This window comes from Flavobacterium melibiosi (assembly GCF_048158545.1).
Lineage (GTDB): Bacteria > Bacteroidota > Bacteroidia > Flavobacteriales > Flavobacteriaceae > Flavobacterium > Flavobacterium melibiosi.
The window spans coordinates 230,686-288,356 of the sequence record NZ_JBLNKU010000002.1; the positions used below are offsets into that span (position 1 = coordinate 230,686).

Genomic DNA, 57,671 nt, shown 5'->3' on the forward strand with positions numbered 1-57,671 from the left:
AAAAAAGTATTAATCCATTGCCAAGGCGGTGACAGAGCAGCAATTGCCTATTCATTATTAACACAAAACGGCTATAAAAATGTACTCAACTATTCTCCTGGAATGAATGAATGGATTAATCAAAACAATCCTATTGAATACTAAAAACATCAATTATGTTCGGAATTTTTAAAAATATGTTTTCAAAAAAAGATACAACGCAAATGGAAAAATTAATAAAAGAAGGTGCGTTCCTTGTAGATGTTCGCACACCAGCAGAATTTGCTGAAGGTCACGTAAAAGGATCAACAAATATTCCTTTGGATCAAGTGGCGAGTCAATTGGCAAAATTTAAAGGAAAAGAACACATTATTGTTTTCTGCCGAAGTGGTAATCGCAGCGGTCAAGCCAAAATGATTTTGGAACAAAATGGTTTCAAAAACGTCACAAATGGCGGTACTTGGCAAGATGTAAATGAAGCGATAAGCAAATAAACAGAGGTGCTATTAAAATATTGTGCAGTTTAAAACAAGAAATATATTTGTTTTAAACTGTACACTTATTTAGAAATCGAAATTTGATGTAAATAAAGAAGTAAATTTGATAGACTTTTTAAGAGATACTAATGAATTTATTGTTTTGAATTTAACAAAGACTACTGAGCTCCTTTTTGAAATTAATTCGAAAAAAAACTGACATGAAAGATACAAAAGCAATGAACAAAGACTTAATTTTAAGAGAAAAATTAGCATTACAGCGAACTGTACTGGCCAATCAATCTACTTTTCTTGCCTTTTTGAGAACGTCAATGTATTTTTTGATTGCGGGTTTGAGTTTGCGAAATTTATTAAAAGTTGAAAATAGTTTATTCATTGAAATCGCACTTTTCATCACTTCGTTTGTGATTTTTATTCTCGGAACACTCAACTATTTCAAGCATAAAAAATCCATTTCCGAAAACAAAAAACACATTGGGGACTACCAATTAGAATATTACGAGTTATAAAAACGTAATTCTTTTTTTGCCTTTACTCCTTTTCTAAACTAAGCTAGTAATCAGTTTGAAAAACACGAAACTATTTTTTGAACTTAAAAAAACCACACACAATTGAAAGCAAATACAACCAAACTTGGACTAAAAGAAAATTGGAAACAATTTACCATTTTGGTCATCGTCAATGCCTTTGTTGGCGGAATGATAGGAATGGAAAGAACAATTATTCCAAAATTTGCCGAAATTGAATTTGGTATTGCTTCAAAAACAGCTATTCTTTCATTTATAACTGCATTTGGAATTACAAAAGCCATTACCAATTATTTCACAGGCAAGTTGGCGAATCGTTTCGGTAGAAAAAATTTACTTTTATTTGGTTGGATTCTGGCCATACCTATCCCTTTTATTTTGATATATGCAGAATCATGGAACTGGGTGATTTTTGCTAATATTCTGTTGGGAATTAGTCAAGGACTAACTTGGAGCAGTACGGTGGTGATGAAAATTGATTTAGTTGGAGAAAAAGATCGTGGACTGGCAATGGGACTCAACGAATTTGCCGGTTATTTTGCCGTTGGGTTAGTTGCTTTTCTGTCAGGCTATATCGCCCAAAAATATGGCATTACACCCTACCCTTTTTACTTGGGAATTGGGATTTCTATAATTGGTTTTTTGTTAACTTTATTTTTTGTGAAAGATACCAGAGTATTTGTACACCAAGAAAATACCACCAATCAAACCCAAAAATTAGAAAACATTTTTCTAGAAACCACTTTCAAAAACAAAACTTTAAGTGCTGTTACGCAAGCTGGATTAGTCAATAATTTGAATGACGGCATGATTTGGGGACTTTTGCCTATAGTGTTGCTTTCATTGAATTATGATTCTCAGAATATTGGCGTCATAACAGCTATTTATCCTACCGTTTGGGGTTTTGGACAATTGATAACCGGAAAAATGTCGGATATATATTCGAAAAAAAAGATGCTTTTTTGGGGAATGTTAGTACAAGGAATTGCGATTATTTTTATTCCTTTCAGTACCGAAATGTATCAATTAGCAACTATTTCAGCCTTATTAGGGTTTGGAACTGCCTTAGTTTATCCTACTTTTTTATCTGCCATTGCACAAGCCACAAATCCAACACAAAGAGCGGAAAGCATTGGTACATTTAGACTTTGGAGGGATTTAGGTTATGCGATAGGCGCTATTATTTCAGGAATAACCGCTGATTTATTTGGGGTAAATTATGCTATTATATTGATAGGTGTTATCACAATTCTATCGTCTGTAATAATCAAAGTTCGTATGCCGAAAGACCATTTGCAAAAGACAAATAACTAATACAATCAACATGAAAGAAATAGATAGCTCCTCAAATGAATGCATTTCAGTTGAAGAGGCAAAACAAGCACTTCAGCAAAATGAAAAAATACAGATTATTGATGTCCGTTCCAAAGAAGAATTCGAAAACAATCATATTCCGGAAGCCATAAATATTGCTTTGTCAGAAATTGAAAACCAAATACATAAAATCAAAAAAGATCATAAAATCATCACCGCTTGTGGCAAAGGTGGAGGAAGGTCGATGGATGGCGCTAAAATTTTAAAAGAAATGGGATACAATGCCAACTGGCTTTGCGGCGGAACAAATGAGTGGTTGAATTTAAAATAAAGTATAAAGTTAAAGTCAATATTCTTTCTTTTCAGAAAGTAATGCTACAAAAACATAAAAATGAACTGGAAAACACCAAAAAAATCTACCTTACAAAATATTGCTTTTATCCTATTTATAGCACTGCTTCTGTTTAGTCCTTTGGGCACTTTTGTAAAAATACAATTAAACCGCTTAATTGCTTTTTCACCTAAAACTATTGCTGTAACAGATCAAAAAATGCTTTCCAGTTACCAATGGCAATTAGTTGATGCTACCGGGCAGCGTGTGACATTGGAAGAATACAAAGGAAAAATAATATTCATTAATTTCTGGGCCACATGGTGCCCGCCTTGTATTGCCGAAATGCCAAGTATACAAAAATTATATGTTGATTATCAGGATAAAATGGTCTTTTTGTTTGTGACTACTGATTCTTTTGAAAAAGCAAAAGCGTTTTTAGTCAAAGAAAATTTAACGCTTCCTATATATCAATCGGTTACAAATCCTCCTACGGAAATGGAGTCATCAACAATTCCAGCCACTTATCTTATTGACAAACAAGGAAATGTAATTTTAGCCAAAATTGGTACTGCAAATTGGAATAGTGATTCGTTCCGAGAAAAATTAGAGGAGTTACTAAAAAAGTAATAGGACTATCCGTTACTAATACCAAGCTACATTTTATGAATAAAATTTTGCTGTTTTGTCATTTCGACGAAGGAGAAATCACATAACAATAGCAACTAATGAGTTTTTCCTTCGTCGAAATGACAAATTAATTACTATTGGTATCGGACAGTCATAAAATATAACTGTGAGCTTTGCGGAATAATATTGCTTTTTGGCCACAGATTTAAAAGATTTTCACTGATTTCCCCTAATAAATCTAATTCACTTTTCTCTAATCTGTGGAAATCTTTTAAATCTGTGGCAAAAAGTATTTTTTAGTATTAGTAACGGATCATTATTAAAAGTAATATAATAATAAAAAAACGAGAGTATAAAACGCGAAAGACATTTGATAAATCAAACCCTTTTTAATTTGAAATAACCGACCTCAATTCAAACCTTATAAATAGCTAGTACATTATAACTGAATTGAAACAGGATAATTACTCTTATTTATATCATTTTTTACTTTTTTTTTGTTGTGTGACAAAAGTAACATAACTACTCATTTATAAGTATAATCTTTGCATCAATAAATCAACAAATATGGAAATTTTAGAAATAATCAAACAACCTTGGCCTTGGTATATTGCAGGCCCATTAGTTGGACTTACAGTTCCGGCTTTATTAATTATTGGAAACAAATCATTTGGTATTAGTGCCTCATTACGTCACACTTGCGCCATGTGCTTACCAGCAAATATTACCTTTTTCAAATACGATTGGAAAAAAGAAATCTGGAATATGTTTTTCGTATTAGGAATTTTAATTGGTGGTGTTATTGCTTACAGTTTTTTATCAAATCCTGATCCAATTATTATAAACGCTAATCTAAAAACAGAATTAGCGACTTACGGAGTTACTGACATCAGCGGAATGCTACCCGAACAATTATTCTCGTGGGAAAATTTATTTACACTTAAAGGATTTTTTATGATGGTAATAGGTGGTTTCTTTATTGGTTTTGGCTCTCGTTATGCGGGAGGATGTACCAGTGGTCATTCTATTTCTGGTTTGTCTAATTTACAATTGCCTTCGCTTATTGCAACTTGTTGCTTCTTCGTAGGTGGATTGATTATGGCCAACCTCATTTTACCTTTTATCCTTTCACTATAAAATTATTAGCTATGCAAATTAAAAATCAAAATACAGATTTTGAAACTCGTTCCTTAGATACGGTTTGTATCAACGAGAGTCAATTAGAACACAAATGGTATCATAATTTAAAATACTTAGTCATCGGTCTATTGTTTGGAATTGTTTTCATCAAAGCCGAGATTATCAGTTGGTATCGCATTCAGGAAATGTTTCGTTTTCAATCTTTTCACATGTACGGTGTTATTGGAAGTGCCGTTGTGGTTGGGATAATATCCGTTTTTCTGATAAAAAAATTCAATATTAAAACCATTTATGGAGAAAAGATTGAATTCCATGACAAAACCTTCAACAAAGGTCAAATCTACGGCGGACTCATCTTTGGATTGGGTTGGGCAATAACAGGAGCTTGCCCTGGGCCATTGTTTGCACAAATTGGAACTGGCGCCACGGTGATGATTGTTACCCTATTTTTTGCAATAGTGGGAACTTGGGTATATGGATATTTTAGAGATAAACTGCCTCATTAAAAAAGTATGAATCCAGAAAAGCAAAATATAGTCCAATTTAAATCGCTGGTAAAAAAGCTGATTTATATGTTTACAACCATTATCTTCTTGGTAATGGTTGTATTTATCGTTTTGTTTTTTAATACATCAATCACCTCTTGGTTTCAAAATAGTGATACGCAAATCGATTCCCTTTACATTGAAGCAGAAAAAAAGGTGCTTGTACAAAATGAAATGGCTAAAGCTTGGAAACCTGCTGATATTAGTCTGATTAAAGATGCAAACTTAAAACAAGAAGTAGAATACGGAAAAGATTTAATTGCACATACTGCCAAATATTTGGGGCCAAATGGTAGTGTGAAACAAATCACCAATGGTATGAATTGCAACAATTGCCACTTAGACGCTGGTACAAAACCTTGGGGAAATAATTACGGTTCTGTATATTCGATGTATCCAAAAATGAGAGCGCGAAGCGGGCAAGTGGAAAATCTTTACAAAAGGGTTAACGATTGTATGGAAAGAAGCTTAAATGGTCAGCCGCTCCAAGAAGATGACAAAGAAATGAAAGCCATGATTGCCTATATCGAATATATTGGCAGTAATGTTCCCAAAGGTAAAGAAGCTAATGCCGCCGGAATTTATGATTTAGAATATTTAGACAGAGCTGCCGATCCTGTAAAAGGGAAAGCCCTCTATGATGCTAAATGCGCCAGTTGTCACCAAGTGAATGGTCAGGGAATTTTGGCAGCGGATAAAAAAGAATACACGTATCCGCCGTTGTGGGGCAAAAATTCGTACAATAGTGGTGCGGGATTGTTTAGAATCAGTCGTTTTGCAGGGTACATAAAATACAATATGCCACTAGGCGCAATCTATGATAATCCTCAATTGTCAGATGAAGAAGCTTGGGATATTGCTGCTTATGTGGAAAAGCTTGATAGGCCATCGAAAGATTTAAGTCAAGACTGGCCCAATATTTCTAAAAAACCGGTGGATCATCCTTTTGGACCATTTTCGGATAAATTTACTGAGGAGCAACATAAATTTGGCCCTTTCAAACCAATAAAAGACGAAAAAAAGAAAAACGAAAAAAAACAATCTTAAAACTCAATTATGAAAAACGGGACGCTTTTATTTATTCTTGTATTTAGTATGATTTCAATTGGTGTATTGGCTCAAAAAAAGCCGAACAACCACAAAATCGTTTTTCAGTTTACCAATGCTGCTGATACTTTACAACAAAAAGCAATAGTAAACCAGCTGACAAACCTAACGACGCATTGGCCAAATGCAAAATACGAGGTGGTGATTCACAGTATGGGTTTACCATTTGTAATGTCAGGAAAATCAAAGCAAATACAAGTAATAAAAGCACTTCGGGCCAAAGGAGTTCGTTTTTTAGTGTGTGAAAACACCTTAAAGAGTCAAAAAGTAACCAAAGATCAATTGATACCAGAAGTAGAATATGTACCGGTTGGTATTGCTGAAATTGTTGAAAAACAAGAGCAAGGCTGGAGTTATATCAAGGGCGGATTCTAAATTAAAATGTAAATTATATTTTGCACAATCCTACACTATTAATTTGGCTGTAGTTTTTCTGTAAAAACTGCTAAAAACTAAACCAACAAACCTAAAAACGATGAGCAATAACCGAAGAGATTTTCTGAAATCAGTGGGGACATTAGGTCTGGGTGCTGCGATTATTTCGCCTATTTCTGCTATTGCAAATACAAATCAGACTGAAGAAATAAACTTGGATGCAGCAATAGATGAGACTAAACCTCAAACGATTTCCATTCTTCAAACTACCGATGTGCATTGTCAGATTCATCCGCATGATGAGTTATTCTGGGAAAATGAGAAAGCTGTTTTTAGAAAAACAGGCGGTTATGCCTATATGGCAACCTTACTGAAACAATTAAAAAAGAAAAACCCAAATACCTATATCATTGACACGGGCGATATGTTTCAAGGTAGCGAATTAAGCGTAGAAACTACCGGTGAAGCTTTTGTTCCCATTTTAAACGCGCTGAATTACGACTTATATCTTCCGGGAAATTGGGAAGTGATTTACGGAAAAAGAAAAATGCAAACATTATTGGGTTCTCTTGATGCGCCAAAAATTTGTACTAATATGTACCACGATTTAGGCGAAGGAAAACGAGGTGAACTTATTTTTCAGCCATATACGATTTGGAATATTGCCGGAGCAAAAATTGGTTTTTTAGGGTACACCGATCCTTTAGTACCGTTGCGACAAAGCCCAAATTACAGCAAGGGAATTTTATATACTAATCCTGAAGAAAATCTGGCTCATTATGTCGATGTGTTACGAAATCAGGAACAATGCAGTTATGTAATTATAATTGCACATCTGGGTTTATCACAGCAAATAGCATTGGCAAACCGACCGGAATGTGAAGGTGTAAACTATATTTTGGGTGGCGACACGCACGAAAGAGTCCGCAAACCTATTGTTTGTAACTATTCAAAAGTGGTGGAACCGGGAGCATTTGGTTCGTTTATTGGAAAATTAGATTTGACCATCCTCAACGGAAAAGTCATTGAAGACAACTATGAATTAATTGAGGTCGATTCTCCAAAAATAAAACCCGATGCCAAAATTGAAAAATTATTAAAAGAGAAAGAATCGGTTTATCAAGAAAAAATCAATCAGGTTATTGGCTATAGCACAATTCCTTTGTACCGCTATTTTGTGGTAGAAAATCCTATTGACACCATGATTTTGAATGCACTAAACTGGAAATTCCCTGAAATAGACATCAATCTTTCTAATGGATTCCGTTTCTGTCCGCCAAAAACAACTCCGGATGAAACGGGAAATATTCCCATCACAAACGGATTTATTTTTGATATGCTTCCCGTGGACAGCACCGTAAGAACTGCAAAAGTGACCGGAAAGCAATTGAAAAACTGGTTGGAAAAAGAATTAAATAATGTTTTTGCACAAGACGCTTCAAAACGTTTTGGCGGTTGGGTCGTAAAATTCAAGGGAATGGAAGTACGTTTTAATGCTTTTGCAGAAATGGACAAAAGAGTGCAAAGCATAACCGTAAAAAATACCCCAATAGATCCTGAAAAACTGTATACAATCATGGCATGTGAACGTGATGGCGATCCTGTGGATATGCTTTGCAGAATGAAAGGCGTTTTGGATGCCAAAAATACAACTTCAACCTTGCATACGGTAATGAGAGAATACTTAAAACTAAATTCTCCCGTTACACCAACACCAGAAAAAAACGCCATAATTCTGGATGCTCCAGAAACCCTTTTAACGCAAGTTACTGGTGTTGATTATACTTTTAGATAATTTTTAAGTCGTAAAGTAAAAACTCATAAAGTCGAATGTATAAAAACATTCGGCTTTATTTTTTTAAGGTAACTGTGATAAAAGTTACTTCCCATTTATATCGATGGGATTATTTTTGTACCAAATCTAAACGTTCAAAAATGAAAAAGTTTTCCACTATAATTTATATACTTACCGCTCTCCTTTTTTCTATAAATACAATAGCACAACATCAAGAAATTTCTGAGAAGCCAACAGTTTGGAAAGAAAAAAGTAACGAAAAAATTGATTCCACCTCTATTTTAAATGCTTTCAAAAATGGACATTTCAGTGGACATTTCCGCTATTTTTTCATGAATACCAATAATGAAAAGGGCTTATCTGATTATTATGCGAATGCCCTTGGCGGAGGCTTAAAGTTTGAAACCGCTAAATTTCATAATTTTCAATTTGGCGTCAGCGGTTATTATATTTTTAATATTGGCTCTTCTGATTTTACTGAAAAAGATCCTGTTACCAATGCACCCAATCGATATGAAGTAGCACTTTTTGATATTCAAAACCCATCAAACAAAGACAATTTAAGCCGATTAGAAGAATTGTACTTGAAATACAACTACAAAAATTCGAATATAACTATTGGAAAACAACTGCTGAATACTTCATTTATAAACCTTCAAGATGGTAGAATGCGCCCTACCGAAGTAAACGGAATTTGGGTGGATTTTAATGAAATCAAAAAAACTAAAATCAATTTGGGCTATCTGTATGGAATCTCACCACGAAGCACGCTAAAATATTTTGAAGTGAGAGAATCAATAGGAATCTATCCAACCGGAGTGAATCAAGATGGAACAAAATCCAATTATTCAGGGAATTTAGACAGCAACGGTATTTATATTTTTGGTATACAAAATGAATCGATACAGAATCTAAAAACACTTTTGTGGAATCAATATGCGGAGAATTTATTTAATTCGGCATTATTCCAAATGGACTATAACTACCCTTTAAATCCAAACTCAAAACTGCTTTTTGGGTTTCAAACCATTTACCAAAACGCGCTGAATTTTGGAGGAAATGAAGATCAAAGCAAAACATATTTTCAAAAAAATGGCAACTCACAAACTTTTGGAGGAAGGCTCGGTTGGAAAAATAAAACGCTCGAATTGACTTTAAATTACAACCGAATAACAGCCAAAGGAAAGTATTTAATGCCCCGAGAATGGGGACGAGATCCGTTTTACACGTTTATGCCAAGGGAACGTAATGAAGGTTTTGGTGACGTAAATGCGCTGATGACCAAAATACAATATACACATCCTAAAAAAGCATTCAAATGGCAACTGGCTGTGGGCTATTTTGATTTGCCAGATGTGAAAAACTTTGAATTGAATAAATATGGATTACCTTCCTATGTGCAGACTAATGCTGACATTCGATATGAATTTCAAAGATTCTTAAAAGGTTTTGATGCGCAACTATTGTATGTACACAAATTCAATGTGGGTGAAACTTACGGCAACAAAAATTATATTTTCAACAAAACAAACATGAGTACTATCAATTTTATAGTCAATTTTAATTTTTAAATTAACTGATAAAATAGTTGACTTTTGCTTCGTTTTGAAATAGTAAAATAATTAGGTTAGGCAAGAACAAAAGATTCGATAAAAACACTAAAAACTAAAGAAGCCGTCTCATAACTAAATTTGAGACGGTTTCTTTTAAATTCTGTTTCAATACTTTTTTAACAACAATTAATCAATAATTATGATATTGCTAAGGTTGTAATCCGCAAATCAATAGAGTAGTTGTATTGATTAATCATTAATATATTTTATTTAAAACTGTAAGATAACGAAGCCCAAAAACTGCGAGGTAAAATTGTTCTACCAATCATAAGAGTTCCTGGGGTTACTGTTGAAAAGTCTCTAAATTGATCCCCTCTAGTATCTCCTTCGGTAAGAGCTCTAGTATTTGTTAAATTATCAACCCAAAATTTAGCTTCAATTGCCTTTGTTATTTTGTACCCTACACTGGCTCTCATAGTGACATATCCTGGTAATTCATAGCTATTAGATGGAGAAGTATAACGACTTCCTGTATAGATAATCCCCCAATTGGTATTGAATCTTTTGTAATCATAGTTTGCAGATAGTTCCGTACTTAAAACAGGAACTCTTTCTGCTCTATTTCCAGTAAAAGTATACTTTTTATCTCCCATTTGTGCTAATACTATAGGATTGGTATTAGTAGATGCTTCATAATCCGTATATTTTGCGTCTTGCAATGTTCCTGTAAGTCTTAGACCTAAGTTATTGGACACTTTATAAGCTACCTCATATTCTGCACTTATTGTTCTTGTAGAACCAAAAGCTAACAATGGTTGTATTCCAACACTTGTAGGTACGAGGATACTTAAAGATACATTTTTGATAGCAGAATAACTAACTGAACTAAACAATGACCAACCATTGTTAGCATATTTATATCCTAACTCCGCTAAATATACCGGACGTCTCTTGATAGATGATTCATTATATGTTTGCGCACCGTAATCATTAAATGTTGGAGTATTGTATGCTCGTGTAAGTCTAGCAAACATAGCAGCATTTTCACTTATTTTATCATTAAGTCCTGCAGAAAATGCCCAATTGGTTTTAGAAACTGAATAATCCATTCTACCAGCGATATCCATAGAAGCTGGAGCCTGAAAATTTGGCGTACCATCTGCATTAACCCCATAATAAGGCCTTTTTCCATCAATACTTTGATTATCTAGACGCAAACCTAAATCAAGTCTGTATTTATCACTTAACGCAATTTCATCATTTATATAACTGGATAAAATGCGAGTATTAGCTATAGCGATAGAACTTGAAGCGGGTAGCATACCATTTCCTCCAATTCCGAACGCTGGAATAAGTAAACGACGGGGATTTTCTTTCAATTCTTGGAAGTATACAAAAGCATCATTAGGTTCGTTATTTACATTAAATTGGTGTAGCGATACACCCATACCAAGACTATGTTTGTTTACTTTCTTTTTAAAATCAAGAAAATCCATAACTTGTGTATCTTTATTCTGCTGCAATAGTGCTACTGCAAACACATTATAATCGTTTGGTGAATATACAGCAGGACTTCCGTCTAAATAAGTATAATCAACTCCAGGAACGTATTGCTGTGTTCCTAATGGGAGTGTTGAGTTAAAACTAGTATTGTTGGTTTGGTAACGAAAATTATTTGTTATCTGCCAATCATTGTCAGTTTTGTAATTAAATTGAAATCCTACTGCACCCAATTTGGTGTGCAAAATATTTCCAAGATCATAATTAGTTGTCTTTCCAGATCCATCGGTATAATCCCATTTTGAATCAATCATTTCCATAGATTGTGTGAAAATGTCATAGTTTGATAATGCTTTTGGTTTACCTGATCCATCATAAGAATAATAACTAGGTAGACGCCAATATACTTTGTCATCAATATATTTTCCTAAAAGGCGAAAGTATCCTTTATTGTTTTTGAAATGATAGGTTACATTTGCTTTTAATTGACCACCTTGACCTGCTGTGTAAGGAGGAGGTACAATTCCTTTATCGGTACGATAAAATCCCCCAATATTGTATTTTATATTATCGCTAAAAGATCCCCCTGTATTCCCATCTACTCTGTATAGGCCCTGAGAAAGACCAGATGTTACTTTGAATTCCCCATAGCTTTTAGCTGCCCCTACATAGCTAATGTTATTTATTACGGCACCAGGAGTGTTCGCTAAAATTATCGATGCATTACCACCACGGATGGCTTCAACGTTTTTAGTGGTAAGATCTGACTTATAGTATTGATCAGCCGAAGGAATTGTGCTATATCCAGTAGGTAAAACAGGAAGTCCATCTTCTAAAATCCCTAAATATATATAGCCTCCTCCTTGTGGAAATCCACGAACCCATACATTTCCGGGACCATCACCACCGCTACTTTCTACAGTAAGACCTGGAATTGCTTTCAATAAATCGATATTATTAAGCGGAGCTCTTTGTTGAATATCTTTTGCTGCCATTGTAGTAATAGCAACACTTGATTCAATTTTTTTCTTTGGGCTACCTCCTGTAACTACTACAGCATCTAATTGCATAGGATCTTCGACCAATTGTCCATTAACCTCGACTTGATTGCTTTCTACATTAACTTGGACAGTAGAAGGTAAATGCCCTAGCATAGTAAAAAGAAGTTTGTATTTACCGTTTGCTAAATTTTTAAAATTATAATAGGACAAGGAATCAGCCTTTGTACTTCTATCAGTGCCATTAGCAGATGATAGTTTAATAATAGCTCCTGAAATTGGCGTACCGTTTTTGTCTTTTACGAAGCCCGAAATACTTCCTGTATTTTGTGCATAAGCTGCACTTGAAAGGATAAATAAACATAGCAGCCAAAAAGTGCCTAGTTTATCATTAAATGATAATTTTTTCATTTGGTTTTTAATTTAGTTAATATTTGGTTTTAATTATGATTTACAAATTTTATTTAGTCAATTTTCTAGCTGATTCTCCAGAAAAAAGGCATAAGTTTAGCACCTATTCGAATAAATTCGAAAGGTTATATGTCCCCAGAGAATTTAGGGATAGGTTTTTAAAATGGTTTGTTGGTGCTTTTATTTCACCATTTGAAGTGAATTAAGGGTACTCCATAAAATTAGTTTCCCCTTTATATTTAACGGATTACTATTTCAAAAATGGAACAATACATGCCCAAGTTGCATCAAAATTTTCCAAGAAACAACCATGCCCTGCATTAGGAATGATTGCGATTTGAGATTTTGGGATAAATCTTGCAGCACTTACTACACGTTCAACAGGATTACCTCCATCTCGATCTCCCGCCATTACTAAAACAGGACATTTTATTGCACTCAATAAGTCTTTACTTACTGTAACATTATTATAACAATTTGCCACTTGTGTAAATAGATCTTCTATTCTATTAGATTCAGGCATTAATTTCAATTGCTGCTCCCAGAAAGGTTTATCCATTTCCTGTGCTTGTTTTGCTGTAAATTTAAATTCCCTTAATCCTGGACGTACTTCCCCAGCACCCATTACAATCATTTTTTTGACTCTTTCTGGATACATTGCACCTAATTTATAGGCCGAATAACCTCCATCACTAAAGCCAAGTACAATAACACTGTCTTTAGTTACCGCATTAATAACCGCCATCGCATCGTTGGCACGTTGCTCTAGGGTAAGTGGCTCAGTACCTAATTCAGATTTACCGTGACCACGAGTAGAAATAGCGATTACTTGATACCTTTTCTTGAAATTATTGATAAAATCTGAAAACTCAACAGTTGAGCCAAATAATCCGCCATGCATCAACACTATTGGTTGACCTTTACCATAGACTTCATAATAAATTTTCGCATCATTCGCTTGTACATAATGTCCTGCTTTAGGGTTATTCCCATAAGGTATTGTATTCACCACATTAGCGGGTTGAAAAGCTCTTATTAATTTTTTTTGCTGTGCCTGAACATTTGACATGAAAAACAGAAAAATGAAAGCGGTTACTAATTTTGAATACATATTGATATTGTTTTAAAAGTGAATGAAGTTGTTTTGATTGGTTTAATAATTCTTATCTAAAAAATCAAATTCTTTTTTCAAAAATCCGGACTTAGATTCCATTTTATCGCCTACTACCATGATAGCACCTGACTGTATGTTATAACTTTTCCATTCAGGCAAATTGTGCCCATTTGGATTACCCGTTTTTGCAAAATTGACCCAATAAGAAGAAAAAATAGTTTCTAATTCTTTGTCTAATGGCTGCCAAGGACGATTCCAAGTATGCAAATTATGAAGTACATACGGGACTTCCGAAGTGTGAAAAGCTCCATAATTGGGAAAATTTGGCTTATCTGGTGCAACATGACCAAATTGATAGATGTAACTTGCTTTAGTGTTAAAACTTGCCAGTAAATGCGCAGGCTCACCTGCAAATCCTAATAATGTCAATTTTTGATTAACTGTTTTAACCTCCTCTGCTGTAGCTGCGGGAAAAATACTTAAATACGCATCGGCTTTATCGCCATATTTTGCTTGGGCTTCTTTTTTATAATCGTCAACGGTCATAGTAGCATCTCCCATAAAACTGCCATCGCCAGTTACCCAACCTGTTAAAATAGGTGTTTGATTGTGCAAGCCATTTTTGAAATGTTCTAACAAATTAACGGGTAAAACATAGCCGTCCATCGTTGTTCCAAATCGGCCTACTTCTGGATTATTACTCAGCATTTGCAATTCTTCAGCTGATTTTTTTCGCAATTCAGCTAATGAATTTGTGTTTGCTTTTTTCATAAAAACAATACCTTGCTCTTCGGATTTTTCTAAATTTTGGCTGAGCATATTGGAAAACAAACCACCACTTTGTGCAATGGCTTTGTGAAATAAACCTTTTGCCAACGGCGAGGCAATCAAAGCGGTTACGCTAAACGCTCCTGCAGATTGACCAGCAATAGTAACATTGTTAGGATCACCACCAAAGGCAGCAATGTTTTTTTGAACCCACTTTAATGCGGCTATTTGGTCTAAAAAACCATAGTTACCCGAAGCCTGATGACCGGACTCTTTGCTCAACTCTGGATGTGCCATAAAGCCAAAAACTCCAACTCGATAGTTAATACTAACGAAAATTACTCCTTTTTTTGCCATTTCTTCGCCATCATAAATAGCACAATTTGCCGAGCCACTATTTAGCCCACCGCCATAAATCCATAAAAAAACGGGTTGTTTTTTGGATTTAGCTTTTGCAGTAGTCCAAACATTTAGATACAAACAATCTTCATTGATAGGTTCGGGTTGAGCAAGAAACTCCTCCGTCCAACAAAAGAATGGTTGCGGTTTGTTTTGCATAGGACTTGCCGAAAAAGCTTTACATTGTTTTATGCCCTTCCAGTTTTGAACAGCTTGCGGCGCTTTCCATCGTAAATCACCAATTGGTGCGGCAGCAAAAGGAATACCTTTAAAAACACGAACTGTTTTATCCGAAGTGACTGTACCTTGAATTTTTCCATTAACTGTCCCTACGATTGGGTTTTGAGCAGTTACAAAAACCGTAAAAAATAAAAGGATTAGTAGAAGGTTATTTTTCATAATCTTGTGTTTTAAAAGCATCTTTAAATCGGGTTTAAATTATAAAAACCTTTCGATTCCTATTTTTTAGCAGCTTGATTAATCTTGTTCGTAATATCCTTGAAAAGCCCCGAATACATTCCTTTGATAAGTTGCCAATCATGTGTCAGCAAAATCATATTGGCACCCGCATCTACATTTTTTGTAGCTTCATCTGGTGTAAGTGCAAGACGAAGAAATGCTTTATTGGGGAACGATTTAACCACAGCAGCCATCTCGTCTAATACCTGTACCACCTTCGGGTGTTTCCAATCGCTTACCCTAAGTTCCATCGAAATATCACCTGGGCCGATAGCAACACCTGTGACACCTTCAACTGCCAATATTTTTGATAAATTTTCTTTTCCTTTTAGGCTTTCGACTATCATAATGCAAACTACATCTTGCTTGCTTGCTGACGACGTTCATATTCATTACCGCTAAAACTAATAGAAGCTCTTGCAAAGCCTGAACCTCGAACACCAAGCGGTTTGTTTCGATACCAAAAAACCAATTCGGCAGCTCTTCGGGTGTTTCTACTTGAGGGAATAAAAAGCCACTGGCACCGAGTATTAGCTCTGTCAGATTTAAGGAACGTTCTCCAAGTCGGACAAGGGTAATTTTTAATATTGATATGCAAATATTGAAATTATTTAATGTAAAAAATTGTTCTTTTAAATCAAAAACAGGACAAATCGTATGTTTCATAGAAATTGCCCCGAAAAAAAATCCTCAAATCCTTTTTTACTACTACCAAAAAGGAATAATGTCAAAATAAAAAATCATGTAAATCAGACTTATAAGTATAGTATGGATATTGAATACAAATAAGTCTATTTTTTAGCTGCTTGATTAATTTTGTTGGTTATATCTTTGAAAAGCCCAGAATACATTCCTTTGATGAGTTGCCAATCATGTGTCAGCAGAATCATATTGGCTCCCGAAGCTACATTTTTTACGGCTTCATCTGGTGTAAGTGTAAGACGAAGAAATGCTCGATTTGGGAACGATTTGACTACTGCAGCCATTTCGTCTAAAACCTGTACAACCTTTGGATCCTTCCAATTGCTAACACCAAGTTCCATCGAAATATCACCCGGACCAATAGCAACACCTGTGACACCTTCAACTGCCAATATTTTGGATAAATTTTCTTTTCCTTTTAGGCTTTCGACTATCATAATGCAAACTACATCTTTGTTCGCTTGCTGACGACGTTCATATTCATTACCGCTATAACTAATAGAAGCTCTTGCAAAGCCTGAACCTCGAACACCAAGCGGTTTGTATCGACACCAAGAAACCAATTCGGCAGCTTCTTCGGCAGTCTCAACTTGTGGGAATAAAAAACCAGTTGCTCCTGCATCGAGCATACGTTCTACAAGATTTGCGGAACGTTCTCCAAGACGGACAAGAGTAGGAACTTTATGAAGTTCAGCAGCAATAATAGCTTGACCAATATCGTTGTAGTCGCGTAAACCATGTTCGAAATCCAAGAAAAGGAAATCAGCCCCTGCTTCACAAACTACTTCTACCATTGTAGGATGAGCGATGTTGATTACTGCACCTTTTAAAACTTCCCCATTATTCAGTCGGTCTTTTAATTTTTCTTTCCTGCTGTTGTTTTTAATTGTATCAGTTGCTTTTTTGTCAACAAAGTTGCTATTAGTGTATCCTACTCGTTCTGGCGTTTTATAAACCCCATTACCAGCTTGAAAATTACTGCTTAAATTTTGTTGTCCGTAAAGGCACGAGAATACCGGTAAAATGGCCAATAACAATAATAATTTTGTGTACACAACGAGCTATTTTAATGATTAAAAACTATTTTTAATATTTTGAAAAAAAACTAAAGTATCGACTAATAACATATAATGAAGAATCTCCTAATTCAATTTACTCTGCTGTTACAGCATTACTTTTAAATACTTTTTGAAAAAACAATAAATGATAGGGTAATGCGTTCTGAGCATAATCCCATGAATGCCCTCCAGGTCTTTCTATATAATCGTGAGGAGTGCTGTTGTATACCAATCGTTGATGCAATTCCCTATTTTGCTTTACTAAAAAATCATCAACGCCGCAATCTATTAGGATTGACAAACCATTTTTTTTAATGGTATCTATCATATTCATAATAGAGTTTTTAACAAAAACTTCGCTGTTCGGGTCAAAAGTTCCCAGAAGCTTTTGGAAACGCTCATTTACAGACTTTAATCCTTCAGCATCCATTTTTGAATTTGCAAAATTCATATCCATAGCCCCAAACATACTACTTGCGGCACAAAACGTATCCGGATTACGTGCAGAAAGATATAGTGCGCCATGACCACCCATTGACAGCCCCGTTATTGCCCTTCCTTTTTTGTTTTTTACAGTGCGATACGTATTATCAATTTTAGGGATTACCTCTTTGATAATGTGCGTTTCAAATTGACTCGCCTTATCGTAGGGGCTATCCATATACCAACTAAAGGCTTCTCCCTCGGGCATTACAATGATAATATTATATTGATTTGCTAGGTTTTTTACTAACATCTTGTCTGGAGTGAGTTTTAGCCAGTCTCTAAAATGACCTGCACCGCCATGTAATAAATACAATACTGGGTAAGACGCCTTGCTCTTTGCATACGAAGAAGGTAGTACCACAGCTGCATTAAAAGTTTTGCTCATTGACAGGCTTTTAATAGCAACGCTATCAACAGTGGCAATTGAATTTTGAGCTTTTGCAAAAAACGAAAAGCATAACAGGAATACTATGTGGCTATTTTTCATAATTTTATTTATTTCTGTGATTTTTCTATTGCTCATAATCATAAAACCCTTTACCTACTTTTTTCCCCCATTCTCCTTTAGTAAACTTCTCAACTACAGTAGGAGAAGGTCTGTCGGCAGGGTCGCCACTTTCCTTGTATTTTTCCATTCCTACATGATAGGCTAAATCTACCCCAGTAAGGTCTAATAACTGAAAAGGTCCCATAGGATAGCCCAATCCGTTCATGGCCGCTGTGTCTATATCTTCAAAACTTGCAACACCCATATCCAATAGTTTTAGAGCTTCTTGTCTTGTGGCTTGCAAGAGACGGTTAACCAGAAAACCATATATCTCTTTGTGAAGTAAAACAGGTGTTTTATTCATTTTCTTTGCAGCATTCATTACTGAATCAACCGTTTCTTCTGAAACGTGCAGACCTTGTACCACTTCAACCAATTTCATCACCAAGGCAGGATTAAAAAAGTGCATATTACACACTTTCTCAGGTCGATTGGTTGCATCGGCAATTTTGGAACTTACAATGTAAGAGCTATTCGTAGCCAAAATTGTATGAGCAGGACAAATTTTATCTAAGTTGGCAAAGAGTTTTCGTTTTACTTCTAATTTCTCAATAATGGCTTCAATTACAAGATCCGCTTCAACGACCGCTTCTTCAATTGTTGGGACGAAAGCAAGGTTTTCTAGGGCTTGGCTGGCTGCTTCTTCGCTTAACTTTCCTTTAATTACCCTTTCTTTCAAATAATTATCTGCGAACGCAATTGCTTTTGCCAATATATCAGGATTGGTATCTGTACATTTTACTTGAAATCCAGACATAGCTGCACATAATGCAATCTGATGCCCCATATTACCTGCTCCGATAATTGCTATTTTAGTTATTTCCATGATATTGAATTATGATTGATTCAGCATTACTATTTACTCAATTCTTTGATTCCTTTTTGAGGTAACAAAATCTTAGGTGTTTTCGACAACTGTTGTGATTTTTGCAACGTGAAAAAGGCTTTATTTTTAATATTTAGTGACGAACTTCCTATTTTGATAGTGTACCTTCCCGCATCAGCTATCCAAGCAGATTTTGCAGGATTGAAAGATGCTAAATCAGCTGTCGAAATATAAAAAGTTAAAGTTTGAGATTCATTAGGCTGCAACAATTTTGTTTTTCCGAAAGCTTTTAATTCACTTTCAGGCTTATTTAATTGACTACTTGGAGCTGATAAATACAGTTGTACGATTTCTTTTCCTGCCACTTTGCCGCTATTGGTCACTGTAATCGTAACTTTAAGGTTATCCTTAAATGCTTTACTGCTCAATTTTAAATTATCATATATAAATGTGGTATAAGATAGACCATATCCAAAAGCATAAGAAGGCTTAACGTTGAAAGTATTGAAATAACGATAGCCAACATAAATACCTTCTTCATAAGTAACTTCTGCAGCATCAGTATCCGCCAATAACATTTTATTAGATATTACTTCAGTAACCATACCTGGATAATTTTTACTGGAAGGCTCATCTGTATAGGCGACAGGAAAAGTCGTTGCCAACTTTCCTGAAGGATTGACATTCCCTTTCAATATATCAGCAATAGCATTCCCACTTTCTAAACCTCCTTGCCAAGCTAACAAAATGGCATCCGCTTTATCATTCCAACTGGCAGTTTCTAGCACCCCTCCAATATTCAAGACCACAACTACTTTTTTACCTTGCGCTTGAAAGGCTTTTGAAACCGTTTCAAACGTTACTTTTTCTGAACTGGTTAGATTAAAATCTGTATCTAAAGTTCTATCTACAAATTCACCTGAATGCTTCCCAATTGTAAATACGGCAATATCATTTTCGAGTGCCATTTTTTGAGCTAATGCAACGTCAACATACATTTCTGGAACAACAGTATGAGGGTGAAAAGGAGATGCAGGCGGTGGCAACTTGGCTTTACCCTCTTTATAATAGTGTTTGTAACTTGCAGCCAAGTTCGCGTGAACAGTATAATTGGCATTTTCTAATCCTTTATCCAACGAAATCATATAGCTTTTATTAACATCACCACTACCAGTTCCTCCTGCAATTAATTCATAACTATTATTCCCAAATAAAGCGACTTTTTTTACAGTTGTCATCGGTAAAACTCCTTCATTTTTTAACAAAACCATGCCTTCACTCGCAACTTGACGAGAAATTTTAGCATGTTGTTTCAAATTTGGTGTTTCAGAATATTTATAACCTTTGAAAGTAGGTGATTTTAAGACAAGCTCTAATACGTGTTTAACATTCTCATCTAACTGCTTCATTGGGAGTTTACCTGTTTTTACAGCTTCGATAATCGATATCTTTTGAGCCTTTGTTCCTGGCATTAAAAGATCATTACCTGCTTCCATTTGTTCAACGGCATTTTTACCTGCAAACCAATCGGTCATAACCAAGCCTTTGAACTTGGATTCTTGTCTTAAATAAGTATTTAATAAAGGTTTATTTTGAGAAGTATAAGTACCATTAATCATGTTGTATGAAGACATGATTGTCCAAGGTTCAGATTTTTGAAGGGCAACTTGAAAGTTTTTTAGATAAATTTCTCGCAAAGCTCTTTCGCTAACATGCACGTTCATTCGGAATCTGTTAAACTCGTGGTTGTTCGCTGCAAAATGTTTGATTGAAGTACCAATTCCATTGCTTTGTACACCATTGACTATAGCAGCGGCCATACTGCCAGAAACCAATGGGTCTTCCGAATAATACTCAAAATTACGTCCTGCCAAAGAATTACGATGAATATTCATGGCCGGTCCCAGCAAAACATCAACGCCATATTCTTTAGCTTCATTACCAATGGCTATCCCCATAATTTTAACCAAATCAGTATCCCAGGTAGAAGCTAATAAAGTCCCGATTGGAAAGGCAGTTGCGTAGTAAGTTCGGGTTGAATCCTTTCCTCGAATGGGAGAAATTCGTACTCCAGCAGGACCATCAGATAAAGTAATCGATGGTATTCCCAAACGTGGAACAGCATGTGTTCGTCCCGCCGACCCTAAAATTTTTTCTGGAATACCTGCATCAGTCGAATCCATCTCAGGTATCATCCCGGCAGGAAGTCCTGGAATAAACATTCCCATTCCAGTAACCAGATTTACTTTTTCTTCAATTGTTAGGGCTTGAAGTATTTCATCTATGGAGTTTTGGCCCAATTGCGGTAGATTTTCATCTAATGCGTTGTCTTTATTATATTTCTTAAAACTAAAAATAATAATAAGTACTATTGGTATGATATATAGGAATTTTGATTTCATAATTAAATGTCAATTTTTATTAAAAAAAACAGATTTTCATTTCATAGATTAAAAAGTGATACTTTAGACTTCTTCCGATGTTATTCTATTTCGCCACCAATTTGATAACATTGACCCTGAAATGGTCATCCAAGGCACAGCTATCACTGATGCTAAACCAACAGTTGCTAATTTTCCCATTTGTAAGGCAATTCCAGAAGCAAGACCTCCATTTTGCATACCTACTTCCAAGGAAATTGTACGGCATGATGCTTCGTCCAAACCCATAAACCTCCCACTCCAATAGCCTAATAAATAACCTATTGTATGGTGAATCATTGCTGATAAAAATAACAATGGCCCAATTTCTAATAAAGAATCTCTACCCGATGAGACAATAACAATCATCATCAGCAAAACACCCAGCATTGAAATTTTAGGTAATAAGGTTTGTAGCCTTTTTATACCTTTTCTAAGAAATCTATTGACTATTAAACCCAATAGTATTGGTAAAATAATGATTTCAGCTACATGCAGCATCATGGCCTGTAAATCAATAGCGACGTATTGACCTGCTAATAATTTCATTAACAAGGGGGTCATAAACGGTGCCACAAGAGTAGAAATCGCAGCAATAGTAACCGACAAAGGCATATTGGCTTTGGCAATAAATGCTAAAACATTTGAGGTTACTCCACTTGGTACCGAACCCATCAATATTACACCAGCAGCTATTTCGGGTGGAAATCCAAAACTTTTGGCCAAGGTAAAACCGACTAAAGGCATAATAGTGAAGTGACTAACGAGACCAATCAAAACCGCCTTAGGCGTTTTAATAACACCTTCAAAGTCTTTCAGACTCATTTCGGTACCCATCGTAAACATTATCAACTGAATAAGCGGGACAATAAAGCCCGTGAACTTAAAATCTCCAATTTTTTGAAAATATTGCGGATAAAAAAAACCAACTGAAACTGCAGCTATTACCCAAATCGTAAACGACATTTGATTTAGAATTGAAACGTTTCGGCCTCCAATTGCTAAACATATAAGTGAGCTGACAATAAAAGGACCTGTTGCCAATAATCCACCTCCAAAAATAAAGACGGCTATTGCTAAAAGCCCCAAAACGGCAGAACTTATAAGTAAGAATCTATATGCTTTTTCCATAAATATTTAGTTAGTTTTATAGTTTTATCCTATTGTTAAAAATCACTTATTGTTTCGTTATTTTCAAGTCTCTAAAATACCCTTCTGTTCCAATTTCTACCCAAAGTCCAATACCACCTTCGGTGTTTTCGCCCAATTTCAAGTCATTGACAATCAAAACTGGGTATTTACTGTTATTTAAAAATAGTTGGGCTTCTTTGCCTTTTACTTCAATTCGCATTGTAATCCATTCGTTTAAGCCCATATCTGAGTATGATTCGTACTTTTCAGGGCTTATTTGCCTTAGCTTATCGAATTTGAAATCGGGATAAGCATAATATTGAATGCTATGATTGCGTCTTACTTGGTCATCAGCACGACCATTTGTAGGGCGTATATAAATGGATTCGTATTTTGTATTTTTATCGTCAATTCTGAAAGAGATACCAATGAAACCTCTTGCAAAGGCGGGTGCATTTTTTAATAAACGGCTCAAAACTTTGACTTCGATACTACCATTTTTAAAATTCAAATCTTTTATTCTGACAAAAGTGGGTTCGTCTACAAGTTGCACCAAAGTATCTTTGACCACCTTCAGTACTTCTTTATTATCTAAATTTTCAAAAGACATAGATACTTGGTTAGGCTCAAGCGTCTTATTATTTAAATTGATTTTTTGAGCCGATAGACTTTTACAACCAATTAAAAAACAAACAACAAAAATGTATTTTAAATTTTTCATTTTATTGATTTAAGCTTTGACACAAATAACAAAACGGAGCCTGATATGTACCCTATTATGTCCTAATTTAACTATTTAGCAAACAACCCTGCGCCCAAATTTGAGCCTAATGTCCCTGGTTTAATATGCAGATATAATGTATCAGTTTGATCCTCTATTATTTCTAATCTTCCTTCTTTTTTTAGGATTACATCCTTGCCCGCTTTTAGTTTTTCTGGATTTGCATTTTCGCCAAATCCCTGTGGACCACCACCTTTGTTTACATAAGAATTATAACCTACTATAATTGAATTTTCAATCAAAAAAGATTCTTTTTCAGCTTTGTCTAAAATCCATAATACATTGGCATTGCTGATAACGTTGTTGTAAAATTTGAAATCGCTGGTAGCTGACCAGGTCCAAACAATACCTCCATAACTATCAATAATAAGATTATGGTGCATGGATGACTCAGTTCCTGGATTATTCCACATCACCACAGCATCTTTAACTCCATAAAAAACACAATGGTCAACTTCAAGAGCTTTTCCATTTGCTAAAACTGCAAGATGATTGGGAATAGCTATTTTATCTCCAATAAACAAACATTGGGTTATTCTAAAATCTTCCAAATTTTTTCCTTCCCAAACGATTGGATAATTTCTAATTAGTATGCCTTTAGATGGATTTTCATGTACTGGTTCGCCTAAAACCCTTAATCCTTGAATAGTTATGTGGCTGTTTTGAATTAGAATACCAAAATTTTGACCGCCAGTTACTTCTCCTTTATCATTTTTTTCTACTGAAAAAGGCATGGTAGAGATTAATATGGGCATATCTGAAGGCTTCCAGCTTATATCATCAGGCAATATTTCAGCACGAATAATAAGGCGGTTGGCTTTAGAAAACTTCTTATTTACAGGATTGAAGTCGGCCGTTTCATTCATACCATAGACACCTGATGACAAGTAAACAGTGATTGCACCCTCTCCACTTGCTTGATTTACTCGTCTTGATGCTTCACTTAATGTTTTTAGAGGATTTTCCTTTGTTCCTGCATTAGTATCGTTACCCTTATAAGGGTTCAAGTAAATAGCATCACCCTTAATCATTGAAGGGGTTTGTGCATTCGCCAGAAAAGTGAAGTTTAAAAAAAGACAAAACAGTAGTACTAATTTTATAAATTTCATATTTGATTGCATATTTAATTTAATATTTGACATAATTCAATTATTTGCATTTATATTAGTTATTGCAATTTTTTGACTCAGATTTGATACACATTCTCTTAATATTTCTTCTACCTGCTCTTGCGTAAATTGGTTTGTTCCATCAATTCGTGCCAACATAGGTACTGTCATCGCAGCTACTGCATTTCCGTTCATATCCAATATAGGAAATGAAATGGCGTGAAGTCCTGCAAACTGTTTACTCTTTATGGATGCAAATCCTTTTGACACTACATCCTTTAGACTATTACTGTAAGCTTCAATTTCAGTCTCTGATGAATTTGGAAGGCTTTCTTGTATTCTGATATTTTTGATGATTTGGTCCTGAAAAGCCAACAATACCATACCAGATGCTGAAGGAGCAACCTCAATTTCAGAGCCAACTCGAGTCATAAAACCAAGTCCATTTGGCGGTTGAATGGACGCTATAACGGTTTGAAAACCATTATTATAAACTCTCAAATCACAAGGAAAAGAAACGGCTCTTGATAAACCCTCCATAATTGGAAGTGCTTCCGTCAACAAACGATAAGTAGGTGGATGAAAATGTGACAATTGAAACAACTTAGAAGTAATGGTATAAACATTTCCATAATTGGCAACATAATTCCTTTGCACCAAACAATTCAACATACGATAAATTTCCCCCAATTTCCTACCAAGTTGAGCCGCAATTTCTTGCTGTGTCAGTCCGTTTTCGCACTTACTAAGAACTTCTAAAATATCTAAGCCTTTGTCTAATGCGGGGGCAGAATAAACTCCATTTTCTTCTTTCTCTTTCATATCTGATTTATTTTACGATTTTTTGTGTTTAAATATCCGCTATTTTAAGCAAAATAAACCGCAAATCAAATTACATACCTATTTGATGTACTTCGATGATATTTCCATCTGGGTCATGAAAGAAGATTTGATACCAACCTGCTAATGCCCATTTACCATAATCCGCATAGGGAATATTTTGATCTTCTAATTTCTTTTTGAACCCTTCTATATCATCTGTTCTAAAACAGAAATGACCATTTTTGATTGGATTAATCCATTGGTTCATGCGGTGGCCAGCATCATTATCCTTTTGAGTAATATGAAATTCTATGGTGCCATCGGTTATAAATTCAACTTGCCCGTCATACCTGTTTTCGGTGTCCTCGGTTGTCAATCCGTGTTCTTCGTCTTGAAGGCGACTCATGCCGAAAATATTTTGATAAAATTTGGATAATCTTGACACATCTTCTGTGCATAGATTCATGTGATGATACTTAAATTTCATGTTTTGAAAATTTATAAATTGTTATTTCTTTTGCAAATATGAAATAATATTTTCAAATATAAAAAAATAATTTGTATTTTTGTTGAAATTCACATTTATTCACGTATTTGTGAGAATACATAACAATATGCAAGAAAGCATTTTAGAGTCTAAAACTCAATCAAATGAACAATGTAGTCCTACAATGGTACGTCGTGTGGCTGCTATGTTAGACTTAGATACTCGTTCTTTTTCAGAAGGAGATATATTACCAAAAGGATGGCATTTTTTTATGCTAGCTGGTGAAACACGAAAATCCAAATTACGCAAAGATGGATTCCCTGGCTTGGGTGTTCCTATTCCTGACCTTGGGCTGCCAAGATTGCTTTTAGGAGGAAGAACTGCATCCTACAATGGTGACATTGTAATAGGTTCAGTAGTAGAAAAAACGAGTTTTATCAAAAGCATCGTAGAAAAAACAACTAATTCGGGACCGATGGCAATTGTAACAATCCAACACGAATTACGTCCTGTTACTGCATCAATTCCCGCCATTATTGAAACCCAAACCTACATTTTGCTAAGTGCGAGTACCGCTTCGAAGAATTCTGAAAAAACATCTTCCCAACCTATTGAATCGAAACATCAGAAACAGGTAATTCCTGATGAAACACTTATATTCCAATACTCTGCATTAGGATTTAACTCTCATAAAATTCACTTGGATAGGGATTATGCTCAAAATATTGAAGGACTTCCAGATTTGGTGGTAAACGGTGGTTTGACTACACTTTTATTAACTGAATTTTTAAGAACCTATTTGGGGCTGGAAATGACAGCTATAAAAGTAAAACATATAGCACCGCTGTATTGTAACAGACCGATGACCCTGACTGCCGAACAAAAAGAAACGGGCTGGGAGTTGAAAGTTTTTGACGATAATAATGAAATAGCGGTAGAGGCCGAAGCTAACGTAAAATAATTGAATATGAAGTTTGAACCATTAAAAAATATCAAAATATTAGACCTAACGGCTGTGGTTGTTGGTCCAGTGGCAACTTGGCGATTGGGGCAATACGGTGCAGAAATTATAAAGGTTGAAAGCCCATCGGGCGATTTGATGCGTGGTCTGGGAGGAATGTCACCTACGGGACAACATTCGGGAGCTTACCTACATCTTAATCGAGGGAAAAAGAATATTTGTCTCGACTTAAAAAAAGAAGGGGGGCAGCAAATCATTCAAAAATTAGTGGAATGGTGTGATGTGATTGTTGCCAATATGCGACCCGATGCTTTAGAGCGATTGGGTTTAGATGCAGCTACGATCAGGTCAAAATATCCAGAAAAAATATATTGTTTGATAACAGGCTATGGCACAGATGGACCTTATTCAGGGTTGCCAACTTACGACAGTGTTTTGCAAGGTGCTTCGGGTATTGCAGGATTAACGATGGCTCGTGATGGAAAACCGGCTTACGTTCCTATGTTAATCTGTGACCACGTTGTGGGCGAAATTACGGCAGGCACAGTTATGGCAGCACTGATGCAACGTCAAAATACTGGAATAGGTACAAGTATAGAAATACCGATGTTTGAAACCATGGCATCTTTTGTTTTGCAAGAACATTTAGCGCAACAAAGTTTTGAACCGCCAGTTGGTCCCCCAGGCGACCTTCGACTTTTAAGCCCACATAATCAGCCCGTTAAAACAAAAGATGGATATCTTTCCTTTACCATCAATACTGATGCTCAGGTACAAGCCTTTTTAAAAATAACGGATAGAGAAGAATTACTCCACGATGAACGATTTATATCGGTGGCAAGCAGGGCAAAATACGTTTCAGAATGGTTTGAAATTCGTGGTGCGGCACTCGATAATAAGTCCACTGATGAATGGCTTAAAATATTTCGAGAAACGGACCTACCCGCTATGCCCTGCCATACACTTGAAACATTAACTAATGACCCACATTTAAAGGCTGTTGAGCTAATTGATTTTGAAAATCATCCAACCGAAGGAAAAACTGCTGTAATTCGTTCCACTATAAAAGTTGATGGCAATTATCCTTCGGCGCGTTCTACTGCCGTTCCTTGTGGATGGGACACTACCGAAATTCTTAGTGAATTGGGATATTCAGAAATTGAAATGGAAAAAATTTTAATAGAAAAGGCAGCATACAATTTTAAACGTTCAAAACAATCATAAAAGCAGTTATGAATTTATTAAGCTATATCATAAACAATTTTTAATCAGATGAAATCGCCATGATTCCAAAACACAAACTGGAATGAAGAATGGCGATACCATATTCCTTTAAAAAATAAATATTATCTACAATATGAAACAATCCTATATCATTGATGCTATCCGAACGCCAATTGGTAGTTTAGGAGGCACTTTATCAGCTCTTCGTGCCGATGATTTGGCAGCATTACCAATTAAAGAACTCATCAAAAGAAACCCAAATTTACCAACAGAATTAATTGACGATGTGATTTTAGGGTGTCATAACCAAGCGGGGGAAGATAATCGAAATGTAGCACGAATGGCTTTACTATTAGCCGGAATACCACACACCGTTCCAGGTGAGACGGTCAATCGTTTATGTTCATCAGGAATGTCGGCGATTATTCATGCCAATAGAGCTATCAAAGCTGATGACGGTGCTATTTTTATTGCGGGCGGAATGGAACACATGACCCGCGGCCCGTGGGTAATTTCTAAAACATCAAAACCTTTTGGCAATGATGCAAAGATGTTTGATAGTAGTTTTGGATGGCGATTTATTAATCCTGAAATGCAAAAATTATACGGTACCGATGCAATGGGCATAACTGCTGAAAATTTAGCAGTTATGTATGGAATAAGCCGTGAGGATCAAGATTTGTTTGCCTTTCGCTCACAGCAAAAAGCGTTTTTGGCTCAACAAAACAGAATTTTAGCGGATGAAATCATGAAAATTGAAATGGCTGATAGAAAAGGTAATATCACTGTTTTTGATACAGATGAATTTATTAAAGGCAGTACAACAATTGAAATCCTTTCCAAATTAAACCCCATTTTCAAGAAAGAAGGAGGAACAGTAACAGCAGGAAATTCTTCCGGATTAAATGATGGAGCTGCTGCCATGTTGATTGCTTCGGAGGAAGCAGTAAAAAGACTTAATTTTATTCCAAAAGCAAGAATCGTATCCTCGGCGGTAGTAGGCGTAGAACCTAGAATTATGGGAATTGGCCCTGTTGGAGCAACACAAAAAGCGTTGCAAAAAGCAGGTTTGACACTCGACCAAATAGACGTATTTGAATTCAATGAAGCTTTTTCAGCTCAATGTTTAGCCGTTACACGAAACTTAGAGATTGCCGATGATGACACAAGAGTAAACCCAAATGGCGGAGCAATTGCACTTGGACATCCACTAGGAATGTCGGGTACTCGAATCATTCAAGCGGCAGTTAATGAACTACACCGTACCAAGAAAAAATATGCCCTTGCAGCTATGTGTGTTGGTGTAGGAATGGGTTATGCCGTAATAATCGAAAATGTTACAATATAAAAATATATGAAAAATACACACTTAAACGAAAATAAAAAATACAACCATCTACTATTAGAAAATAAAGTCTGTGTGATTGTCGGTGGGGCATCCTTGCGCAGTATCGGATATGCTACGGCAGAACTTTTTGCAGCTCATGGGGCTAAATTAGTACTTCTAGATTTGGTAATGAATGCCGAAATTGCCAATGAGGTTGGTACCGCTATCGCTTCACAAATAGGTCATAAACCGGATATTATTTATCTACAATGTGATATACGAAATACGTCAGATTGTGATAAAGTGATAGAAAAAGCTGTAGCACATTTCGGAACTATTGACTGCTTAGTGAATTGTGCGGGCATTGTAAAATCAGAAGGGATGCTGTCTATCACAGACGAAGGGTATGATTTGATAATGGATGTAAACTTAAAAGGTACTTTCAATATTTGCAAAAGTGCTTTGAAAATATTTACTGAAAAGCAAGCTGGAGTTATCGTCAATTTATCATCATTGTCGGCACAACGTGGGGGAGGTTTGGTAGGAGGTTCTCACTATGCCGCTTCAAAAGGCGGGGTTATTAGCCTTACCCGTTCCATAGCAAGAGAATTTGCACCAATGAATATTCGAGCTAATGTAATTTGCCCAGCCATGATAGAAACCAGTATGTTGGATGGACTTTCGGAAAAACAATTGAATGATGTGATTTCAGGAATTCCATTAAAACGTGTTGGTAAAACGATAGAGTTAGCAGGTACTTGCCTTTTTTTGGCTTCCGACCTTTCGGGATTCATTACTGGTGCTACTATTGATGTTAATGGTGGTATTCATATTCATTAAAAGTTAAAAGCAATTTCGGCATGGATATATTACTAAAATATTATGGTTTAGATTGGCTGGCAATGGCTTCAAGTTTGTTAGCTGTTTATCTAATAGGCAATAAAAATCGAATAGGTTTCATTTCTTACATACTTGCTAATGTACTTTGGATGTATTTGGGAATTTTTAGAATGCAAAGTTTTGGTATCAGTATAGGCAATGTATTTTTTCTAATCATGAATGTTCGAGGCTACCTAAAATGGAAAGAAACTAAGATAAAAACAATTGAACTAAAAAGATGATAGAAATAGATTTACTACCACAAAATGAAATAAAAGAAGGATTCAAGGCAAGATTTGTTCATACAGAGAATTTCACCTTGGGTTACTGGGATGTTGAAGAAGGGGCGATTTTACCCATGCATGCACATTTCCATGAGCAAGTCACCCAAGTTTTGGAAGGGAAATTTGAAATGACCATTGGTGAGGAAACAAAAATCTATGAAAATGGACAAATTGCTGTGATACCTCCTAATGTCGTACACGGAGGAAAAGCACTTACAAAATGTAAGATATTTGATATATTTTGTCCCGTCAGAGAAGATTACCAAATTTAATTTTTAGGTGTTTTATCAAAATCAATTTTAAACTGTCGAAAATGAAAAGCCAAGCTAATTTTAATATAAGATTTGTATTGTATATCGCCTTTTTATTAATTTCTAACCTACTTTCAGCCCAGAAAGTTGAGGCTAAAAAAAAAGGCAACCCGACTCTCCATAAACAAATAAGTACTTTGAACACAGCTGAACTTCTCGCACGTATTATAGCCACTGAAGACCGACTAGAAATCCTAAACCTTCTTGCAGGTTCTGCTTTTAGTTCTGATGTAGCATCGGAATCGTATTGGACGAAAATGTTTACAGAAAATGCTACCTTTGACCGAGGTACTGCACGACAAGATAAAGGTCGAGATGAAATCTTGAAAATCGTCAATGCGCCTGAACAGAAGGAGGCTATCAAGGGTGGAATGACACATTTAGCAATGCTTCCTCACATCACGCTAAATGGAGATAATGCAGTAGCTACGGGTTATTTGCTCATAGTGATGCCAGACACAACAGCCTCTCATGTGAAACTTCCCGGTAAAGGAATTTCGCCTGGATTTTCTATTTATCAACTCACAGTGAACCAATGGAAACTCTTGAGAACTACAGATGGCTGGAAAGTTACTAATCGTACAGTAAGGCCCCTATCAAGTGCCGATTCTCGTGCTATTCTTCAACAAGCGATTGAAGTGAAGAAATAGTTGAAAATAATTTTAGAAGCAAAAAAATTCATTCGATTTCTATTTAATTTTGTTTTTTGTTTCTAAAAAGTTTCTACATTGATTCGTGTTCCTATACAATAATGAATAAAGCTTTTGAAGGGACATTACAAAAAGTTGGCGATTTACGATTTCCTCTATCTATGAGGGTACTGAAACGACACTACCGTTTTTTTTCATTAATTTAGATTTGGTTTAATGTTGGACTTTTGTGCTTCAATTTACTCCACAATGCAATTTCCTAACACGCGGTGATTTGCCATCGCCAATCCAACGATTGTTGAATATACTGAAAAACGATGAACAAAGACGAATTGATAAAAATACAGTTACAACCCTTGTTGGATTACTTTCAAAAGTTAATTCCATTAAATAATGTGGAAAAAGAATTGGTTTCCAGTTTGTTTAAACCGAGGCTTTACAGAAAACGACAATATATTTTGCAAGAAGGCGATGTATGCAATCATTTTAATTTTGTAGTTCGGGGTTGTTTACGATTATACAAAGTAGATGTTAAAGGTAATACGCACATCATTCAATTTGCAACAGAAAATTGGTGGATGAGTGAAATTGGAAGTTTTCACAGCAGAAAACCCTCCGAACTGAGCATTGATGCTTTGGAAGACACGATAGTACTACAAATCAGTTATGAAGACCTTGTTACAATATATAAGCAAGCACCTAAGTTTGATAAAATTTTTAGGATACTCATTGAAAACAGTTATGTTTCGCTTCAAAAAAGATTGTTGCAAAACATTAGTTCCACAGCCGAAGAAAGGTATTTGTCCTTTATTCAGACCTATTCTCATCTCACTAATCGATTGCCACAAACTCAAATAGCTGCATTTTTAGGAATTACACCCGAGTTTTTGAGTCGCTTGCGCCACAAGCAAGTTAACACCAAATCTTAATCTAGATCAATACTACTTCTTGATGTAGTTCATTGGAAAGAACTCTCTTTCTGACGCAACTTTGCAGTATCAAATTTTATTAAATTGTTATGATACAAAAATCAAAAGTTACAGTTATCGGTTTAGGAAATATCGGAACTACAGTTGCTACAAATCTTGTAAAAGGAAATCATTCGGTTATTGTTGCTGACAAAACATTTGAAAAAGCAACTGAACTCGCAAAAAAATTAGGCAACTTGGCACAGCCAGCAACTATTGCTGACGCCATCAAACAGGCTAACATTGTTGTATTGGCCATTTATTTTGATGCAATCAAAGCGTTTTTCAAAACTTACGCAACAGAACTTCAAGGTAAAATTATTGTTGATCCTTCCAATCCTATTGCTCCAGATGAAAACGGTGGTTTCAAAAAGATAATTGGTACAGACGAATCAGCAGGTGAAATACTTTCGTCCTTACTGCCAAATAGTGTCAAGTTGGTGAAAGCATTGGGAACATTGGGTGCTGCATCTTTAGCTTCAGCAGCTTTCCAAACACCCGAAAAAGCAGTTCAATTTTATGCAACTGATGACACTAGCATTAATACCGAAATCGAGGACTTGATTCGTGACAACGGATTTGAACCATTGCGAATAGGAGGGCTAAATCAATCCATTCGTATTGAAGTATTTGGTGATTTACATGAATTTGGTGCCTTGGGTAAAACTGTCACACTAGATGAGGCCAAACAGTCCATTTAAATTTAGCAGGTACTTATAAGTCGCATTAAATATTACAAAAATGAAGCAACAATTAAAACATAATAAAAAATGAAAAAGATTTTATCAATAGATCCCAATAATATATTAGCGTTAATTGCGCGGATTGCATTAGGAATTGTAATATTCCCTCATGGAGCCAAAAAACTTCTGGGCTGGTTTGGTGGTTATGGTTTTGAAGGAACGATGGGCTTTTTAACAGGAGATGCTGGTCTTCCATACATCATTGCGCTACTGGTCATCCTAATCGAATTTTTCGGTGCATTATTCCTGATTGCGGGCTTTGCTACCAGAGTGGCAGCATTTGGAGTACTGGTGAATTTTGCAGGAGTTGTTATCACGACACATTTACATAGTGGTTTCTTTATGAACTGGTATTCAGAGCCAAATAAAGGAGAAGGCTTGGAATACTTTATTCTTCTTTTTGGGCTGGCCTTAATTGTACTTATTACTGGCGGTGGTAAAGCGAGTATTGATGCTGCTATAGCGGTTATTAAAAAAGAGGGTTAATGCAAATAAATTATTACTATTTCAGCGGCATTTATGAATAAAGATCAAAATGATGGGGACGGACTACTAATGGTGCGTTTTAAAGTGGAAGTATACAATACCGGCGATTTTAAAATATGGAAGTCAAAAGCTGAAAAACTTGTTAAAACTTTCAAAGGCTTTATTAATATAACGGTTTTAAACCGCCTAAAAGAAACTGATTATTATTATATCATTATACGCTTTGATTGTAAAGAAAATGCCAACGCATGGTTGAATTCTAATGAAAGAAGGAATATCTTTAATGATTCCCATACTCCATGGTTGACCGAAAAGCACGAAGTGATACAGGATTGGAATATATTTTGGTACAGGATTTTTAATGGTACAAAAAGATGGAAACAATGGGCAGTTACCTTTATTGCGGTATATCCTCTCACTATTGTGATACCCACGCTGGTAAAAACAATAGCAACAGTAATACCACTGTATTTTTTTGCAGGTATTATTAGTGCCCTATTGATTTCAGGTTTTATGATCTATCTGGTTATGCCATTTGTATTGAACCTTTTTAAAAAATGGTTACATAAGTAAGGCATTTAACTGAAAAATAATATTTTAAACAAAGAATAAAAAAATGTATTGCGTTTAATGATGGTACTTATTCAGTCTATTACTTGCCAAGCATGTTTCCAAAAGTAGTCAAACAGATAGCTATAATAGGTCCTAGAGAAACGCATCCTGAATGGGCTGCTAGCAGTTCCTTTCGTAAAATACCTTCAAATAATATTACACAAACAACTAAAAACAAAAATAAAATGGACAATACAGTAGAACAAACTTTGATGCACCACCTTACAGCATTCGGTAACAACAACTTGGATGAAATTCTAAAAGATTACACAGATGAATCCGTAATTATGACACCTACCGGTTCCATAAAAGGCTTGACTGAAATACGTGAATTCTTTAAAGATTTCTTTGCGGTAATCCCAACAGGCTCTTCATTTACCATGAAACAAAAAACGATTGTTGGAAACGTTGCCTACATTTTCTGGGCAAGTGAATCCAGTTCAACAAAAATTCTGGCTGGAACAGATACTTTCGTGTTTGAAGACAACAAGATAAAATACCATACCGTTGCCGATTACAGAATGTAGCACTAAGCAAGAAAAAAGTTTCAGAATCAGTATTTTGAAAAGCTAACGTTCTCTATGAATTATTGTTACTCACTTTCTCAATTACGGTTAAACTTTGTATTATAATTTTAAAAAACATTTAATCATGAAAAATTCATTTACAATAAAAACAGGTTTAGCCACTATGATGGTTATATTAATAAGCGTTTCCCTTTTTGCTCAAAAAAAAGACAGTAAAGAAGATTTGTTGAAACAAGTTAAAGAACTGGCTGCTGCCAATGAATTAATTTCAAAAAATCTATCTACTTTCGATACATTAGATTATATCGTATTTAGCAGTAGAGACTGGACAAGATTGCATGAAAGTCACGCAAAAGACATCAAAGTACATTTCCCTGATGGACATCTTGAAACTGGTTTAGAACAGCATATAAAAACTCTTGATGCGATGTTTGTATATGCTCCAGACACCCGTATTAAAGAGCATCCTTTTAAAATTGGCTCAGGCAATATTACTGCCGTAATGGGTTATATGGAAGGTACGTTCACGCAGCCTATGCCCGCAGGAGATGGAAGTTTTATACAGCCTACAGGTAATAAATTCAAAATTCCAATGGCGACCATCGGAGTTTGGGAAAACGGTGTAATGCAAGAAGAATATCTTTTTTGGGATAATAAATCCTATATGGACCAAATACTAGGTAAATAAATACTGTGAAAAATGGATAGAAAAAATTTTCTTAAAACCATGGCTATTTTACCATTGGGAGCTGCAGCGATGCAGCTCAGCTCCCTTAAAACAGCTACGAATCATTTTAGTCCTACAGAAAGAATGCCTGTTCTTTTTCTTGGACACGGTAATCCAATGAATGCCCTGGCAGATAACAGTTTTACCCAAGGTTTTCAGCAGATGGCCAAAACATTGCCAAAACCAAGGGCTATTCTTTGTATATCAGCTCACTGGGAAACCAAGGGTACTTTTGTAACGGCAATGCAAAAACCAGAAACTATTCATGATTTTGGCGGTTTTCCTCAGGCACTTTTTGACGTTCAATATCCTGCACTAGGAAGCCCGGAGCTCGCATTGGAAACACAAAAACTAATCACTTCAACCTCTATAGGGTTGAGCAATGAATGGGGGCTAGATCATGGCTGTTGGACAGTTTTAAAATTCCTGTACCCCAATGCCGAAATTCCTATTGTCGAAATGAGCATTGACTATACAAAACCTGCTTCTTATCATTATGAATTGGGAAAAGAGCTGGCAGCATTAAGACGCAAAGGTGTTCTAATTGTTGGAAGCGGTAACTCGGTACACAATTTACAATTGGCAGCATGGGATAAAATGATGCTGCCCGGATATGCGTTCGAGTGGGCTCATATTGCGAATGAAAAAATAAAAAAAATGATTCTTGAGAATGATCACCAGTCTCTTATCAATTTTGATAAACAGGGACGTGAATTCCAGCTCGCCGTGCCCACTCCTGAACATTACATTCCAATGCTATACACATTGGCACTGAGAGAAAAAGACGAAAAGGCTACTGTTTTTAATGACGCCATAGTAGCCGGATCACTCAATATGCTTTCTATAAAAATAGATAAAGCATGATGATAAAAAAACATTTTTGGATATGCTTTAGCATCCTAATTTTAATTTCAATTTTTAGTTTTACCATTATGAATTCCAGCAAAGAAAAAACAACGCTGCATTACCTTGTGAGACAGCCCAAAACCAAAACAACAAATCCACCTTTACTGTTACTATTACATGGGGTGGGTGGAAATGAGCGAAACCTTTTTTCTTTTGCCAATGACCTGCCGGACAAATTTTTAGTAGTATCAGCACGAGGTCCACTTACTCTGGGACCGCAAAGTTTTGCCTGGTTTCAGGTAAATTTTACCAGCGGACACCCTCAGATTAACGAGCAGCAGGCCGAAGCTGCCAGAGTAACTATTCTTAATTTTATTGAAAGTCTGAAAAATGAACTTGATTTTGATGATAAACAGGTTTATTTAATGGGCTTCAGTCAGGGAGGTATAATGAGTTACAGCGTGGCGCTTACAGAACCTGAAAAAATCAAAGGAATAGCTGTAATGAGTGGCAGGCTGCTTCCGGAAGTTAAACCCCTTATTGCGGATGAAAAACGTTTAGATAAACTTAAAGTTTTCGTTTCCCACGGCAAACAAGATGCGGTACTGCAGTTCCCCTACGCAACTGATGCCTTAGCATATCTACAAACAAAGGGTATGAACCCCGAATTCCATCAATACGATGAGGGCCATACTGTCAATAAACAAATGTTTGATGACGTAAATTTTTGGTTAAAAACAAATATTCCTCACTAATAACTTGCTGTACTACTCCTAAAACGATTCTTTTATAATAAAAGGTTCCATATTAAGGAATTGATTTAAAAGTGAGGCTGTTATGATATTATCAAAATAAAGCATGGATAGTTTGAAGCTATAAAAATCCAATGTTGCAGTTAGGCATGGTAAGCCAAAGCTTCACTTCTTAATTTTCTTTACTCATGATAATATTTTTTTTATAGATTTATATGCTTTTTTTATCAAAAATCTAAATTTCTATTTTTTGAATTTGTGGCCCAGCGTTTATCAAACCTACACCCTCTTCATTATCCGTGTATTGTTTAAAGTTTTTAATAAAACGAGAGGCTAAATCAATTGCTTTATTATTCCATTCAGAAACATTCGCATAAGTATTTCTAGGATCTAAAATATCAAGCTTTACATTATCTAGAGACGTTGGTACTTCTAAATTGAAAACTGGAATTATTTTGGTTTCTGCTTTTTCGATCGAACCGTCAAGAATTGCATCGATAATAGCCCTAGTATCTTTAATAGAAATTCTTTTTCCTGTTCCATTCCAACCTGTATTTACCATATAAGCGGTGGAATAGTGCTGCTTCATTTTTTTTACCAGCTCTTCTCCATATTTTGTTGGATGTAATGATAAAAATGCTTTTCCAAAACAAGCTGAAAATGTTGGCTCTGGTTGCGTAACTCCAAGTTCCGTCCCCGCTAATTTTGAAGTAAATCCAGAAAGAAAATAATATTTAGTTTGTTCTGGTGTTAGTTTTGAAACTGGTGGCATCACTCCGAAAGCGTCAGCAGTTAAAAATATAACTTTGTTAGCATGTCCAGCTTTGGAAACTGGTTTTACACTATTTTGAATATGGTTAATTGGATAGGAAACTCTAGTATTTTGAGTAACCGAGCCATCTTTAAAATCTATAATCCCTTTACTATTTAAGGTTACATTTTCCAATAAAGCATCTCTTTTTATAGCATCGTAAATATCAGGCTCATTTTCTTTGCTTAAATCGATAGTTTTAGCATAGCATCCACCTTCAAAATTGAAAACACCATCGTTATCCCAACCATGTTCATCATCTCCAATTAATTCCCGTTTCGGATCTGTTGATAATGTTGTTTTTCCTGTACCAGATAATCCAAAGAAAACAGCAACATCACCCTCTTTTCCTTTATTAGCAGAGCAATGCATCGATGCAATTCCTTGTAATGGTAAATAATAGTTCATCATGGAGAACATTCCTTTTTTCATTTCTCCTCCATACCAAGTACCTCCGATTAATTGCATTTTTTCCGTCAAATTAAAAGCAACATATACTTCCGAATTCAATCCGTGATTAGCATAATCTTTAAATGAAGTTTTAGAACCATTCATTACAATAAAATCCGGCTCACCAAAATTTTCTAATTCTGCTTTCGTAGGACGAATAAACATGTTAGTCACAAAATGAGCTTGCCAAGCAACTTCCATGATAAAGCGTACCTTTAAACGTGAATTTTCATTGGCTCCGCAAAAAGCATCAACTACATATATTTTTTTACCTGATAATTGATTAATTGTAGTCTCTTTTAATGCATTCCAAGTATTTTGTGTAATTGGCTTGTTGTCATTCTTTGCTTTTTCAGAAGTCCACCAAATAGTATTTTGAGTACTATTATCTTTAACAATATATTTGTCTTTTGGCGATCTGCCTGTAAAAGCCCCAGTCATAACATTCACGGCATCAAGTTGAGAAATTTGTCCTTTTTCATAACCTATTAAATTAGGATCTAACTCATAATTGGCTAACTGCTCATAGGAAGGATTATGAATAATTTCATGTACATTTTTAATCCCATATTTTTCTAATGAAATCGACTTCTTAATTTGATTGTTATTCTTCATAGAAATTTAGTTTATATTTCATAATTAGCTCTATTGGTTTTATTCCAGGAGATAAAACTTAATTTATTGTATCTGTAGTTTTTTTGTTTTTTACCTTAATTTACATCTTTATATTTCTGTTGTACTAGTTTTGTCAAGGCACTTTCGGTTTTGGAATCCAATTGTTGCGATGCAAAATGTTTCCACATTCCATCGATATAAATCAGTAGCAATTCAGCTTCCAAAGTTGGGTTTTCATATTGCAATTTCGAAAAAGCTACTGTTAGTTTTTCGTAACAAGGCTTCATAAAAATATCGTGGTATCTTTGAGAAAGAGAATTTAATACAATGATTTTATGTTGCATTTTCCAAAAATCGGGATGCGAATCTACTAAAATTCTTGGAACCTCAACGATTTTCAAAATGTATTGCAATCCGTTTTCATCATTCAAATAATTGGAAATTATTTTTGTCGCTTCTTGATAGCCATGTTTGATAATTTCCTCCAATAATTTTTCTTTCGTACCAAAATGTCTAAAAATCAAAGCCTCTGAAGTTTCCGCCTCAGAAGCAATCGATTTTGTAGATGTGGCTCGCTCCCCATTTTCTGTAAACAGTTTGAGAGTAGCGTCGAGTATATCTTTTTTTTTGCTCATCTGTAAATTATTTAGATTGCGAGCGTTTTTATAATTTAAACCCTTTCAATGATAACTGCATACCCTTGTCCAACACCAATACACATGGTGGCCAAAGCATATCGTTTTTCTAAACGTTGCAATGATAAAGCAGCGCTGTAAACAATTCTGGTTCCTGACATTCCCAGTGGATGTCCCAAGGCAATTGCTCCTCCATTCACATTAACTCTAGCATCATTATCTTGAAGTCCCATGGCTCTGGTACAGGCCAAACTCTGGGCTGCGAAGGCTTCGTTCAATTCAATAATGTCGATATCATTCAATGTTAATCCGGCTTTCGCCAAAGCTTTTTGCGTTGCCGTAACGGGTCCAATTCCCATAATTCGAGGTACAACACCTACAACCGCCGAACTTACGATTCGGGCTAATGGTTTTAAATTATACTTTTTTACCGCCTTTTCAGAAGCAATAAAAGTAGCTGCAGCACCGTCATTCAATCCCGAAGCATTTCCTGCGGTAACCGTTCCATCTGCTTTGAAGGCCGGTTTTAATTTAGCCAATGTCTCGATAGTTGTATTGGCTCTGACAAATTCATCTTTAGAAAAAACAATTGGTTCGCCTTTTCGCTGCGGAATGCTAACGGGAATAATTTCTTGTGCCAATACACCATTTTCTTGCGCTTTTGCCGCTTTCATCTGTGAATTGTAAGCAAATAAATCTTGATCTTCTCGACTGATATCGTACAAATCCACTAAATTTTCGGCAGTAATTCCCATAGGATCCACGCCGTACATTTGTTTCATTTTTGGGTTTACAAAACGCCATCCAAAACTGGAATCTTCCATCTTTGAGTCTGTTCCATACGCTTTTGATGATTTTGAAATCACCAACGGACCATGTGTCATGTGCTCAACTCCACCGGCAATAAAAATATCGCCATCTCCAGCTTTAATAGCTCTTGACGCACCAATAATAGCTGACATTCCTGATGCACACAATCGATTAACCGTTTCTCCTGGAACTGTAACCGGTAATCCCGCCAGCAATGACGCCATTCGAGCCACATTCCGATTGTCTTCTCCGGCTTGATTGTGACACCCTAAAATGACATCATCAATCGCATCGGTTGGAATATTTGGATTTCTATTTACTAATGCTGCAATAACAATTGCCGCCAAATCATCTGCTCTGACAGCAGAAAGTGTTCCGCCAAAACTTCCTATTGGCGTTCTGATTCCATCAATTATATACGCTTCTGTATTCATTTTTATTCCTTTTAAATTATAATTCTTCTTGCGGAAGGTTTGCTTTTTTTCTCCAATAATTAATTACTGCCGATGTAATAATGGTTATCGATAATCCAATGAAACATCCGGTAGTCACTGATATAAACCGTTCCACAGCTCCTATCCATGACATTTGCGTCTGTTCATGAATCAATACAATAATGAGTGCTACAATTGCAGTTCGCGCCACATTCATCAGATTAAATAAATAACAAGTGGCAATGGAAAGAACAATACCCAACAATAGCATATAGACATTTGGGGCATGAATAAAATAACAAAACAATCCAATTCCGGAGCCTATTAGGTTCGATTTAAACCGTTCAATCGATAAACGATGCGCATCTTTTGCTTCAGGCGAAATAACCAAAATAATAGAAAGCATCGTCCAATACAGCTCATATTCAGGAAAACCCAAATACAATTGATAGCCAACTAGAAAACCAATGATGCATTTGAACCCATAAATAATTAAATCGGATCCGATACTGTATCGTATTAATTTGTTTACCATTCGATTAGTATTAGATTCATTAGAATTGAAAAACTAAAGTCAATCCTATTCTACCCATCTTTTTATGCTAATTGTTCCACGAATTTTGCTTCCGTTTTTTCTCGAACTTCTTCTAAAGTTGCTCCCGGCATTAATTCTATTAAAGTCAATTTACCATCAATATATTTGAAAACAGCCAATTCTGTAATCACCATATCAACAGCACCTAAAGTCGTCAAAGGCAAGGTGCAAGTGGGCACAATTTTAGAACTTCCGTCTCTATTATTGTGATTCATTGTGATAATCAGCGTTTTTGCACCTGAGGCCAAATCCATTGCCCCTCCAACTCCTAATAAAGGTTGTCCCGGAACAGCCCAATTAGCCAGATTCGCATGTTCATCCACTTCTAAACCGCCCATTACAGCAATATCAACATGTTTTCCACGTATCATTGCAAAAGAATCTGCACTGTCAAAATAACTGCTTCCCGGTACTGCCGTAACTGGAATTTTCCCCGCATTTACCGGATAATTCATTGCTCCTCCTCCATCTACAGGTTCAGGACCAACGCCTAACATTCCATTTTCAGTGTGCAAAATAACACCGTGTTTTGGTGTAATTAAATCCGCAACTAAGGTTGGAATTCCGATTCCTAAATTGACTACATCTCCTTTTTTCAATTCCTGTAATGCGCGTTTGGCCATATTCATACGGTCTTCACTCACTTTTTTCCCTTTACTCACTGATGCCGATGAACCTAAGTCCTCCAAAGTAAGTGTCGCCTGAACCAAGTAATCAATGTAACATCCCGGTGTATGAATGTAATTAGGATCTAAAGTGCCTTCCGGTACGATGTCTTCTACTTCAGCAATAACCAAATCAGCTGCTGTTGCCATAGCGCGATTGAAATTTTGCTCTGTCATACGATAGATTAAATTTCCTGCCGTATCCGCTTTCCATGCTCTGATAAAAGCTACGTTTCCACGAATCCCCTTCACAAAAACCTGTTCCACACCATCAATTATTTTAGTTTCTTTCCCTTCTGCAATAGGCGTTCCGGCTGCGGTTGGCGTGTAAAAACCTCCTATTCCTGCCCCTCCGGCTCTTAAGGCTTCCGCCAAAGTTCCTTGTGGGATTAATTCATATTCCACAATTCCATCCTGGGCTGCTTTCACCGCTTCGGGATTACTGGTAAAAAAAGAACCAATCATTTTTTTCAATTGTCCGTTTCGCAACAAACGTCCGCCACCAATTCCCGCTTCACCTACATTGTTCCCAATAAAAGTGATGTTTTTAGTCTGCGTTTTTGATAAAGCATCCATTAAATGGACTGGATTTCCCGTCATCCCAAAACCACCCTGCAATAAGGTATCGCCATCTTTTACGAAAGCTGCGGCTTGTTCGGTTGTTATTTGTGGAACTGTTTTCATATTTTAATTTTTAATAAATTCAATAAGTAGTTTTGTAAAATCATCAGCCTTTTCGATATTTGAAATATGAGCCGTTTTTAAGGCAGCTAATAACGAGTTTGGGATTCTTTCCATTAAAAATTCACTATCTTTTACAGTTGTCACCAAATCTTCTGTACCGGAAATGATTAAGGTTGGCGACGAAATTTTGGAAACTTCATCCGTAAAATCAGCATCCCGAACGGCAGCACAACAAGAACTATATCCTGTTACTGGCGTTTGCACAAACGTTACTAAAACCGCATCAACCTCAGCTTTATTTTCAGCAACAAATTCAGATGTGAACCAACGTTCTTGTGTTCCTGAAACGATACTGTCCAAACCATTTTTTTGAACGGTTTCGATTCGGGTATTCCAGCCTTCCTTGTTTCCAATTTTTACGGCAGTATTACAAAGTATCAGTTTGTTCAAACGTTCCGGTGCATGAATCCCCAACCATTGTCCAGTCAATCCGCCAATAGACAATCCGCAGAAATTTACTTTTTCAATCTTCAGAGAATCCAATAAATCCAATACATCGTTCCCCAACATTTCAATGGAATATTCTCCTGCAGGAACTTCACTTTTTCCATGACCGCGTGTGTCGTAGCGCAGGATATTAAATTCCTGTCCAAGTAACTCTATTTGTTTATCCCACATCGTCAAATCAGTCCCCAATGAATTAGAAAAAAGGATAGTTTCTTCCTTCTTGAAATCATCAAACACATAATTCAATGTTGTATTTTTTACTTTTGCCATTTTTATTTTTTTATTTGACTATCCATCACTTGTACCAATGTATTTAATTTCGTCATTTCGACGAAGGAGAAATCTCATTACGTGAGCAACAAATGTGATTTCTCCTTCGTCGAAATGACAAAAAAAGCTGAATTTTATTCATAAAATGCTTTGGTATTAGTAACGGACAATCATATTTTTATATTAACCCAAATCGCCACCGGCCACCGGAATTGTAATTCCTGTGATGTACGAAGCTTCATCGGATGCCAGAAAAAGTATCGCCGAAGTTTGTTCTTCAATGGTTCCGTAGCGTTTCATTAAACTCGATTCGGTGGTTTGATCCGCCACTTCTTGTCTCCATATTTTTTCCTGTTCCGAATCAGGAGTTTCATTGCGGGGAATCAAGCGTTCCGGAGCTTCGGTTCCGCCTGGTGCAACCGCATTCACCCTAATATTTTTTTCAGCATATTCGAAAGCCATAGCAGCCGTAAGGGCATTGACTCCTCCTTTTGCAGCAGCATAGGGAACACGATTAATTCCTCTGGTTGCAACCGAAGAAACATTCACGATTACACCTCCTTTTTGATTCAACATCACCGGAAGAACGGCTCTACAGCCCCATAAAGTTGGGAAAAGGGAACGGCGAATTTCTTTTTCTATTTGATCTTCTTCATAGGTTGCAAAAGGTTTCATCCAAATGGTTCCGCCCACGTTGTTAATCAAAATGTCTATTCTTCCAAACTTTGCAACAGCTTGTTCCACTACCGACTGAAAGCCTGAAAATTGTTCCAAATCAGCTATAACAGGAAGTGCTTTATTTTTTTGGTCTTCACTCAATTGTGAAACTATTTCATTTACTATTGGAGAACGATCAATTAATACAACCGAACTACCTTCGGCTAAAAGTTGTAGTGCAACCGTTTTTCCTATTCCTTGCGCGGCACCGGTAACAAGGGCCACTTTTCCTGAAAATCTATTGGGGTGAAGCATTTTTACTGTTTAAAAAATTACAATTGTACATTTTCCTGACCGGTAGGAACAAATTTTTCCATGTAAAAATTAACATGTTGAATTGCCTCTTTTTCAAGTGTCGTTTTTACCGCTTCCACCATGGCATTAGGTCCGCAGATATAAATATCGTAGGCTTTATCGCCAAGAAGCGCTTTGTTAATCCATTGGGTAACAAATCCTTTATCATGACCTTCTGCTTGTTCGTCAGAAGTACAAGTGTGAATTTTTAATGGCATAATTTCACTAAACGCTTTCAAACGTTCCAATTCCACCACATTCTCACCAGTAGTTGCTCCGTAAAACAAATGAATCGGTGTCGTATTTTTTTCTGCTTTTAGTTTTTCAAGCATGGCCATAAAAGGGGCAATCCCTGTACCGCCTGCAATAAAGATTAAATCACGCTGCACCTCTCTTAAATAAAAACTTCCCAAAGGTGTTACAATGTTTAATTCCCCTCCTACAGTTGCCTCATTTTTTAAATAACTGCTCATCAATCCTCCAGGCACTAATTTGATTAAAAACTCGCCTTCAGCTGTATCGGGTTGTGAACTGTACGAATACGATCTGGTTTGTGAAGTTCCCGGAACCTCAATATTTACATATTGTCCCGGAAGAAATTGAAAAGAACTCCCGTCAGCAGCACGTAATTTTAATTGGTAGATTTCGGAAGACAATCGGTTTAATTCCACTATTTCGGTAGCGACAGCCGTAGATTTAACTTTACAGGCAGCAGAACTCGCTAAAATATCAACCACAAGATCTGATTTTGGTCTCACTTGACAAGCAAGCGCAAAACCTGCCGCTGCTTCTTCATCTGATAAGGCTTCTTCGATATAGTCTCCTGCATCAAAATTTCCTGATCTCATTTTACATTTACAAGTACCACAAGCGCCATCAGCGCAATCTAACGGAATGTTTATCCCAACACGATACGCAGTTTCTGCTACAGTTTCATTGGGTAAACTATCTATAAATCGGGTAACTCCGTCCTCAAAGTTTAATGCTATTTTAGCCATTACTTTTGTATTAAATATGATATATGTCAAGCACTTGTCGAATGTAATCGTTCTTAAGGATGACTTTTTTATTAGTGATTAAAAATGAATCTTCCACTTTTTTCAAAGTATAAAAGGAAACACCAAAAAACTGATCCAATTTATTGTATCGAAAGTTTAATGTATTCCAGTTAAAACGTATTTTAACTTCATCATTGTTTTCTTCCAGAATTTCAAGATTGGTGCAATTATGACTTGTTCTGGTGTCCGGTAAAGTAGCGCTCGAACGTTCGGTTCTAATTCTAAAAACACGATCTTCCAAACCATTTCTGTTTGGATAATAAATCAACGAAATCTCGGTTTCGTGATTTGTCGTTAGATTATCCTCGTCATCCCAAGATGGCATCCAAAACGTTACTTTTTCATCGTATAACTCAAGCCATTCATCCCATTGTTTGTCATCTAAATGTCTCGCTTCCTGATAAACAAAAGCCTGTATTTTATCGTAATTAGTCATCTTACAAATTGTTTTCTAGATTAATCAATTCCTCTTTTGCCAAAGCTGCTGCCAAAGTTTCTGCCCAATACTGGTGTTGCATCAGGAATAATCCTTCGTCTTCAGTTCTGATTCCGCTTAATTTTGGATTGATTCCCATGGCGGTCGCATGTTCGTCCGGACCATAAACCCAATGTTCCGCTCCACGGCTGACATCGTTCCACGGCATGGCTTTTGCCAAATAACTTTCCTGACAGGATCTGAATTCTTCCAAATCATCAGGAGTTCCCATTCCGGTCACATTGAAGAAATCTTCGTATTGACGAATACGCAACGCACGGTCAGCCGCAGGTTCATTTTTGGGCGCCACACAGTAAATCGTCACTTCCGATTTATCGACAGAGATTGGTCGAACCACGCGAATTTGAGTCGAAAACTGATCCATCAAATACACATTTGGATAAAGAGCCAAGTTGCGGGTTTCATTAACAATAAAATTGCTTCTTTCTTCACCAAGTTCTGCATTCAATCGATCCAATTGACTATAAAGAGGACGCACTTCCGGATTCAGCATTTTGGTCCAAAGAAGCATATGTCCATTTTCAAAACCATAAACACCACCAATACTTTTTGACCATCCGTTAGGATCTACCGCCTTTACACCATCTTCTTTACGGTTTCCCATCGTAGCCACATAGTTCCAGTGCACGGAGCTTACATGGTAACCATCAGCGCCATTTTCCATTTGCATTTTCCAGTTTGCATCATAGGTATACGTAGAAGCTCCTCGTACAACTTCCAATCCAAATTCAGCCTGATCCACCATTTGATCGATAATCTTTTTGGATTCACCCAAATAGTCTTCCAATGACGAAGAATCTGGATTTAAGCTGCCAAATAAAAATCCTTTGTACGATTCAAATCGTGCTACTTTTTTCAAATCATGAGAACCCTCTGTGTTGAACTGTTCCGGATATCCTGCACCTTTTACATCTTTTACTTTTAGTAATTTCCCCGAATTATTAAACGTCCAACCGTGAAAAGGACACGTATACGTTGATTTATTTCCTTTTTTATAGCGACAAAGCTGTGCTCCTCTATGGCTGCACGCATTAATAAAGGCGTTCAATTCACCTTCTTTATTGCGAGCGATAAATATGGGTTGTCTGCCAATATGAGTAGTGAAATAATCGTTTGCTTCCGTTATCTGACTTTCATGAGCCAAATACACCCAATTGTTTTCGAAAATATATTTCATTTCCAATTCGAACAACTCCGGATTGGTAAAGGATTCTCTGTTATGACGATAAAGACCTTCAGAAACGTTGTGTTCCAATAGGCTTTCTACATATTCTTTATTTAATTTTTCCATTAGTGTTGTTGTTTAGTAGTCATAACCTACCCGCTCCAGAGTTATTTTGGAGTAAAACCACCATGAGAATGATTCAAAAAATCGATTCGATTTGTTCCTTCTCACGGGGATTCTACAAGTCCAAAAAAGATTCGGAAAATGACAATAGACCGTTCTTTTTTATATTATGCTACAGCTTCAGCTCTCAATCGCTCAACTTCTGCATCGTGAATTCCTTCAACTTCTTTGTTTAAAGTGAAATCGAAATCGATTGAAGAAAAAGGCTTGTCTAATCCTTTTTCTTTGATTTTTTCTGCATCAGTAATTACGGTCACTTCCGGAATCAAACCTTCACGAGTTGCGAAAGCGAAATCATCCCATAAGTAGGGATCACCAGCAAAGTTAATTTGTGTCGTTAATTTTCTGTAGCCTGGCGCTGAAACAAAGAAATGAACGTGAGATGGGCGATTTCCGTGACGACCAACAGCATTTAAAAGTTCTTCTGTTGATCCACCTGGAGGAACTCCGTATCCAGAAGGAAGGATACTGCGGAATTGATAGTTTCCGTTTTCATCTGTTTCTATTGTTCTGCGTAAATTGAAATCACTTTGTGATTGATCAAAATAAGAATAATTTCCTTTTAAATTTGCATGCCAAACCTCTACAATCGCATTTGAAATTGGATTATTATCAGCATCTAAAACTTTTCCCTCCATGAAGAAAATTTCCCCTTGTTCTATTTCAGTTCCATCATCCAGACGTGCAAACCCTTTTGATTTTGGTGCGCCAGCAACATACAGTGGCCCTTCAATCGTTCTTGGCGTTCCACCGGTCATTCCCGCTTTCTCCTCTTCTTCATCCATTCGCAAGTCTAATAAATGTTCTATACCAAAACCTGCAGCGATCAAACCGTATTCTTCATTTTTACCTGCTTGTGTCAAGTAATTTACTGCTGTCCAAACTTCATCCGGTTGAATATCTAAATCTTCGATGGTGTAAAACAAATCGCGAAGGATTCTGTTTACAATTGCTTTAGCTCTGTCGCTTCCGCCTTCTACTTTTTCAGTACTTTCAATTTTTTGAAGTAATCCGTCTATTTGTGCTCTTGTCATGATATTGATTTTTTAATTTATTATAGTTTTTTTGATTATTTAAAAGGGTTATAATTCTCCTTCTTTAATCGAAGAATAATGTTTGCATAATGATTTTACTTCAATTTCCATAAAAGGAAAAAGGGGTAAATTGCTTAGAATGTCATGAAGTTCAGCTGGACTTTCTACATTGAAAATACTGATGTTCGAATACTTCCCGACGATTCTCCAAATGGCTACCCATTTTCCGCTGCGTTGCAAATCTTGGGACATTGCTTTTTCTTTTGCTTTTAATTCGTTTACAAAATTCACATCGGAATCATGTGGAATTTTTACGGTCATTTCTACGTGGAATAACATAGTGCTAATTTTTATTTACGTTTATATTGGTTGAGTTTTTCTAAATCTAATTCCAAGCCTAAACCCGGACCTTGTGGAATTTTCATCGAAGCATTCGAAAATGTCACTTTGGTTTTAACAATATCATCCGTTAATAATAATGGACCGAAAAGTTCCGTTCCCCACGACATTGTTTTCAACGTACTAAAAGCATGCGCCGAAGCCACAGAACCAATTGTTCCTTCCAATAGCGTTCCTCCGTACAAACTGATATCGGCAGCTTCTGCAATCGCAGCCACTTTTAAAACATTATGCAATCCACCTGATTTTCCGATTTTTAATGCAAAAACATCTCCTCCTCTTATTTTGGCCAATTTGTAAGCGTCCGTACTATCGTTCAACGCTTCATCTGCCATAATCGGCACAGTGAACATTTTGGTCAAACGAGCCAAACCTTCAAAATTTTCTTTAACTATGGGCTGTTCGATCAAATCAATTCCTGCTTCCTGAAGTTTAGCAATGCTTATTTTTGCGGTACTTTCGTCCCAAGCCTGATTCACATCCACCGTTACTTTTGCTCGGTCTCCCAACGCTTTTTTGATAGCGGCAACGTGAGCGATTGAAATTTCCGGCGCTTGCCAACCTATTTTTAATTTGAAAGTAGTATGTCTTCCAATGGCCAAAAGATATTCGGCTTCTTCAATATCCTGTTGTGTATTTCCGCTGGCCAAAGTCCATAAAACAGGTAACGTTTCGGTAATTGCTCCTCCCAATAATGTAGCGACGGAAACCCCCAATCGTTTTCCATGCGCATCTAGAAGTGCTGTTTCGATTCCGGATTTTGCAATTCGGTTGCCTTTAATGTTTTTTTCAATCCAAAACATGGCTTTGTGAATATTAGTCGCATCCTGACCCACTAATAAAGGAGCAAAATAAGTATCAATATTGAGTTTCATACTCTCCGGAGATTCCTCTCCGTAACTCAATCCACCGATTGTTGTCGCTTCTCCAATTCCTTCAATTCCATCACTGCAGAACAAACGAATGATAACCATTGTTTGTTTTTTCATTACGGTCATAGAGAGATGATGCGGGCGAATTGTTGGCAAATCAACCAGAATGGCTTCAATTTTTTCAATAATAGGATTATTCATTTCTTAGTATCTAAATTTATTTGATTTCGACAGGAGTAAGTACTCACTCATAAATAATTGAGTACTCACTTACCGTTTGCTTATTACAAATTTATAGCTAAAAGCAGGGTCTAAAATTGGATAAATTTGCTATTAATGAGACAAATCAAACAAATAGATAAAAAACATAACTATTTGTTTATAATACCTTTAAATAGAAAAAACAGAGAAAAAAGATTTGATTTCCTTCAAAAAACAGGACAAACAAGATTTTATGCAGAAAGATTGAAAATGAGAGTGTAATAAATGCCTAATTTATTGGATTGACAGCTATCTCATTTAAATAATTAAAGTGGTAAAAGAAGAATGGAGTGATTACTTACGTCCTAATTGACTTCTGAATTCTTTGGGAGTGAACTCCGTTTTTTTCTTAAACAAACGCGTAAAATAAGCGGGATCCTCAATATCTAATTCATATGAGATTTCGGCAATTGACATATCAAAATTGCGCAGGTAAATTTTAGCTTCGTCAATAAAAAAATTAATGACAACATCTTTTGGCGACAAGCCGGAAACATCTTTACAAATTCGGTTGAGATGTCCGCTTGAGATGTTTAAACGGGAAGCATAATCTTCTACACTTATTTTAAAAGATTTCATTTCCTTTATTAATTGAACAAAGCGTCGGTAATATATTTTATTCTTATTATCTGACAAATGAACAGCGGATGAAGTGACAAATATCCGATACAAACGCAACAACATCATTCCAACCAAATACTGTAAAGCGTGTTGCTTACCCGGTAATTCAGAATAATATTCATCGATACATTTACGAATTGTTGTCAAAGCATCATTGATTAATTTATCCTTTTCGTCCAGTTTTGAAATATGAATTTCGTCTATCTTATTGATGATATCCGTATCGAGTTTTAACATATTCTCCAAGGATTTATCATAAAGTGAGATAACCCATCCTTTAGTATCCTCATTCATTTGTAAACCATGACTGATATTTTTTGGAATAGAAAAAAAAGAAACACTTTCCACAATTTGACTTTCGCCATTAATTATTAATTCCAAAGATCCGCTTTCTAGCACAAAAATTTGAAAAAGGTCACTATGTACATGAGGTTTTATAAACCATTCGTGTCGTTTACCAGTTACCTCCATAGGTGTAATATGAATAATATCCCTAACCATATCGATAGAGTTATCACCATAAATTCCCTTAAAAAATAATTTACTTCTCATGTATCATTTAGCTCAAAAAGATATTTTTAAGCCTATCAAAGGTACTACAAACACAACTATATCGTTTGATTTCTATTTAACATTTTTTAGATAAAAGAAAAATACTTTGTGATATTCTAAGACAGATTCATTGTATTCAATTTTGAAAGTCGGTATAAAAATAGTGCCACAAAAACCAAAATATCAAATACTGTTGTTTAATTTCCGGCAAAGCCATATTTACACACAACGATCACCGAAAGTAATGGAGCTACAAGTACAATAAGTATTGCTAGCCATTTATTGGTTTCCTTCATATTTACAAAAAAACGCTAGTTAGAATTCGCTTTGAATTACCCCAAAATTAAAATTTAAGAACTGTGGCAAATACTACTTTCCAGGTTCCTATAAAATTCAGATTGCTCTTCCGCTGTTATCCGCATTCCCTCATTCGGCAGCTAAATATTCTGCTTCCAACCCAAATTTCAGATTTTTAATCGGCACTTCAATTCGTGGTGCCAATCGATAAATATAGTTAATGGTTCTGGTCGTTGTATTTCCTGATGCTGCTATGCCTCCAACAGCATTTGAAAATCCATAAGCCACTGCTTTTCCTGAAATCGGATTATTTGCACCATCATTTTGGCTAAAGCCAGCAAAGAATCCTGGAATTACTTTTTTAGTTTTCCCGGTTAAATCAATCCAGAAAGACTGTGTAGCCATAGTCGAATAGGTTTCTAAACCCAGACCTGAAGTGGGTGTATATCCTACATAACCTCCAAGCATTATGAATGAAGTGGCGTTTTCGCCATACATTGCTTCTGCTTTTATAGTCATTGGCTTCGTTTCAAAACGGCCATACGCCATAACGGAAACACTGTTGACTCTTTCATTAGAGAAATCGTTGGTCAATCCGGAACCTGTTTTAGGACGAATTTGCTCAAAGTGCCCTGCTAAACCTACGAGAGCATTTTTACTTTTATAATTTACCTGAACATGTCCCGAAGGAAGTGAACTGTTTCTGTATGGAGCCGTATTCGAAGTAAAATCCCTTTGTGAAACGGCAGCTATCATAAGATTAAAATTCGCATCTAACTTTTGGGTAAACCGAATCTGGGGATTTCTGTTGTATGGCATATATGGCGCACCTCCACTGAAATTAACTACTCCGGGAAATATTTCCGGAATGGTTAGCGGATGCCAAAATGACCTATTCCCAACTGGCTTTTTTTCCAGTCTAATGTAATATAGGCATGTCTCAAACGAAATTCGTTGATTCCTCCTTCGGCATTTCCAAAAAAATCACCTTCAAGGAATCCGACAGTTTTTGCGCCTAAAACATCGGGAGCGCCTACTCTTACTCCGGCTCTGGATAAAACGTTCAGCATTTGAAACTTAGAAGCGGAGTTTCTGTCTTTCCCATTGGCATCAAAATCAACATCTTTTCCCCAAAGCACCACTGCCGCTTCTCTTACATCAACAGTCTGACGGGAATCAAACACCGCATCATGTCGGATAAAACCAGAAAACTTAACATCCAAAAGCGGTTCCTTTTTCTCTGGTTTACTAGCTGCAATGCTATCCTTTTTTTTAATGATTTCCTGAGCATTAAGCAGTACTGTTGTCAATAACAAACCAGTGACTGCAACTATTTTTTTTAACTTCATTTCTTTATATTTTATTTTCAAAATCCTAAATTATGACGGATAAATACTTCTATTTTGGGTTTATTCGTCGGCTACAATAGGATCTAATTGAATCGTTTCTTCTTTATGAAACGCCACTTTATTGTCATGACTGTGTTTCACATTGATAAAACAAACGGCCAAAGCACCTATAGCTCCGGGAACAGCAAATGCAACAAAATTTAATTCAAAAGGTAATCCTAAACTCAATAAAGCACCTCCTAAAATTGGTCCTAAAATAGCACCTGTTCTACCTACTCCAGATGCCCAGCCAATACCGGAAGATCTAATGTTTATAGGATAAAATTGCGCTACATAAGCATAGCAAAGTATTTGGGTTCCAATAGTAGTTGCTCCTGCAATTGCGATTAAAATGTATAATACCAGCGTTGAATTTTTAAAACCAAGCAAGCTTAAAGAGATTGCAGCAACAGCAAAAAAGGAAATCAAAACGGTTTTTAAATTAAATTTATCACCAAGCCATCCACCACCTACAGCTCCTATCATCGCTCCAAAATTCAGTACTAATAAAAAGGTAAGACTGGATCCTAACTCATATCCTGCTTTGTTCATTAATTTTGGCAACCAAGAATTCAGACCGTAAACCATCAAAAGACAAGTAAAAAAAGCAATCCAAAACATGATCGTACTTGTTGTTCTGTTATGTTTAAAAAGTTGGGAAACACTCGCTCCGGCAGCTTTTACTTCTCCAGAATCCAAAACATCACCTGCGGCAGGAAGATACGTTGGCTCAATAAGCGAAAGTATTTTTTTGGCCTCGTCTGTTCTTTTTTGTTTTGCCAAAAAGCCTACAGAATCCGGTAAAAATTTAACAATCAAGGGCAATAAAAGTATTGGCAATAATCCAACATAAAAAACCGATTGCCATCCGAAATTTGGTATCAAAAAGATTCCTAATCCAGCCGAAAGCATTCCTCCTACTGAATAGCCACTAAACATGAGTGTTACCAGCGTACTTCTGATTTTCTTAGGTGAATATTCGGTCATTAAAGCCACAACATTGGGCATCACTCCCCCAATTCCTAATCCGGCAATGAAACGACAAATCCCAAATTGCAAAGGAGTTTCTACAAATCCATTTATAAAAGTGAATCCACTGAAAATGGACACACACATGATGATTGCTTTTTTTCGTCCAATACGATCGGAAAGTGTTCCAAATATCAATGCCCCAAACATCATCCCAAAGAGTGCGTAACTGCCCAAAGTTCCTGCTTCAAGGGGTGATAAATTCCACTTTTCCATAAGTAATGGTAACACTACGCCATAAATAACCAGGTCGTACCCATCAAAAATGATGATTAAGGAACACCAGAATATTACCGTCCAATGAAATCGGTTCAGCTTTGCGTTGTCTATCAAATTATGAATATCAATTTTTTGCATAATTTTTTGTTTTTTTAGTTAAAAATTTAATGGTTATTGGTTAATAGGTATTGCAGGCTGTTATATGGTTGAGCCCATTTTCTACAAATTTCTCCATATAGAAATCTGTATGTTTACTATGGTTTATATCAGGATTTATTTAGTCCATCCATTATATCTGATGCCTCATTTACTGATGCAGTTGCTTATTTTAAGAACAATCGAATTGGTATTCATCAAAAAATCATCAGTTAAACACTATCACTATTCATTAATACATTTGAACTATATCTAATTTATCAGTAATAAAAATCAATTAAAATTAAACAAACCATAATTATTAACCGTTTTTTATATCGATATGCAAATATTGAAATTATTCAAGATGAAAAATTGTTCTTTTAAATCAAAAACAGGACAAATCAAATGTTTCATCGCAATTGTGGTTAAAAAATGAATGCTTAAATCATTTTTCACCAATAACAAAAAGAGAACCTATAAAAACAGAATTAAAAAACAGAATTAAAAAATAGAAGTTTGTAAATCAGACATGTAAGTATAGTCTTAATCTTGAATTACAAGCATAAAAAAACCGCCTCGTTAAATAAACAAGACGGTTTTTATATGTTGCAGCCCTTGTGCTTTTAGTCAACAAGGATGATGAAAAACATTCGAAGTGATAAAATTATAACCCTTATTAATCCAAGTGATAAAATTTATTAATTAAATAATTCAAGATAAAATAAAGCAACGTGGCTATTACTGCAAAAGAAAGCATAAAACTAACCAGGTTCACAACAATATTAGGAATGAACTTCAATCTGGGATGCGTAAAATAGGGCTCCCGATGCAGTCTTTCATGAATATGTTCCTTTGCTATTTTAATTTTCTTTTTGATGATTGAATAATTTTTAAAGACAACGTTTATAAATTGTTGGTTCTGCCTTGTGGCTTCTTATTTTGAATATTCTAAATTACGTAATATTTTTAAGATAAATAGATTCTTAAAATTAAAAAAGAGTATTTCAATCCGAAATGCTCTTTTTAACCCTTTGGGTATAATTAATTTTTGATAATTATTTTACGTCAATTCGAATAATTTTCGAAGAAAATTGTATCGAGAATAAGTTAAGTCTATTTTAAACATAATCTTATGCTTGCAACAGCGTTTTTATATTCCTTTGATATTCCCTTTATTTTTCAAGAATATTACTTCTATAATTTTACTGGCCATTCCTGTATCTATTTGAAGTCGATTTGATAAAATTTCTATTACGTTTTTTTCTTCTTTCTCCAATGTGCCATCAGCAAGTAATACTTCCAATGCAAGAGCAAATACCGTTTCTCTATCTTCTTTTTTAATCAGTTCACAACAAGCCGAAATATATTTTAACTGCCCCAGTTCTGTTCTTAAATTAAATGATTTTGCATAAAGAGGGGCAAAATCGATTCCAATAAATTTCTCTTTAGAATGTAATAATCTTGATAATGTTGCTGTTTCGGAATCCGTAATTTGATGGTCAGCAGAAATACAAGAGTATAAAATTCCAACCCAAGCTTCAAATTCTGAGGTTACAGGATTTTCGGCAGCGTTATTTTTTTCTTCAAATTTTTCAGATAAGCTCATGGTTTATTTTTTTGTTTAAAGTTACTGCTAACCTTCCAAAACATTGCTCGGATTTGGGAATAAATTACCATTTGTTTGTTAAACAGTAATAATACATAACTAACTTTAAATTAAAAACTAATGCTCAAACTCTTTTAGCAGTTTTTGTATAATAGTATTATTCACCTTTTAAAAAGTCAATCGATATTTGGCTAATTATTTCAGGTTTGTCTCCAAACACTTCGTGTGAACAATTTGGAATTACACAAAATTGGCTATTTTTTATAGCATTATGAATCTCAATACCGTGTTCTAAAGTATACATATCATTGTCGCCATAAACCACTAAAGTTGGCGTCTTTATTGCTTCTAAATCAGTTTTTGGAAAATATTGTTCTTGAAACCACATTTGTCTAGCTTCATTAACATATCTTTTCCAATCTTTTGACGATAGTTTTTGATAATATTTTATCCAATGTAGCCAATTTTTTTCAATCCAATTTGTATCGGTCCAGTTTTTAGCCTCTTCTATATTTTTAAATCCTTCAATTTTATAATTGGCTCCTGAAATTATTAATTTTTTCACCTTTTCTGGTCTGTTTTTAGCGAGAATCAAACCAGTAATTGCGCCATCACTCCAACCAATAACATAAAGACTATCTAGTTTTAATTTATCAATGATTTCCGAGTTGTACTCTGCCAATAATTTATAACTTAATTGACTGTTTGAGTATTCGGAGCGACCAAGTCCAGGTGCATCAGAAATAATAACTTTATATTTTTTTGAAAGAATTGGAATAACTTTCTCAAAGTCGATAATACTTCCAAATCCCCCGTGTATTAACAATAGTGGAGTTTCTTTTCCGTACTCTTCATAATAAATTTTCGTTCCTTTAATTGTTAAGTATTTTCCATCATTTGAACCGTATTTTATTTGGGCAATTCCACTCAAAGAGAAAACCAACATAAAAAGCAATATTTTAAATTTCATATTTTATACATTTCGTTTTTTGCATACTGCAATACAACTAATTTATAACGCCATAAACCTCTCCAATCCATACTATTTCGGTAACTTAACAGTAATAAAATAGCGTTTTTATGCTTTCGCTAATTTATGCATAATTAACTACAAACTATCCTATCCCCACAAATCTAAAACATTGTTTATTCTTTACTTTACGGTTTCCCGTAAAGCAACTGTTTTATTCAAAAAATCTAACCTCAAACTAAACTCCACAAAAAACCGTCTCGTTTCTATAAACAAGACGGTTTCTTTATATGTTTTTAAACGTGTAGGCTAATCCACTATCTTATAAAAGAACATTTCTGGAGTGCCTTCTACACCTGCATCCATCATCAGTTTTTTCTTTGCTTCGGAGGTAATGTTTGTTTTTGCTTTTTTCATATCAGTAATGGCAAATACCAGCGTCACTATATTAGGATCGTCTATACTTCGAGCCAATCCTCTATCAATGAAACCTTCTTCCATTCTTTTAACTATTCCTTCAGCATCATATACTTTGAGCCAGGCATCAAAATCTTTTACATGGTGCTTTACCATTAATCGGTCTTTCTGATCAATTTCAGTAGGATCATTTCGTATTACATCATAATAGAAAAATTCAGGTTTACCGGTTACCCCTCCTTTTTTCATCGCATCTTTAAGATTAGGGAGTACACTAAACTCTTTTGCTTTCAGTACATCGCTAAATTTATTTATCACCACAATCATATTCGCATCATCAACTCCTCTTCCTATCATATAATGTGAAATAC

Annotated in this window: 62 protein-coding genes (2 of these 62 only partly in view); 27 read left to right on the forward strand and 35 right to left on the reverse strand. The window is 35.7% G+C overall.

All coding sequences use genetic code 11. The features are described 5' to 3' along the window. The 12 genes from ACM55F_RS03025 to ACM55F_RS03080 form a co-directional block, all read left to right on the forward strand. On the forward strand, positions 1-144 hold the 3' end of the coding sequence (locus ACM55F_RS03025; protein WP_416852223.1) for an MBL fold metallo-hydrolase. Its footprint begins 1,257 nt before the window's first position; the window shows 144 of its 1,401 coding nt (coding positions 1,258-1,401); its start codon lies beyond the left edge, outside the window; it ends in the stop codon at positions 142-144. Between the two features lie 59 nt (positions 145-203). Next, the gene (locus ACM55F_RS03030; RefSeq protein WP_416852224.1) at positions 204-473 is read left to right on the forward strand and encodes a rhodanese-like domain-containing protein; all 270 of its coding nucleotides are present in this window, start codon (positions 204-206) and stop codon (positions 471-473) included. A gap of 203 nt (positions 474-676) precedes the next feature. Then, positions 677-985 (forward strand): DUF202 domain-containing protein, encoded by a 309-nt coding sequence (locus ACM55F_RS03035; protein ID WP_416852225.1) that lies wholly within the window; start codon positions 677-679, stop codon positions 983-985. 102 nt (positions 986-1,087) lie between these two features. Further along, positions 1,088-2,317 (forward strand): MFS transporter, encoded by a 1,230-nt coding sequence (locus tag ACM55F_RS03040; RefSeq protein WP_416852226.1) that lies wholly within the window; start codon positions 1,088-1,090, stop codon positions 2,315-2,317. A 10-nt stretch (positions 2,318-2,327) separates the two neighbouring features. Further along, entirely contained in the window at positions 2,328-2,648 is a 321-nt protein-coding gene (locus ACM55F_RS03045) for a rhodanese-like domain-containing protein (protein WP_416852227.1), read from the forward strand. A gap of 60 nt (positions 2,649-2,708) precedes the next feature. Continuing rightward, a complete protein-coding gene (locus ACM55F_RS03050; protein ID WP_416852228.1) occupies positions 2,709-3,278 on the forward strand; it encodes a TlpA family protein disulfide reductase in 570 nt (189 codons plus the stop codon). 573 nt (positions 3,279-3,851) lie between these two features. After that, complete coding sequence (locus tag ACM55F_RS03055; RefSeq protein WP_416852419.1) at positions 3,852-4,415, forward strand: YeeE/YedE family protein; 564 nt, start codon at positions 3,852-3,854, stop codon at positions 4,413-4,415. An 11-nt stretch (positions 4,416-4,426) separates the two neighbouring features. Continuing rightward, on the forward strand, positions 4,427-4,924 hold the full coding sequence (locus ACM55F_RS03060; RefSeq protein ID WP_416852229.1) for a DUF6691 family protein: 498 nt from the start codon (positions 4,427-4,429) through the stop codon (positions 4,922-4,924). A gap of 66 nt (positions 4,925-4,990) precedes the next feature. Next, positions 4,991-6,010 carry a c-type cytochrome gene (locus ACM55F_RS03065; RefSeq protein ID WP_416852230.1) on the forward strand — a complete coding sequence of 340 codons (1,020 nt, stop codon included), beginning with the start codon at positions 4,991-4,993 and terminating at the stop codon, positions 6,008-6,010. Between the two features lie 9 nt (positions 6,011-6,019). Next, positions 6,020-6,445 carry a DsrE family protein gene (locus ACM55F_RS03070; protein WP_416852231.1) on the forward strand — a complete coding sequence of 142 codons (426 nt, stop codon included), beginning with the start codon at positions 6,020-6,022 and terminating at the stop codon, positions 6,443-6,445. A gap of 100 nt (positions 6,446-6,545) precedes the next feature. Continuing rightward, on the forward strand, positions 6,546-8,240 hold the full coding sequence (locus ACM55F_RS03075) for a bifunctional metallophosphatase/5'-nucleotidase (RefSeq protein ID WP_416852232.1): 1,695 nt from the start codon (positions 6,546-6,548) through the stop codon (positions 8,238-8,240). Between the two features lie 140 nt (positions 8,241-8,380). Continuing rightward, a complete protein-coding gene (locus tag ACM55F_RS03080; protein WP_416852233.1) occupies positions 8,381-9,811 on the forward strand; it encodes an OprD family outer membrane porin in 1,431 nt (476 codons plus the stop codon). Positions 9,812-10,059: 248 nt separating this feature from the next. Here ACM55F_RS03080 and ACM55F_RS03085 read toward each other — a convergent pair whose 3' ends face one another. The 14 genes from ACM55F_RS03085 to ACM55F_RS03150 form a co-directional block, all read right to left on the reverse strand. Next, on the reverse strand, positions 10,060-12,702 hold the full coding sequence (locus tag ACM55F_RS03085; RefSeq protein ID WP_416852234.1) for a TonB-dependent receptor: 2,643 nt from the start codon (positions 12,700-12,702) through the stop codon (positions 10,060-10,062). Between the two features lie 250 nt (positions 12,703-12,952). Next, positions 12,953-13,813: an alpha/beta fold hydrolase gene (locus ACM55F_RS03090; protein ID WP_416852235.1), complete on the reverse strand. Its 861-nt coding sequence runs from the start codon at positions 13,811-13,813 to the stop codon at positions 12,953-12,955. Between the two features lie 42 nt (positions 13,814-13,855). After that, complete coding sequence (locus ACM55F_RS03095) at positions 13,856-15,382, reverse strand: carboxylesterase/lipase family protein (RefSeq protein WP_416852236.1); 1,527 nt, start codon at positions 15,380-15,382, stop codon at positions 13,856-13,858. 59 nt (positions 15,383-15,441) lie between these two features. Next, positions 15,442-15,789, reverse strand: coding sequence for an aldolase/citrate lyase family protein (locus tag ACM55F_RS03100; RefSeq protein WP_416852237.1), 348 nt, complete (start codon positions 15,787-15,789; stop codon positions 15,442-15,444). A gap of 8 nt (positions 15,790-15,797) precedes the next feature. Continuing rightward, positions 15,798-16,040 (reverse strand): hypothetical protein, encoded by a 243-nt coding sequence (locus ACM55F_RS03105; RefSeq protein WP_416852238.1) that lies wholly within the window; start codon positions 16,038-16,040, stop codon positions 15,798-15,800. Positions 16,041-16,233: 193 nt separating this feature from the next. Continuing rightward, a complete protein-coding gene (locus ACM55F_RS03110; RefSeq protein WP_416852239.1) occupies positions 16,234-17,199 on the reverse strand; it encodes an HpcH/HpaI aldolase family protein in 966 nt (321 codons plus the stop codon). Positions 17,200-17,296: 97 nt separating this feature from the next. Next, positions 17,297-18,073, reverse strand: coding sequence for an alpha/beta hydrolase (locus ACM55F_RS03115; protein ID WP_416852240.1), 777 nt, complete (start codon positions 18,071-18,073; stop codon positions 17,297-17,299). A 127-nt stretch (positions 18,074-18,200) separates the two neighbouring features. Then, entirely contained in the window at positions 18,201-19,061 is an 861-nt protein-coding gene (locus ACM55F_RS03120; RefSeq protein WP_416852241.1) for a 3-hydroxyacyl-CoA dehydrogenase family protein, read from the reverse strand. 29 nt (positions 19,062-19,090) lie between these two features. Then, positions 19,091-21,463 carry a beta-glucosidase gene (locus ACM55F_RS03125; RefSeq protein WP_416852242.1) on the reverse strand — a complete coding sequence of 791 codons (2,373 nt, stop codon included), beginning with the start codon at positions 21,461-21,463 and terminating at the stop codon, positions 19,091-19,093. 63 nt (positions 21,464-21,526) lie between these two features. Next, positions 21,527-22,612: a bile acid:sodium symporter family protein gene (locus tag ACM55F_RS03130; protein ID WP_416852243.1), complete on the reverse strand. Its 1,086-nt coding sequence runs from the start codon at positions 22,610-22,612 to the stop codon at positions 21,527-21,529. Between the two features lie 46 nt (positions 22,613-22,658). After that, entirely contained in the window at positions 22,659-23,333 is a 675-nt protein-coding gene (locus tag ACM55F_RS03135; protein WP_416852244.1) for a 3-keto-alpha-glucoside-1,2-lyase-like domain-containing protein, read from the reverse strand. 71 nt (positions 23,334-23,404) lie between these two features. Further along, entirely contained in the window at positions 23,405-24,502 is a 1,098-nt protein-coding gene (locus tag ACM55F_RS03140) for a hypothetical protein (RefSeq protein WP_416852245.1), read from the reverse strand. Between the two features lie 36 nt (positions 24,503-24,538). Next, positions 24,539-25,324 (reverse strand): IclR family transcriptional regulator, encoded by a 786-nt coding sequence (locus tag ACM55F_RS03145; RefSeq protein ID WP_416852246.1) that lies wholly within the window; start codon positions 25,322-25,324, stop codon positions 24,539-24,541. A gap of 70 nt (positions 25,325-25,394) precedes the next feature. Next, complete coding sequence (locus tag ACM55F_RS03150; protein WP_416852247.1) at positions 25,395-25,811, reverse strand: VOC family protein; 417 nt, start codon at positions 25,809-25,811, stop codon at positions 25,395-25,397. 127 nt (positions 25,812-25,938) lie between these two features. Here ACM55F_RS03150 and ACM55F_RS03155 point away from each other — a divergent pair, with 127 nt between their 5' ends. From ACM55F_RS03155 to ACM55F_RS03225, 15 genes are all read left to right on the forward strand, one after another. Beyond that, positions 25,939-26,772, forward strand: a complete 834-nt coding sequence (locus ACM55F_RS03155) for an HTD2 family dehydratase (RefSeq protein ID WP_416852248.1) — start codon at positions 25,939-25,941, stop codon at positions 26,770-26,772. A 6-nt stretch (positions 26,773-26,778) separates the two neighbouring features. Then, the gene (locus ACM55F_RS03160) at positions 26,779-27,996 is read left to right on the forward strand and encodes a CaiB/BaiF CoA transferase family protein (RefSeq protein ID WP_416852249.1); all 1,218 of its coding nucleotides are present in this window, start codon (positions 26,779-26,781) and stop codon (positions 27,994-27,996) included. Between the two features lie 133 nt (positions 27,997-28,129). Beyond that, positions 28,130-29,344, forward strand: coding sequence for an acetyl-CoA C-acyltransferase (locus tag ACM55F_RS03165; RefSeq protein ID WP_416852250.1), 1,215 nt, complete (start codon positions 28,130-28,132; stop codon positions 29,342-29,344). A 6-nt stretch (positions 29,345-29,350) separates the two neighbouring features. Then, a complete protein-coding gene (locus ACM55F_RS03170) occupies positions 29,351-30,163 on the forward strand; it encodes an SDR family NAD(P)-dependent oxidoreductase (protein WP_416852251.1) in 813 nt (270 codons plus the stop codon). A 20-nt stretch (positions 30,164-30,183) separates the two neighbouring features. Continuing rightward, entirely contained in the window at positions 30,184-30,444 is a 261-nt protein-coding gene (locus ACM55F_RS03175) for a nicotinamide mononucleotide transporter (RefSeq protein ID WP_416852252.1), read from the forward strand. After that, on the forward strand, positions 30,441-30,758 hold the full coding sequence (locus ACM55F_RS03180; RefSeq protein ID WP_416852253.1) for a cupin domain-containing protein: 318 nt from the start codon (positions 30,441-30,443) through the stop codon (positions 30,756-30,758). The genes ACM55F_RS03175 and ACM55F_RS03180 overlap by 4 nt, the downstream gene beginning before the upstream one ends. A gap of 41 nt (positions 30,759-30,799) precedes the next feature. After that, positions 30,800-31,447 carry a nuclear transport factor 2 family protein gene (locus ACM55F_RS03185; RefSeq protein ID WP_416852254.1) on the forward strand — a complete coding sequence of 216 codons (648 nt, stop codon included), beginning with the start codon at positions 30,800-30,802 and terminating at the stop codon, positions 31,445-31,447. A 317-nt stretch (positions 31,448-31,764) separates the two neighbouring features. After that, complete coding sequence (locus tag ACM55F_RS03190; protein ID WP_416852255.1) at positions 31,765-32,376, forward strand: Crp/Fnr family transcriptional regulator; 612 nt, start codon at positions 31,765-31,767, stop codon at positions 32,374-32,376. Positions 32,377-32,465: 89 nt separating this feature from the next. After that, positions 32,466-33,116, forward strand: a complete 651-nt coding sequence (locus tag ACM55F_RS03195; protein ID WP_416852256.1) for an NADPH-dependent F420 reductase — start codon at positions 32,466-32,468, stop codon at positions 33,114-33,116. Positions 33,117-33,185: 69 nt separating this feature from the next. After that, a complete protein-coding gene (locus ACM55F_RS03200; RefSeq protein ID WP_416852257.1) occupies positions 33,186-33,644 on the forward strand; it encodes a DoxX family protein in 459 nt (152 codons plus the stop codon). Positions 33,645-33,677: 33 nt separating this feature from the next. Beyond that, the gene (locus ACM55F_RS03205) at positions 33,678-34,217 is read left to right on the forward strand and encodes a putative antibiotic biosynthesis monooxygenase (protein ID WP_416852258.1); all 540 of its coding nucleotides are present in this window, start codon (positions 33,678-33,680) and stop codon (positions 34,215-34,217) included. A gap of 92 nt (positions 34,218-34,309) precedes the next feature. Beyond that, positions 34,310-34,783 (forward strand): nuclear transport factor 2 family protein, encoded by a 474-nt coding sequence (locus ACM55F_RS03210; RefSeq protein WP_416852259.1) that lies wholly within the window; start codon positions 34,310-34,312, stop codon positions 34,781-34,783. 124 nt (positions 34,784-34,907) lie between these two features. Next, the gene (locus tag ACM55F_RS03215) at positions 34,908-35,471 is read left to right on the forward strand and encodes an ester cyclase (protein WP_416852260.1); all 564 of its coding nucleotides are present in this window, start codon (positions 34,908-34,910) and stop codon (positions 35,469-35,471) included. 69 nt (positions 35,472-35,540) lie between these two features. After that, positions 35,541-36,374: a 4,5-DOPA-extradiol-dioxygenase gene (gene ygiD / locus ACM55F_RS03220; RefSeq protein ID WP_416852261.1), complete on the forward strand. Its 834-nt coding sequence runs from the start codon at positions 35,541-35,543 to the stop codon at positions 36,372-36,374. Beyond that, on the forward strand, positions 36,371-37,111 hold the full coding sequence (locus tag ACM55F_RS03225) for an alpha/beta hydrolase (protein ID WP_416852262.1): 741 nt from the start codon (positions 36,371-36,373) through the stop codon (positions 37,109-37,111). The genes ygiD and ACM55F_RS03225 overlap by 4 nt, the downstream gene beginning before the upstream one ends. Before the next feature lie 232 nt (positions 37,112-37,343). Here the strand turns inward: ACM55F_RS03225 and pckA are convergent, their stop codons facing one another. The 21 genes from pckA to ACM55F_RS03330 form a co-directional block, all read right to left on the reverse strand. Next, positions 37,344-38,984 carry a phosphoenolpyruvate carboxykinase (ATP) gene (pckA, locus tag ACM55F_RS03230; RefSeq protein WP_416852263.1) on the reverse strand — a complete coding sequence of 547 codons (1,641 nt, stop codon included), beginning with the start codon at positions 38,982-38,984 and terminating at the stop codon, positions 37,344-37,346. A gap of 95 nt (positions 38,985-39,079) precedes the next feature. Further along, positions 39,080-39,619 (reverse strand): TetR/AcrR family transcriptional regulator, encoded by a 540-nt coding sequence (locus tag ACM55F_RS03235; RefSeq protein WP_416852264.1) that lies wholly within the window; start codon positions 39,617-39,619, stop codon positions 39,080-39,082. A gap of 35 nt (positions 39,620-39,654) precedes the next feature. Further along, entirely contained in the window at positions 39,655-40,863 is a 1,209-nt protein-coding gene (pcaF, locus tag ACM55F_RS03240; RefSeq protein ID WP_416852265.1) for a 3-oxoadipyl-CoA thiolase, read from the reverse strand. A 16-nt stretch (positions 40,864-40,879) separates the two neighbouring features. Beyond that, positions 40,880-41,398: an FUSC family protein gene (locus ACM55F_RS03245; RefSeq protein WP_416852266.1), complete on the reverse strand. Its 519-nt coding sequence runs from the start codon at positions 41,396-41,398 to the stop codon at positions 40,880-40,882. A gap of 62 nt (positions 41,399-41,460) precedes the next feature. Continuing rightward, entirely contained in the window at positions 41,461-42,807 is a 1,347-nt protein-coding gene (locus ACM55F_RS03250; protein ID WP_416852267.1) for a 3-oxoacid CoA-transferase, read from the reverse strand. A gap of 3 nt (positions 42,808-42,810) precedes the next feature. Then, positions 42,811-43,584: a 3-oxoadipate enol-lactonase gene (gene pcaD / locus ACM55F_RS03255; RefSeq protein ID WP_416852268.1), complete on the reverse strand. Its 774-nt coding sequence runs from the start codon at positions 43,582-43,584 to the stop codon at positions 42,811-42,813. A gap of 183 nt (positions 43,585-43,767) precedes the next feature. After that, a complete protein-coding gene (gene benD / locus ACM55F_RS03260; protein ID WP_416852269.1) occupies positions 43,768-44,556 on the reverse strand; it encodes a benzoate diol dehydrogenase BenD in 789 nt (262 codons plus the stop codon). 17 nt (positions 44,557-44,573) lie between these two features. Further along, on the reverse strand, positions 44,574-45,593 hold the full coding sequence (benC, locus tag ACM55F_RS03265) for a benzoate 1,2-dioxygenase electron transfer component BenC (RefSeq protein ID WP_416852270.1): 1,020 nt from the start codon (positions 45,591-45,593) through the stop codon (positions 44,574-44,576). 10 nt (positions 45,594-45,603) lie between these two features. Further along, a complete protein-coding gene (benB, locus tag ACM55F_RS03270) occupies positions 45,604-46,089 on the reverse strand; it encodes a benzoate 1,2-dioxygenase small subunit (RefSeq protein WP_416852271.1) in 486 nt (161 codons plus the stop codon). A 1-nt stretch (position 46,090) separates the two neighbouring features. Beyond that, positions 46,091-47,440: a Rieske 2Fe-2S domain-containing protein gene (locus tag ACM55F_RS03275; protein ID WP_416852272.1), complete on the reverse strand. Its 1,350-nt coding sequence runs from the start codon at positions 47,438-47,440 to the stop codon at positions 46,091-46,093. Between the two features lie 164 nt (positions 47,441-47,604). After that, positions 47,605-48,531, reverse strand: coding sequence for a catechol 1,2-dioxygenase (gene catA / locus ACM55F_RS03280; RefSeq protein WP_416852273.1), 927 nt, complete (start codon positions 48,529-48,531; stop codon positions 47,605-47,607). Between the two features lie 48 nt (positions 48,532-48,579). Next, positions 48,580-48,870, reverse strand: coding sequence for a muconolactone Delta-isomerase (gene catC, locus ACM55F_RS03285; RefSeq protein WP_416852274.1), 291 nt, complete (start codon positions 48,868-48,870; stop codon positions 48,580-48,582). An 11-nt stretch (positions 48,871-48,881) separates the two neighbouring features. Further along, on the reverse strand, positions 48,882-50,003 hold the full coding sequence (locus tag ACM55F_RS03290; protein ID WP_416852275.1) for a muconate/chloromuconate family cycloisomerase: 1,122 nt from the start codon (positions 50,001-50,003) through the stop codon (positions 48,882-48,884). A gap of 354 nt (positions 50,004-50,357) precedes the next feature. Beyond that, positions 50,358-51,236: an AraC family transcriptional regulator gene (locus tag ACM55F_RS03295; protein ID WP_416852276.1), complete on the reverse strand. Its 879-nt coding sequence runs from the start codon at positions 51,234-51,236 to the stop codon at positions 50,358-50,360. Positions 51,237-51,433: 197 nt separating this feature from the next. Continuing rightward, on the reverse strand, positions 51,434-51,532 hold the full coding sequence (locus ACM55F_RS03300; RefSeq protein WP_416852277.1) for a hypothetical protein: 99 nt from the start codon (positions 51,530-51,532) through the stop codon (positions 51,434-51,436). Positions 51,533-51,662: 130 nt separating this feature from the next. Continuing rightward, positions 51,663-52,352, reverse strand: coding sequence for a hypothetical protein (locus ACM55F_RS03305; RefSeq protein ID WP_416852278.1), 690 nt, complete (start codon positions 52,350-52,352; stop codon positions 51,663-51,665). A 53-nt stretch (positions 52,353-52,405) separates the two neighbouring features. After that, entirely contained in the window at positions 52,406-52,882 is a 477-nt protein-coding gene (locus ACM55F_RS03310; protein ID WP_416852279.1) for a hypothetical protein, read from the reverse strand. Positions 52,883-52,942: 60 nt separating this feature from the next. Beyond that, positions 52,943-54,307: an MFS transporter gene (locus ACM55F_RS03315; protein WP_416852280.1), complete on the reverse strand. Its 1,365-nt coding sequence runs from the start codon at positions 54,305-54,307 to the stop codon at positions 52,943-52,945. Between the two features lie 1,150 nt (positions 54,308-55,457). Continuing rightward, positions 55,458-55,913, reverse strand: coding sequence for a TerB family tellurite resistance protein (locus tag ACM55F_RS03320; protein ID WP_416852281.1), 456 nt, complete (start codon positions 55,911-55,913; stop codon positions 55,458-55,460). Positions 55,914-56,070: 157 nt separating this feature from the next. Continuing rightward, positions 56,071-56,883 (reverse strand): alpha/beta fold hydrolase, encoded by an 813-nt coding sequence (locus ACM55F_RS03325; protein WP_416852282.1) that lies wholly within the window; start codon positions 56,881-56,883, stop codon positions 56,071-56,073. 309 nt (positions 56,884-57,192) lie between these two features. Further along, positions 57,193-57,671: the 3' portion of a hypothetical protein gene (locus ACM55F_RS03330; RefSeq protein ID WP_416852283.1), read on the reverse strand. The gene runs 241 nt beyond the window's last position; the window shows 479 of its 720 coding nt (coding positions 242-720); its start codon lies off the right edge, out of view; its stop codon occupies positions 57,193-57,195.

Bases quoted from the DNA above. Each gene is read 5' to 3' on its own strand.
- ACM55F_RS03030 (WP_416852224.1), top strand. From the start codon at position 204: ATGGAAAAATTAATAAAAGAAGGTGCGTTCCTTGTAGATGTTCGCACA.
- ACM55F_RS03035 (WP_416852225.1), top strand. From the start codon at position 677: ATGAAAGATACAAAAGCAATGAACAAAGACTTAATTTTAAGAGAAAAA.
- ACM55F_RS03045 (WP_416852227.1), top strand. From the start codon at position 2,328: ATGAAAGAAATAGATAGCTCCTCAAATGAATGCATTTCAGTTGAAGAG.
- ACM55F_RS03050 (WP_416852228.1), top strand. From the start codon at position 2,709: ATGAACTGGAAAACACCAAAAAAATCTACCTTACAAAATATTGCTTTT.
- ACM55F_RS03060 (WP_416852229.1), top strand. From the start codon at position 4,427: ATGCAAATTAAAAATCAAAATACAGATTTTGAAACTCGTTCCTTAGAT.
- ACM55F_RS03065 (WP_416852230.1), top strand. From the start codon at position 4,991: ATGTTTACAACCATTATCTTCTTGGTAATGGTTGTATTTATCGTTTTG.
- ACM55F_RS03070 (WP_416852231.1), top strand. From the start codon at position 6,020: ATGAAAAACGGGACGCTTTTATTTATTCTTGTATTTAGTATGATTTCA.
- ACM55F_RS03075 (WP_416852232.1), top strand. From the start codon at position 6,546: ATGAGCAATAACCGAAGAGATTTTCTGAAATCAGTGGGGACATTAGGT.
- ACM55F_RS03080 (WP_416852233.1), top strand. From the start codon at position 8,381: ATGAAAAAGTTTTCCACTATAATTTATATACTTACCGCTCTCCTTTTT.
- ACM55F_RS03085 (WP_416852234.1), bottom strand. From the start codon at position 12,702: ATGAAAAAATTATCATTTAATGATAAACTAGGCACTTTTTGGCTGCTA.
- ACM55F_RS03090 (WP_416852235.1), bottom strand. From the start codon at position 13,813: ATGTATTCAAAATTAGTAACCGCTTTCATTTTTCTGTTTTTCATGTCA.
- ACM55F_RS03095 (WP_416852236.1), bottom strand. From the start codon at position 15,382: ATGAAAAATAACCTTCTACTAATCCTTTTATTTTTTACGGTTTTTGTA.
- ACM55F_RS03100 (WP_416852237.1), bottom strand. From the start codon at position 15,789: ATGATAGTCGAAAGCCTAAAAGGAAAAGAAAATTTATCAAAAATATTG.
- ACM55F_RS03115 (WP_416852240.1), bottom strand. From the start codon at position 18,073: ATGAGCAAAACTTTTAATGCAGCTGTGGTACTACCTTCTTCGTATGCA.
- ACM55F_RS03120 (WP_416852241.1), bottom strand. From the start codon at position 19,061: ATGGAAATAACTAAAATAGCAATTATCGGAGCAGGTAATATGGGGCAT.
- ACM55F_RS03125 (WP_416852242.1), bottom strand. From the start codon at position 21,463: ATGAAATCAAAATTCCTATATATCATACCAATAGTACTTATTATTATT.
- ACM55F_RS03130 (WP_416852243.1), bottom strand. From the start codon at position 22,612: ATGGAAAAAGCATATAGATTCTTACTTATAAGTTCTGCCGTTTTGGGG.
- ACM55F_RS03135 (WP_416852244.1), bottom strand. From the start codon at position 23,333: ATGAAAAATTTAAAATACATTTTTGTTGTTTGTTTTTTAATTGGTTGT.
- ACM55F_RS03140 (WP_416852245.1), bottom strand. From the start codon at position 24,502: ATGAAATTTATAAAATTAGTACTACTGTTTTGTCTTTTTTTAAACTTC.
- ACM55F_RS03145 (WP_416852246.1), bottom strand. From the start codon at position 25,324: ATGAAAGAGAAAGAAGAAAATGGAGTTTATTCTGCCCCCGCATTAGAC.
- ACM55F_RS03150 (WP_416852247.1), bottom strand. From the start codon at position 25,811: ATGAAATTTAAGTATCATCACATGAATCTATGCACAGAAGATGTGTCA.
- ACM55F_RS03155 (WP_416852248.1), top strand. From the start codon at position 25,939: ATGCAAGAAAGCATTTTAGAGTCTAAAACTCAATCAAATGAACAATGT.
- ACM55F_RS03160 (WP_416852249.1), top strand. From the start codon at position 26,779: ATGAAGTTTGAACCATTAAAAAATATCAAAATATTAGACCTAACGGCT.
- ACM55F_RS03165 (WP_416852250.1), top strand. From the start codon at position 28,130: ATGAAACAATCCTATATCATTGATGCTATCCGAACGCCAATTGGTAGT.
- ACM55F_RS03170 (WP_416852251.1), top strand. From the start codon at position 29,351: ATGAAAAATACACACTTAAACGAAAATAAAAAATACAACCATCTACTA.
- ACM55F_RS03175 (WP_416852252.1), top strand. From the start codon at position 30,184: ATGGATATATTACTAAAATATTATGGTTTAGATTGGCTGGCAATGGCT.
- ACM55F_RS03180 (WP_416852253.1), top strand. From the start codon at position 30,441: ATGATAGAAATAGATTTACTACCACAAAATGAAATAAAAGAAGGATTC.
- ACM55F_RS03185 (WP_416852254.1), top strand. From the start codon at position 30,800: ATGAAAAGCCAAGCTAATTTTAATATAAGATTTGTATTGTATATCGCC.
- ACM55F_RS03190 (WP_416852255.1), top strand. From the start codon at position 31,765: ATGAACAAAGACGAATTGATAAAAATACAGTTACAACCCTTGTTGGAT.
- ACM55F_RS03195 (WP_416852256.1), top strand. From the start codon at position 32,466: ATGATACAAAAATCAAAAGTTACAGTTATCGGTTTAGGAAATATCGGA.
- ACM55F_RS03200 (WP_416852257.1), top strand. From the start codon at position 33,186: ATGAAAAAGATTTTATCAATAGATCCCAATAATATATTAGCGTTAATT.
- ACM55F_RS03205 (WP_416852258.1), top strand. From the start codon at position 33,678: ATGAATAAAGATCAAAATGATGGGGACGGACTACTAATGGTGCGTTTT.
- ACM55F_RS03210 (WP_416852259.1), top strand. From the start codon at position 34,310: ATGTTTCCAAAAGTAGTCAAACAGATAGCTATAATAGGTCCTAGAGAA.
- ACM55F_RS03215 (WP_416852260.1), top strand. From the start codon at position 34,908: ATGAAAAATTCATTTACAATAAAAACAGGTTTAGCCACTATGATGGTT.
- ygiD (WP_416852261.1), top strand. From the start codon at position 35,541: ATGCAGCTCAGCTCCCTTAAAACAGCTACGAATCATTTTAGTCCTACA.
- ACM55F_RS03225 (WP_416852262.1), top strand. From the start codon at position 36,371: ATGATGATAAAAAAACATTTTTGGATATGCTTTAGCATCCTAATTTTA.
- pckA (WP_416852263.1), bottom strand. From the start codon at position 38,984: ATGAAGAATAACAATCAAATTAAGAAGTCGATTTCATTAGAAAAATAT.
- ACM55F_RS03235 (WP_416852264.1), bottom strand. From the start codon at position 39,619: ATGAGCAAAAAAAAAGATATACTCGACGCTACTCTCAAACTGTTTACA.
- pcaF (WP_416852265.1), bottom strand. From the start codon at position 40,863: ATGAATACAGAAGCGTATATAATTGATGGAATCAGAACGCCAATAGGA.
- ACM55F_RS03245 (WP_416852266.1), bottom strand. From the start codon at position 41,398: ATGGTAAACAAATTAATACGATACAGTATCGGATCCGATTTAATTATT.
- ACM55F_RS03250 (WP_416852267.1), bottom strand. From the start codon at position 42,807: ATGAAAACAGTTCCACAAATAACAACCGAACAAGCCGCAGCTTTCGTA.
- pcaD (WP_416852268.1), bottom strand. From the start codon at position 43,584: ATGGCAAAAGTAAAAAATACAACATTGAATTATGTGTTTGATGATTTC.
- benD (WP_416852269.1), bottom strand. From the start codon at position 44,556: ATGCTTCACCCCAATAGATTTTCAGGAAAAGTGGCCCTTGTTACCGGT.
- benC (WP_416852270.1), bottom strand. From the start codon at position 45,593: ATGGCTAAAATAGCATTAAACTTTGAGGACGGAGTTACCCGATTTATA.
- benB (WP_416852271.1), bottom strand. From the start codon at position 46,089: ATGACTAATTACGATAAAATACAGGCTTTTGTTTATCAGGAAGCGAGA.
- ACM55F_RS03275 (WP_416852272.1), bottom strand. From the start codon at position 47,440: ATGGAAAAATTAAATAAAGAATATGTAGAAAGCCTATTGGAACACAAC.
- catA (WP_416852273.1), bottom strand. From the start codon at position 48,531: ATGACAAGAGCACAAATAGACGGATTACTTCAAAAAATTGAAAGTACT.
- catC (WP_416852274.1), bottom strand. From the start codon at position 48,870: ATGTTATTCCACGTAGAAATGACCGTAAAAATTCCACATGATTCCGAT.
- ACM55F_RS03290 (WP_416852275.1), bottom strand. From the start codon at position 50,003: ATGAATAATCCTATTATTGAAAAAATTGAAGCCATTCTGGTTGATTTG.
- ACM55F_RS03295 (WP_416852276.1), bottom strand. From the start codon at position 51,236: ATGAGAAGTAAATTATTTTTTAAGGGAATTTATGGTGATAACTCTATC.
- ACM55F_RS03300 (WP_416852277.1), bottom strand. From the start codon at position 51,532: ATGAAGGAAACCAATAAATGGCTAGCAATACTTATTGTACTTGTAGCT.
- ACM55F_RS03305 (WP_416852278.1), bottom strand. From the start codon at position 52,352: ATGCCATACAACAGAAATCCCCAGATTCGGTTTACCCAAAAGTTAGAT.
- ACM55F_RS03310 (WP_416852279.1), bottom strand. From the start codon at position 52,882: ATGAAGTTAAAAAAAATAGTTGCAGTCACTGGTTTGTTATTGACAACA.
- ACM55F_RS03315 (WP_416852280.1), bottom strand. From the start codon at position 54,307: ATGCAAAAAATTGATATTCATAATTTGATAGACAACGCAAAGCTGAAC.
- ACM55F_RS03320 (WP_416852281.1), bottom strand. From the start codon at position 55,913: ATGAGCTTATCTGAAAAATTTGAAGAAAAAAATAACGCTGCCGAAAAT.
- ACM55F_RS03325 (WP_416852282.1), bottom strand. From the start codon at position 56,883: ATGAAATTTAAAATATTGCTTTTTATGTTGGTTTTCTCTTTGAGTGGA.